Annotated in this window: 58 protein-coding genes and 1 tRNA gene (1 of these 59 running past the window's edge); 15 read left to right on the plus strand and 44 right to left on the minus strand. The window is 75.4% G+C overall.

The features are described from left to right. Positions 1 to 50 precede the first annotated feature (50 nt). On the plus strand, positions 51 to 461 hold the full coding sequence (locus tag BLS21_RS12495) for a DUF5313 family protein (RefSeq protein WP_245700367.1): 411 nt from the start codon (positions 51 to 53) through the stop codon (positions 459 to 461). 57 nt (positions 462 to 518) lie between these two features. Here BLS21_RS12495 and BLS21_RS12500 read toward each other — a convergent pair whose 3' ends face one another. Beyond that, positions 519 to 728, minus strand: a complete 210-nt coding sequence (locus BLS21_RS12500; RefSeq protein ID WP_091218583.1) for a dodecin — start codon at positions 726 to 728, stop codon at positions 519 to 521. Between the two features lie 197 nt (positions 729 to 925). Here BLS21_RS12500 and BLS21_RS12505 point away from each other — a divergent pair, with 197 nt between their 5' ends. Then, the gene (locus BLS21_RS12505) at positions 926 to 1357 is read left to right on the plus strand and encodes a hypothetical protein (protein WP_091218585.1); all 432 of its coding nucleotides are present in this window, start codon (positions 926 to 928) and stop codon (positions 1355 to 1357) included. On the opposite strand, the gene BLS21_RS12510 is transcribed toward BLS21_RS12505, so the two are convergent. Next, positions 1321 to 2034 (minus strand): response regulator transcription factor, encoded by a 714-nt coding sequence (locus BLS21_RS12510; RefSeq protein WP_091218587.1) that lies wholly within the window; start codon positions 2032 to 2034, stop codon positions 1321 to 1323. The two genes, BLS21_RS12505 and BLS21_RS12510, sit on opposite strands and share 37 nt — an antisense overlap. A 130-nt stretch (positions 2035 to 2164) precedes the next feature. On the opposite strand from BLS21_RS12510, the gene BLS21_RS12515 reads away from it, so the two are divergent. Then, positions 2165 to 3505 (plus strand): sensor histidine kinase, encoded by a 1341-nt coding sequence (locus tag BLS21_RS12515; protein ID WP_091218590.1) that lies wholly within the window; start codon positions 2165 to 2167, stop codon positions 3503 to 3505. 38 nt (positions 3506 to 3543) lie between these two features. Here BLS21_RS12515 and BLS21_RS25570 read toward each other — a convergent pair whose 3' ends face one another. From BLS21_RS25570 to BLS21_RS26450, 3 genes are all read right to left on the minus strand, one after another. After that, positions 3544 to 3669, minus strand: coding sequence for a DUF945 domain-containing protein (locus BLS21_RS25570; protein ID WP_139177102.1), 126 nt, complete (start codon positions 3667 to 3669; stop codon positions 3544 to 3546). Positions 3670 to 4012: 343 nt separating this feature from the next. Further along, positions 4013 to 4085, minus strand: a tRNA-Thr gene (locus BLS21_RS12520). Positions 4086 to 4192: 107 nt separating this feature from the next. Beyond that, entirely contained in the window at positions 4193 to 4693 is a 501-nt protein-coding gene (locus BLS21_RS26450; protein WP_091219167.1) for an Lrp/AsnC family transcriptional regulator, read from the minus strand. Between BLS21_RS26450 and BLS21_RS12530 the strand changes: the two genes are divergently transcribed. After that, a complete protein-coding gene (locus tag BLS21_RS12530) occupies positions 4599 to 4931 on the plus strand; it encodes a branched-chain amino acid transporter permease (protein ID WP_175479556.1) in 333 nt (110 codons plus the stop codon). The two genes, BLS21_RS26450 and BLS21_RS12530, sit on opposite strands and share 95 nt — an antisense overlap. Before the next feature lie 30 nt (positions 4932 to 4961). Here BLS21_RS12530 and BLS21_RS12535 read toward each other — a convergent pair whose 3' ends face one another. From BLS21_RS12535 to BLS21_RS12545, 3 genes are all read right to left on the minus strand, one after another. Further along, complete coding sequence (locus tag BLS21_RS12535; protein ID WP_091218593.1) at positions 4962 to 7496, minus strand: polynucleotide kinase-phosphatase; 2535 nt, start codon at positions 7494 to 7496, stop codon at positions 4962 to 4964. After that, positions 7493 to 8950 (minus strand): 3' terminal RNA ribose 2'-O-methyltransferase Hen1, encoded by a 1458-nt coding sequence (locus tag BLS21_RS12540; protein WP_091218595.1) that lies wholly within the window; start codon positions 8948 to 8950, stop codon positions 7493 to 7495. The genes BLS21_RS12535 and BLS21_RS12540 overlap by 4 nt, the downstream gene beginning before the upstream one ends. Positions 8951 to 9086: 136 nt before the next feature. Beyond that, positions 9087 to 9716 carry a hypothetical protein gene (locus tag BLS21_RS12545; protein WP_091218598.1) on the minus strand — a complete coding sequence of 210 codons (630 nt, stop codon included), beginning with the start codon at positions 9714 to 9716 and terminating at the stop codon, positions 9087 to 9089. A gap of 187 nt (positions 9717 to 9903) precedes the next feature. Between BLS21_RS12545 and BLS21_RS12550 the strand changes: the two genes are divergently transcribed. The 4 genes from BLS21_RS12550 to BLS21_RS12565 all read left to right on the plus strand — a co-directional run bounded on the left by BLS21_RS12550 (position 9904) and on the right by BLS21_RS12565 (position 14595). Then, positions 9904 to 10812, plus strand: a complete 909-nt coding sequence (locus tag BLS21_RS12550) for a universal stress protein (RefSeq protein WP_091218601.1) — start codon at positions 9904 to 9906, stop codon at positions 10810 to 10812. A gap of 125 nt (positions 10813 to 10937) precedes the next feature. Continuing rightward, complete coding sequence (locus BLS21_RS12555; RefSeq protein ID WP_091218603.1) at positions 10938 to 11714, plus strand: ABC transporter permease; 777 nt, start codon at positions 10938 to 10940, stop codon at positions 11712 to 11714. A gap of 106 nt (positions 11715 to 11820) precedes the next feature. Next, positions 11821 to 13125: a S1C family serine protease gene (locus BLS21_RS12560; protein ID WP_091218606.1), complete on the plus strand. Its 1305-nt coding sequence runs from the start codon at positions 11821 to 11823 to the stop codon at positions 13123 to 13125. A gap of 189 nt (positions 13126 to 13314) precedes the next feature. Then, positions 13315 to 14595, plus strand: coding sequence for a DUF445 domain-containing protein (locus BLS21_RS12565; protein ID WP_091218609.1), 1281 nt, complete (start codon positions 13315 to 13317; stop codon positions 14593 to 14595). A gap of 101 nt (positions 14596 to 14696) precedes the next feature. Here the strand turns inward: BLS21_RS12565 and BLS21_RS12570 are convergent, their stop codons facing one another. The 6 genes from BLS21_RS12570 to BLS21_RS12595 form a co-directional block, all read right to left on the minus strand. Then, positions 14697 to 15056 (minus strand): hypothetical protein, encoded by a 360-nt coding sequence (locus tag BLS21_RS12570; protein ID WP_091218611.1) that lies wholly within the window; start codon positions 15054 to 15056, stop codon positions 14697 to 14699. Positions 15057 to 15184: 128 nt separating this feature from the next. Further along, positions 15185 to 16198, minus strand: a complete 1014-nt coding sequence (rlmB, locus tag BLS21_RS12575; protein WP_245700371.1) for a 23S rRNA (guanosine(2251)-2'-O)-methyltransferase RlmB — start codon at positions 16196 to 16198, stop codon at positions 15185 to 15187. Then, positions 16180 to 17583, minus strand: coding sequence for a cysteine--tRNA ligase (gene cysS, locus BLS21_RS12580; protein ID WP_091218616.1), 1404 nt, complete (start codon positions 17581 to 17583; stop codon positions 16180 to 16182). Before cysS ends, rlmB begins: the two co-directional genes overlap by 19 nt. Positions 17584 to 17640: 57 nt before the next feature. Then, positions 17641 to 18147 carry a 2-C-methyl-D-erythritol 2,4-cyclodiphosphate synthase gene (gene ispF / locus BLS21_RS12585; RefSeq protein WP_091218619.1) on the minus strand — a complete coding sequence of 169 codons (507 nt, stop codon included), beginning with the start codon at positions 18145 to 18147 and terminating at the stop codon, positions 17641 to 17643. Next, a complete protein-coding gene (gene ispD, locus BLS21_RS12590) occupies positions 18144 to 18818 on the minus strand; it encodes a 2-C-methyl-D-erythritol 4-phosphate cytidylyltransferase (protein ID WP_091218621.1) in 675 nt (224 codons plus the stop codon). The genes ispF and ispD overlap by 4 nt, the downstream gene beginning before the upstream one ends. Before the next feature lie 41 nt (positions 18819 to 18859). After that, on the minus strand, positions 18860 to 19342 hold the full coding sequence (locus BLS21_RS12595; RefSeq protein ID WP_073418385.1) for a CarD family transcriptional regulator: 483 nt from the start codon (positions 19340 to 19342) through the stop codon (positions 18860 to 18862). Positions 19343 to 19500: 158 nt separating this feature from the next. Between BLS21_RS12595 and BLS21_RS12600 the strand changes: the two genes are divergently transcribed. Continuing rightward, complete coding sequence (locus tag BLS21_RS12600) at positions 19501 to 20322, plus strand: UbiA family prenyltransferase (protein ID WP_245700373.1); 822 nt, start codon at positions 19501 to 19503, stop codon at positions 20320 to 20322. 18 nt (positions 20323 to 20340) lie between these two features. Here BLS21_RS12600 and BLS21_RS25150 read toward each other — a convergent pair whose 3' ends face one another. The 3 genes from BLS21_RS25150 to BLS21_RS12615 all read right to left on the minus strand — a co-directional run bounded on the left by BLS21_RS25150 (position 20341) and on the right by BLS21_RS12615 (position 23558). Beyond that, positions 20341 to 21315 (minus strand): hypothetical protein, encoded by a 975-nt coding sequence (locus BLS21_RS25150; RefSeq protein ID WP_091218626.1) that lies wholly within the window; start codon positions 21313 to 21315, stop codon positions 20341 to 20343. Further along, positions 21312 to 21935 (minus strand): RNA polymerase sigma factor, encoded by a 624-nt coding sequence (locus BLS21_RS12610; RefSeq protein WP_091218629.1) that lies wholly within the window; start codon positions 21933 to 21935, stop codon positions 21312 to 21314. The genes BLS21_RS25150 and BLS21_RS12610 overlap by 4 nt, the downstream gene beginning before the upstream one ends. Before the next feature lie 75 nt (positions 21936 to 22010). Continuing rightward, positions 22011 to 23558, minus strand: a complete 1548-nt coding sequence (locus BLS21_RS12615; protein WP_217636114.1) for a cryptochrome/photolyase family protein — start codon at positions 23556 to 23558, stop codon at positions 22011 to 22013. Between the two features lie 112 nt (positions 23559 to 23670). Between BLS21_RS12615 and BLS21_RS12620 the strand changes: the two genes are divergently transcribed. The 3 genes from BLS21_RS12620 (at position 23671) to disA (ending at position 27111) form a co-directional block, all read left to right on the plus strand. Next, positions 23671 to 24483, plus strand: coding sequence for a copper chaperone PCu(A)C domain-containing protein (locus BLS21_RS12620; RefSeq protein ID WP_091218632.1), 813 nt, complete (start codon positions 23671 to 23673; stop codon positions 24481 to 24483). Positions 24484 to 24547: 64 nt separating this feature from the next. Then, positions 24548 to 25912, plus strand: coding sequence for a DNA repair protein RadA (radA, locus tag BLS21_RS12625; protein WP_245700375.1), 1365 nt, complete (start codon positions 24548 to 24550; stop codon positions 25910 to 25912). Between the two features lie 113 nt (positions 25913 to 26025). Further along, entirely contained in the window at positions 26026 to 27111 is a 1086-nt protein-coding gene (disA, locus tag BLS21_RS12630) for a DNA integrity scanning diadenylate cyclase DisA (RefSeq protein ID WP_091218638.1), read from the plus strand. A gap of 58 nt (positions 27112 to 27169) precedes the next feature. Here the strand turns inward: disA and BLS21_RS12635 are convergent, their stop codons facing one another. Then, entirely contained in the window at positions 27170 to 27856 is a 687-nt protein-coding gene (locus BLS21_RS12635; protein WP_091218640.1) for a DUF4232 domain-containing protein, read from the minus strand. A gap of 77 nt (positions 27857 to 27933) precedes the next feature. Between BLS21_RS12635 and BLS21_RS12640 the strand changes: the two genes are divergently transcribed. After that, positions 27934 to 28833: an HhH-GPD family protein gene (locus tag BLS21_RS12640; protein WP_091218643.1), complete on the plus strand. Its 900-nt coding sequence runs from the start codon at positions 27934 to 27936 to the stop codon at positions 28831 to 28833. Positions 28834 to 29082: 249 nt separating this feature from the next. On the opposite strand, the gene BLS21_RS12645 is transcribed toward BLS21_RS12640, so the two are convergent. From BLS21_RS12645 to BLS21_RS12700, 12 genes are all read right to left on the minus strand, one after another. Next, positions 29083 to 31611, minus strand: coding sequence for an ATP-dependent Clp protease ATP-binding subunit (locus BLS21_RS12645; RefSeq protein WP_091218645.1), 2529 nt, complete (start codon positions 31609 to 31611; stop codon positions 29083 to 29085). 197 nt (positions 31612 to 31808) lie between these two features. After that, entirely contained in the window at positions 31809 to 32477 is a 669-nt protein-coding gene (locus tag BLS21_RS12650) for a hypothetical protein (protein WP_091218647.1), read from the minus strand. A 98-nt stretch (positions 32478 to 32575) separates the two neighbouring features. Then, on the minus strand, positions 32576 to 32770 hold the full coding sequence (locus tag BLS21_RS12655) for a hypothetical protein (RefSeq protein ID WP_091219175.1): 195 nt from the start codon (positions 32768 to 32770) through the stop codon (positions 32576 to 32578). A gap of 83 nt (positions 32771 to 32853) precedes the next feature. Beyond that, entirely contained in the window at positions 32854 to 33177 is a 324-nt protein-coding gene (locus BLS21_RS12660; protein ID WP_091218650.1) for a hypothetical protein, read from the minus strand. Between the two features lie 307 nt (positions 33178 to 33484). Beyond that, complete coding sequence (locus tag BLS21_RS12665) at positions 33485 to 33838, minus strand: histone-like nucleoid-structuring protein Lsr2 (RefSeq protein ID WP_091218653.1); 354 nt, start codon at positions 33836 to 33838, stop codon at positions 33485 to 33487. A 149-nt stretch (positions 33839 to 33987) separates the two neighbouring features. Beyond that, on the minus strand, positions 33988 to 35487 hold the full coding sequence (gene lysS, locus BLS21_RS12670) for a lysine--tRNA ligase (protein WP_091218656.1): 1500 nt from the start codon (positions 35485 to 35487) through the stop codon (positions 33988 to 33990). Positions 35488 to 35498: 11 nt separating this feature from the next. Next, the gene (locus BLS21_RS12675) at positions 35499 to 36320 is read right to left on the minus strand and encodes a type III pantothenate kinase (protein WP_091218659.1); all 822 of its coding nucleotides are present in this window, start codon (positions 36318 to 36320) and stop codon (positions 35499 to 35501) included. 3 nt (positions 36321 to 36323) lie between these two features. After that, entirely contained in the window at positions 36324 to 37238 is a 915-nt protein-coding gene (nadC, locus tag BLS21_RS12680) for a carboxylating nicotinate-nucleotide diphosphorylase (protein WP_091218662.1), read from the minus strand. 43 nt (positions 37239 to 37281) lie between these two features. Further along, entirely contained in the window at positions 37282 to 38958 is a 1677-nt protein-coding gene (locus BLS21_RS12685) for an L-aspartate oxidase (protein WP_091218665.1), read from the minus strand. Then, positions 38955 to 39449 carry an aspartate 1-decarboxylase gene (gene panD / locus BLS21_RS12690; protein ID WP_281241935.1) on the minus strand — a complete coding sequence of 165 codons (495 nt, stop codon included), beginning with the start codon at positions 39447 to 39449 and terminating at the stop codon, positions 38955 to 38957. Before panD ends, BLS21_RS12685 begins: the two co-directional genes overlap by 4 nt. Further along, a complete protein-coding gene (gene panC / locus BLS21_RS12695) occupies positions 39446 to 40294 on the minus strand; it encodes a pantoate--beta-alanine ligase (protein ID WP_091218668.1) in 849 nt (282 codons plus the stop codon). Before panC ends, panD begins: the two co-directional genes overlap by 4 nt. Before the next feature lie 28 nt (positions 40295 to 40322). Continuing rightward, positions 40323 to 41282: a Rossmann-like and DUF2520 domain-containing protein gene (locus tag BLS21_RS12700; protein WP_091218670.1), complete on the minus strand. Its 960-nt coding sequence runs from the start codon at positions 41280 to 41282 to the stop codon at positions 40323 to 40325. 264 nt (positions 41283 to 41546) lie between these two features. Between BLS21_RS12700 and BLS21_RS12705 the strand changes: the two genes are divergently transcribed. Continuing rightward, positions 41547 to 42299 carry an SDR family oxidoreductase gene (locus tag BLS21_RS12705; RefSeq protein ID WP_091218672.1) on the plus strand — a complete coding sequence of 251 codons (753 nt, stop codon included), beginning with the start codon at positions 41547 to 41549 and terminating at the stop codon, positions 42297 to 42299. Here BLS21_RS12705 and BLS21_RS12710 read toward each other — a convergent pair. From BLS21_RS12710 to BLS21_RS12725, 5 genes are all read right to left on the minus strand, one after another. Continuing rightward, positions 42215 to 43510, minus strand: a complete 1296-nt coding sequence (locus BLS21_RS12710; RefSeq protein WP_091218675.1) for a DUF6779 domain-containing protein — start codon at positions 43508 to 43510, stop codon at positions 42215 to 42217. The two genes, BLS21_RS12705 and BLS21_RS12710, sit on opposite strands and share 85 nt — an antisense overlap. Before the next feature lie 90 nt (positions 43511 to 43600). Next, on the minus strand, positions 43601 to 43708 hold the full coding sequence (locus BLS21_RS25575) for a LamG domain-containing protein (protein WP_139177106.1): 108 nt from the start codon (positions 43706 to 43708) through the stop codon (positions 43601 to 43603). A gap of 309 nt (positions 43709 to 44017) precedes the next feature. Further along, positions 44018 to 45028, minus strand: coding sequence for a glycine betaine ABC transporter substrate-binding protein (locus BLS21_RS12715; RefSeq protein ID WP_091218677.1), 1011 nt, complete (start codon positions 45026 to 45028; stop codon positions 44018 to 44020). Between the two features lie 200 nt (positions 45029 to 45228). Further along, positions 45229 to 45960, minus strand: coding sequence for an ABC transporter permease (locus tag BLS21_RS12720; protein WP_091219179.1), 732 nt, complete (start codon positions 45958 to 45960; stop codon positions 45229 to 45231). After that, the gene (locus tag BLS21_RS12725) at positions 45957 to 46679 is read right to left on the minus strand and encodes an ABC transporter permease (protein WP_217636115.1); all 723 of its coding nucleotides are present in this window, start codon (positions 46677 to 46679) and stop codon (positions 45957 to 45959) included. Before BLS21_RS12725 ends, BLS21_RS12720 begins: the two co-directional genes overlap by 4 nt. Positions 46680 to 46682: 3 nt before the next feature. On the opposite strand from BLS21_RS12725, the gene BLS21_RS12730 reads away from it, so the two are divergent. Continuing rightward, positions 46683 to 47861: an ABC transporter ATP-binding protein gene (locus tag BLS21_RS12730; protein ID WP_245700377.1), complete on the plus strand. Its 1179-nt coding sequence runs from the start codon at positions 46683 to 46685 to the stop codon at positions 47859 to 47861. 74 nt (positions 47862 to 47935) lie between these two features. Here BLS21_RS12730 and BLS21_RS12735 read toward each other — a convergent pair whose 3' ends face one another. The 9 genes from BLS21_RS12735 to BLS21_RS12775 form a co-directional block, all read right to left on the minus strand. Continuing rightward, complete coding sequence (locus BLS21_RS12735; protein WP_245700378.1) at positions 47936 to 48442, minus strand: DUF3180 domain-containing protein; 507 nt, start codon at positions 48440 to 48442, stop codon at positions 47936 to 47938. A gap of 5 nt (positions 48443 to 48447) precedes the next feature. Next, positions 48448 to 48954 carry a 2-amino-4-hydroxy-6-hydroxymethyldihydropteridine diphosphokinase gene (gene folK / locus BLS21_RS12740; protein ID WP_091218683.1) on the minus strand — a complete coding sequence of 169 codons (507 nt, stop codon included), beginning with the start codon at positions 48952 to 48954 and terminating at the stop codon, positions 48448 to 48450. A gap of 76 nt (positions 48955 to 49030) precedes the next feature. Next, positions 49031 to 49417 carry a dihydroneopterin aldolase gene (folB, locus tag BLS21_RS12745; RefSeq protein ID WP_091218686.1) on the minus strand — a complete coding sequence of 129 codons (387 nt, stop codon included), beginning with the start codon at positions 49415 to 49417 and terminating at the stop codon, positions 49031 to 49033. Continuing rightward, positions 49410 to 50270 (minus strand): dihydropteroate synthase, encoded by an 861-nt coding sequence (gene folP / locus BLS21_RS12750; RefSeq protein WP_217636116.1) that lies wholly within the window; start codon positions 50268 to 50270, stop codon positions 49410 to 49412. Before folP ends, folB begins: the two co-directional genes overlap by 8 nt. A 76-nt stretch (positions 50271 to 50346) precedes the next feature. Further along, on the minus strand, positions 50347 to 50985 hold the full coding sequence (gene folE, locus BLS21_RS12755; protein ID WP_091218687.1) for a GTP cyclohydrolase I FolE: 639 nt from the start codon (positions 50983 to 50985) through the stop codon (positions 50347 to 50349). Then, positions 50982 to 52970: an ATP-dependent zinc metalloprotease FtsH gene (gene ftsH, locus BLS21_RS12760; RefSeq protein WP_091218690.1), complete on the minus strand. Its 1989-nt coding sequence runs from the start codon at positions 52968 to 52970 to the stop codon at positions 50982 to 50984. Before ftsH ends, folE begins: the two co-directional genes overlap by 4 nt. A gap of 353 nt (positions 52971 to 53323) precedes the next feature. After that, positions 53324 to 53911 (minus strand): hypoxanthine phosphoribosyltransferase, encoded by a 588-nt coding sequence (gene hpt, locus BLS21_RS12765; RefSeq protein ID WP_091218693.1) that lies wholly within the window; start codon positions 53909 to 53911, stop codon positions 53324 to 53326. After that, entirely contained in the window at positions 53908 to 54942 is a 1035-nt protein-coding gene (gene tilS, locus BLS21_RS12770; protein WP_091218696.1) for a tRNA lysidine(34) synthetase TilS, read from the minus strand. The genes hpt and tilS overlap by 4 nt, the downstream gene beginning before the upstream one ends. Positions 54943 to 54947: 5 nt before the next feature. Next, positions 54948 to 55671, minus strand: partial view of a zinc-dependent metalloprotease gene (locus tag BLS21_RS12775; RefSeq protein ID WP_091218698.1) — the 3' portion only. Its footprint extends 359 nt past the window's final position; only the last 724 of its 1083 coding nucleotides appear in the window; its start codon lies off the right edge, out of view — the gene reads right to left on this strand; the stop codon is at positions 54948 to 54950.

Genomic DNA, 55671 nt, shown 5'->3' on the forward strand with positions numbered 1-55671 from the left:
TCCCGGTCGCAGGCCCCCGGCAACGCCCGGAGCGGCCTACCGTCGTCGGTGTGCGAACCCGTACCGAGACGCGTCGACCCACGCCGCTGCAGTGGGTGCGTTACGCGCTGGGCGGCCGGCTGCCGCGGGAGCTCTCCCCGTGGGTCCTGGCCGACACGACGGAGCCCGGCTGGGTGCGCCGCCACCTGACGCGGGCGGTGGTGCAGCTGCTGCCGGTGCTCGTGCTGTGCGTCGCCGTCGTCCCCGTGCCGCTGGTCTACCGGCTCTCCGCCGCCGGCGGCGGGCTGCTCATGGGGCTCATCTTCTCGACGGCGTTCATGGTCGAGACCACCGAGCACCGGGTCGCCAAGGCCGGCTACCCGCCGGGCACGGCGGCGCGGCTGCGGGCCGAGCGCAGCGAGCGGGAGCAGCTCGAGCGCCGCTCCCCCTACCGGCGGGACGGCGCCGGCAGCTTCGATTGAGGACCCCGCTGCCCTCCACCGCTCACGCGTTCGCGGCGGGACCCTGCGGCGGAACCATCAGTCCTCGACGCGGAAGCCGATGGACAGCCGCACCTGGAAGTAGTTGACGTCGCCGTCGACCACCTGGCCGCGGATCTCCTTGGTCTCGAACCACTCGATGTGCCGCACCGTCTGCGCGGCCTTGCGGATCGCGGTGCGGATGGCGTCGTCGACGCTGGTCTGGCTGCTGCCGACGATCTCGCTCAGCCGGTAGACGTGGTCGGACACGGCCGCCTCCAGGGTTCGACGCCGGCGCCGTCGTCTCGCCGCCGGCCGACCGCCACGCTAGCGGCGGGCCACCCGGACCACCACGGGACGGGCTTTACCCAGTCCTTACCCGGCGCTGGTCCCGCACTGGCCGCCGACCGCCTAGCGTGGGAGGGACCCCCTCTCACGCCCCCTCGGACACCCGCGGCAGGACGACGATGACGGATCTGCACCTCGTGGTCGGTGGTCTGCTCACGCGCGACCCCGTGCTGGCGCCCCTGCTGCTGAACCACGCCGCTGCCCTGCAGTGGGCGCAGGCGCCGGCACCGACCTCGATCGCCCCGAGCTGGGCGGCCGACGAGCGCCCCGGTGCCCCCGACGGCGGTGAGCTGCTCACCGTCGAGGCGCACGTGTCCCGGGACACCCCGCACCCGCACCGCTGCCTGGACACGGTGCTCGACACGGTGCACGCGGTCCTGACCCGCGGGCCGATCCGCGTCGAGCGCCTGGCCGACGCCGACGTCCCGGACATCGGCGGGGGGACCGTCTCCCGTGCCGCCACCTGGGCGCTGACCCTGGCCGCGCCGGACGTCCTCGACCGGCCGGCCACCGGCTACCGATCGTCGGGAGCGGCCAGCTCCAACCGGTAGCCGTGCCCGCGCACGGTGACGATCTGCGGTACCCGGCGGCCGGGCGGGGCGACCTCCTGCAGCTTGCGCCGCAGCGCCGCGACGTGGACGTCGAGGGTCTTCGTCGAGCCGAACCAGTTCTCGTCCCAGACGTCGGCCATCAGCTGCTCCCGGCTGTGCGCCACCTCGGGCTGGGCGGCCAGGCGCGCGAGCAGGTCGAACTCCTTCGGTCGCAGGTGCACCTCGCCGCCGGCCACCGTGACCCGGTGCCGGGCGACGTCGACCACCAGGTCACCCACGGCGCGGACGGCGGGCCCGGTCGTCCCGCTGCTGCCACCGCGGCGCAGGTGGGCCCGGAGGCGGGCGTGCAGCTCGGCCAGCCGGACCGGTTTGACCAGGTAGTCGTCGGCGCCCGCCTCCAGGCCGACGACGACGTCCATCTCCGCCGAGCGCGCCGTCAGCATCACCAGCACGCACCCCGGCTGGGTGGCCCGCAGCTGCCGGCACACCTCCACGCCGTCGAGGTCCGGTAGGCCGAGGTCGAGCAGGACGAGGTCGACCGGGGTAGCGGCGGCGCGAGCCAGACCCGCGGCACCGGTGCGCTCCCAGGCCACGTCGTAGGCGTGGCTGCGCAGGCTCGACACCAGCGCCTCGCCGATGGACGTGTCGTCCTCGACCAGCAGGACTCGACCGGCCATGCGGGCATGGTGGCACCGCCTCCCCGGCCGCGGGCCCCGTCCGGGCGCGGCGGGATGCGGTGACAGCGCCCGCCGGCCGGAGCACGCTGACGGTCCCGAGGACCGTGACCGCCCGAGAGAGGTCCCGCCCGTGCGCACCCGGATCGTCGCTCTCGCCGTCCTGACCTCCGTGCTCGCCACCTGTCTGTTCGCGGTCCCCCTGGCCGTGGCGGTGCTCGACTACTCGGTGCAGCACGAACGCACCCACCTCGAGCGCGCCGCGAGTTACGTGGCGATCGAGGTCTCCGGGGAGGTCTACGACGGGGACCCGATCGACCCCGAGGACCTCGAGGTCTACGACGAGGACTACGCCGTGGCCGTCTTCGACGAGGACGGCGACCGGCAGGCCGGCGCCGTCCCGGGCGACCACTCCCGGCTGCTCTCCCGGGCCCTCGACGGTGAGGTGGGTTCGCGGACGGGGGGCGACCTCCTGCTGGCCGCCTTCCCCATCACGCACTCCGACGACGTGGTCGGCGCCGTGCTCGTGGCCACGCCGCGGACCACCGTGCTGTTGAACGTGAGCGTCCTCTGGGGGGCGATGGCCGGCCTGGCGGCTGCCGCGGTGGCGGTCGCCTGGTTGGTCGGACGACGGCAGGCCCGCCGGCTGGCCCGGCCGCTGGAGGACCTGGAGGAGAGCGCCCGGCGGCTGGGGGACGGCGACTTCAGCGTCCGCAGCCACCGGGGCGGGATCGAGGAGATCGACGCGGTGGGTGCCGCGCTCGACGCGACCGCGATGCGCCTGGACGAGCTGCTCGCCCGCGAGCGCGCCTTCTCCGCCGACGCCTCCCACCAGCTCCGGACCCCGTTGGCGGGCATGCGGCTGCGCCTGGAGGCGGCGCTCGAGCGCTCCGACGCCGATCCGCGGCCGGCGATCGCCGCGACCCTCGTCGACGCCGACCGCCTCGAGGCGATCATCGACGAGCTGCTGACCCTGGCCCGGGTCGGGCAGCGCGCGCGGGACGCTCTGGTGGAGCCGCTGGACCTGGACACCCTGATCGGGGAGCTGTCGCCGGAGTGGGGCGCGCGCCTGGCACTGCACGGCCGCGACCTCGCCGTGCGGGTCGACCCGGACGCCCCGCACGCGCGGGCGTCGGGCGCGGCGGTGCGTCAGGTGCTCGGGGTCCTGCTCGACAACGCCGTCACCCACGGCCGCGGAACGGTCACGGTCGCCGTCCGCGAGGCCCCCGGAGCCGTCGCGGTGGACGTCGCCGACGAGGGCCCGGGCGTCCACGACCCCGAGAACGTGCTCTTCGCCCACCAGGCCGACCGCCGGGACGGACACGGCATCGGCCTGGCCCTGGCCCGTCGCCTGGTGGAGGCCGAGCAGGGCCGGCTGACCCTGACGCGGGTGTCGCCGCCGGTGTTCACGCTGCTGCTGCCGACCGCGGTGCGCGAGGACGACGCCGTCCCGGCCCGGCAGCCCGGCGGCTGAGGTCCGCCCCGGCCGCCGGGCGGTGCCGGCCCTCGGGCCTACTCCCTGGCCCCGCCGGCGTCGTGGTGGCGCTCGGCCCGCCTGCTCTGGTGCCAGTACACGCCTGCAGTGAGCGCGATCAGCACGACGATGACCGCCATGATGACCAGGTCCAGCAGTGACACCGGTATCCCACCCTTCCGTCGTCGTCCGGACGTGCCGCGCACGAGTGCCCCTGCGCCGGTGCCGTGACCGGGCACCGGTGGCAGGGGCCGGACACCCACCTCGGGCGTCCGGCTCCCCGGACCCGAGCGGGAGGGCGACCGGAGTACCGGCCACGACCTCCGTGCGGCAGCTCCGATGCGGTACCGGTCCAGCCCCGAGACGGGCTGGACCGCTGTGGTCACGGCCGGGGACGCTAGGAGTGCGGATGTGTTCCGGTGTCGAGCCGGACGACGCTTTACCGAGTTCTTGCCGTCCGTTTGCCCGCGGCAGCGACCGCCGGCACCGGACGACGTGAGCTGTGTGAGCCGACGGGGGGACTCGAACCCCCAACCGCCCGATTACAAGTCGGGTGCGCTACCAGTTGCGCCACGCCGGCGGGACACGGGACCAGGTCCCGGGGACAAGCATAGGGAGACCGCAGGGGAGAGCTCCTCGGCGTCCGCCGGGAGGCCACCCCGGTCCGCTGCGACCCGGGGCACCCGGTCAGCCCTTGAGTCGCTTCATGGTCTGGTGGGAGACGGCGCGGGCGACGGCCGGCAACCCGATCAGCTTCGACATCTGGAACGCCTCGAAGGCCTCGGCGTCCGCGACGGCCACGTGCACGAAGTAGTCGGGCTTCCCGAACAGCCGCCGGACGGCGACCACCTCGTCGAAGGCCACGACGCTGGTCTCGAACTCCTCGACGGTGCGCCGGTCGTTGGCCGCGATCTCGACGGCGACGACCACCTCGAAGGCGCGTCCGGCGGCACGGGGGTCGATGACGGCCCGGTACCCGGTGATGACCCCCTCGGCCTCCAGCCGCTTCACCCGGCGCAGGCACGGCGGCGGGGTGAGCCCGACCCGGGCGGCCGCGGCGACGCCGTCCGGCCCTACGAGCGGGAGGCCGTCCGTGCCTGACCCCGGTTCCGTCGCCGCGGTCGTGGCGGTCTCCGCCGCCCTCACGTGGGGCCTGCGCGCCGCGCCGTTCGCCGTCCTGGCGCCCATGCGCGAGAGCGCCGTCGTCGCCCACCTGAGCAGGCGCATGCCGCTCGGTGTGATGGTGGTCCTCGCCGCCTACACGCTCCGCGACGTCCCGACCGACAGCGCGGTGGCCGCGCTGCCCTTCGTCGTCGCGGTCGCGGTCACCGTCGGCCTGCACCTGTGGCGGCGCAACGCCCTGGTCAGCATCCTCGTCGGCACCGTCGTCCACGTCGCCCTCGCCACCGCGCTCGCCGGCGGCTGAGCCGGCCTCGGCCACCCGCCTGACGACGGGTCAGAGCCGCGGGTCGACCGGCTCGGACTCCAGGGCCAGGACGGCGAAGACGCACTCGTGCACCCGCCACAGCGGCTCGCCCCGGGCCAGCCGCTCCAGCCCCTCGAGGCCGAGGGCGTACTCCCGGAGGGCGAGTCCGCGCTTGCGGCCGAGGGACCGTTCCCTCAGCCGCTCGAGGTGCTGCGGCTCGGTGTAGTCCGGGCCGTAGACGAGCCGCAGGTACTCGCGTCCGCGGACCTTCAGCCCGGGCTGCACCACACCGCGCCGTCCGCGCGTCAGGTTGCCCGCGGGCTTGACCACCATGCCCTCGCCGCCGGTGGCGGTCATCTCCTCCCACCACGCCGTCGCCCCGGCCTCGCTGGCCGGGTCGGTGACGTCGACGGGGAGCCAGCGGGTGCCGCGGACGAGTTCGGGGTCGGCCTCGGCGAGGCGGTCGGCGAGCGCCAGGTGCCAGGCGTGCGGTCGGTCGGCGTGCGTCGTCCCCGCCGTGGCGAGCAGCTGGAACGGCGCCAGCGCGACGCCGGTCAGCCCGTCGGTCGGCCAGCAGTAGCGCCGGTAGACCCCGGTGAAGCCCTCGGCGTCGGCGGTCCGTCGGCGCTGGCGGTCGAGCAGGTCGGCCACCTCCAGGCCCCGCGCGGCCGCCTGCTCCAGTGCCGAGACCGCGGCAGGCAGCGCCGTCCGCGCCGCGGCGCCGACCGCCGCGTACTGGGAGCGGATGAGGTCGCCCGCCTTGGCCGACCACGGCAGCAGCTCCGCGTCCAGCAGCACCCAGTCGGTGCCCAGCTCCGCGAACAGCCCGGCCCCGTCGACCGCGTCGCCGAGCCGGGCCAGGAACGCGGCGGTGAGCCCGGGGCCGAAGCAGGAGCGGCCGGTGCGGGTGTGCAGCACGCCGCTGCCGTCGCGGCGGACCAGCGCAACCGCGCGGGAGCCCATGTGCTTCTCCTGGCAGACGACCTCGGCCACGCCCTCGGTGCGGTAGTAGGCGAACGCCTCGGCCGGGTGCTCGAGCAGCCCCGGCCGGGTCGAGGTGGCCGACGGGCTCATGGTCGGCGGGAGGTGGAGCAGCTGTTCCGGCGCCACCGCGAAGCGGCTCATCACCTCGATCGCCGCCGCGGCGTTCTCCTCGCGCACGGTCACCCGGCCGGCCAGGCGGGTCTCGACGACCCGCTTGCCGAGCACGTCCTCGACGTCGAGGACGTCGTCCCGGCGCCGCGCCTCGGTCAGGGGTGCCGCCTCCCCCGCGGGCGGGAACGGGCGGGCCGGCTCGTAGTAGACCTGCCTGGCCGCGACGCCGACCAGCTCGCGCTCGGGGTAGCGCAGGGCGGTGAGCCGGCCGCCGAACACGCAGCCGGTGTCCAGGCAGAGGGTGTTGTTCACCCACTCCGGTGTCGGCACGGGGGTGTGCCCGTAGAGCACCGTCGCGCGGCCGTGGTACCGGGTCGCCCAGGGGTGGCGCACGGGCAGGCCGAACTCGTCGGTCTCCCCGGTCGTCTCGCCGTAGAGCGCGAAGTCCCGCACCCGGGCGCTGGAGCGGCCCTGCAGCGACTCCTCGAGCCCCGCGTGCGCGACGACGAGGGCCCCGCCGTCGAGGACGTAGTGGCTGACCAGTCCGGAGCAGAACGCCTCGACCTCGCGGCGGAACCCCTCGTCCTCGGCCTCGAGCTGGGCCAGCGTGCGCTCGAGCCCGTGGGTGACCTGCACGTTGCGTCCCCGCAGGGCGCGCACCAGCTTGTCCTCGTGGTTGCCGGGGACGCACAGCGCGTGGCCGGCGGCGACCATGCCCATGACCAGCCGCAGCACGCCGGGCGAGTCCGGGCCGCGGTCGACGAGGTCGCCGACGAAGACCGCCCGGCGCCCGGCCGGGTGATCGGCGTCCACCGCTCGACCCTGCTCGTCCCGGCGCAGGTCGTAGCCGAGCGCGCCCAGCAGCTCCTCGAGCTCGGCGCGGCAGCCGTGCACGTCGCCGACGACGTCGAACGGGCCGGTGTCCTCGCGCCGGTCGTTGTACTGCTTCTCGTAGGTGACGACCGCCCGCTCGATCTCCTCGGTGCCGTCCAGCACGTGCACCTTGCGGAAGCCCTCCCGGCCCAGGCCGCGCAGGCCCCGCCGCAGGTCGGCCCGCTGCCGGCGGATCACGCCGGGTGCCAGGTCGCGGTCCGGGCGGAGCGCGTTGCGGGCCAGGCACTCGCTCTCCGGCACGTCGAGGACGATCGCCACCGGCAGCACGTCGTGCTCGCGCGCCAGCCGCACGAGGGACGCGCGGTCCTCGGCCTTGACGTTGGTGGCGTCCACGACCGTCAGCCGCCCACCGCGCAGCCGGATGCCGGCGATGTGGTGCAGCAGCGCGAAGGCCGCCGGGGTCGCCGACTGGTCGTTCTCGTCGTCGGCCACCAGCCCCCGGCAGGAGTCGCTGGAGAGGACCTGGGTGGGCGCGAAGTGCCGCCGCGCAAACGTGCTCTTGCCCGATCCGCTCACCCCGATCAGCACGACGAGGCTCAGCTCCGGGACGACGACGGTGCGCGGTCCGGCGGTCATGCGGCCACCTCCGCCGCGCGACGCGTGAACACGGCCAGCTGGGTGGGGGTGCCGACCTCCGGGTCGTCGTCCCCGACACCGAGCAGCCGGACGGCGTAGCCGTGACGCTCCCCCACGGCGGCCGCCCAGCCGGCGAACTCCTGGCGCGTCCACTCGAACCGGTGGTCACGGTGCCGGAACGCGCCGGCGGCCAGCCCCTCGAACCGGACGTTGTACTCGACGTTGGGCGTCGTCACCACGACGGTCGTGGGGGCGGCGGCGCCGAAGACGGCGTGCTCGAGCGCCGGCAGCCGGTCGGGGTCGAGGTGTTCGACGACCTCCATGAGCACGGCCGCGTCGTAGCCGCGCAGCCGGGCGTCGGTGTAGGTCAGGCCGCTCTGCAGCAGCCGGATCCGTGCGCGCTGCCGCTCGGGCAGCCGGTCCAGCCGCAGTCGCCGGGCGGCCACCTCCAGCGCCCGGGCGCTGACGTCGACGCCGACGACCTCGGTGAACGCCGACTCGGCCAGGAGCGCCTGGAGGAACGCCCCGGCGCCGCAGCCGAGGTCGACGACCCGCTGGGCGCCGGCCGAGCGCAGGGCGGCCAGCACCGCACCGTGTCGCTGCAGAGCCAGCGGCACCGGACGGCCGGCGTCCTCCTCGTGCTCAGCCGTGCGCGGGCCCCCCGCTGCCGCGACCGGCGGGGCGGTGGCGTCGTCCAGCGCCTCGGGAGCAGCGTCGTCGACCTCGGCCAGCCGCTCGATCGCGCGGCGGGCGAGCGCGGTCCGGTGGCCGAGGTAGCGGCGGGTGATCAGGTCGCGGTCCGGGTGGGTCGCCAGCCAGCCCGAGCCGGCGCGCAGCAGCTTGTCGATCTCGTCGGTGCCGATCCAGTGGTGCCTGGCGTCGTCGAGCACCGGCAGGGCGACGTAGAGGTGGTTGAGCGCATCGGCCAGCCGCAGCTCACCGGTCAGCCGCAGGTCGACGTACCGCGAGTCGCCCCACTCGGGGAACGTCTCGTCCAGCGGCACCGCCGTCGCCTCGACCCGCCAGCCCAGCGGGGCCAAGAACCGGTGCGCCACGTCCACCCCGCCCCTGCAGGACAGCGCCGGGACGTGGACCTCCAGCGGCAGTGCGACGTCGACCAGCGCGGGGCGCTCCCTGCTCACGCCACGGCGGGCGCTGGCGAAGGCCTTGCCCAGTGCGACGGCCAGGAGGCTGGAGGCGGCATAGGGCCGGTCGTTGACGTACTGGGCCAGCGCCGCGCCCTCCGCGCTCCCGGCCCGCGCCGACCGCACCAACCCGATCGGGTCCACCTCGAGCAGCAGGGCGACGGTGCAGCGGTGCTCGTCGGCCTCCGGGTAGAACACGTGCGCCGTGCCGGTCGAGACCTCGACCTGCTGCGCCCGTGCGGGGTTCTTGTGCAGCAGGAAGCCCAGGTCCGTGGCGGGCACGTGGGTGGTGGACAGGGTGACGAGCACGCCGCAGTGTCACCGACCGCCCCCGTGCGGTCGACTCCCTTTCGTCGGACGCGCCGGGATGGAACCCGAGCGGGCGGCCCCGTCCAGGACACCGCCCCGAGCCTGCGAGGGGTGGGGAGGACGGGGTCCTCCTTCCTCAGGCCGCGGCGTCACCGTGCTTGAGGTCGCCACTGGGGTCGCTGCCGGCCAACGGGAGGCCGGAGAGCCACCGGGCGAAGCCGTCGGGGTCGCGCCGCTCGAGCTCGTCGAGGGTCTGCTCCCGTCGGACGACGATCGCCTCGCGGGTGCGGGCGTCGAGCGGGCCGGACAGCGCCGTCGTCGTCCGGACCCACTCCTGGCCGAGCGCCTCGGTGGACAGCGAGGACACCGGCGGCAGCGGGGCGGCGGGCTGACCGGCCCCGGCGACGGCGGACGGTGACGTCCTCGGGGAGCTGCGGACCAGCCGGACGACGGTCCACGTGCCCGCGGCGACCCCGGCGACCATCAGGGTGAGCACCGCCCCGCCGAGCACGGCGGTGCCGGACAGGACCAGCAGGACCGCCACGGTCGCCGCCCCTGCCTTCCAGGCCGCGTCGACGACGGCCTGCTGCCCGGGGCGGGACTCGCGGGCCACCCCCGCCGCCAGGCAGGCGGACACCAGGGCGGCGAGCCCCACCGCGACCAGGCCCGGCGGTCGCAGGGCCAGGCCGCCGACGACGGCCAGCCCGGCGCCGGCGACGGCGCCGGTCCAGAACAGGAGGCGGGGAAGCGGACCGCGGGTGGACACGGGGCACCCTCCAGGGAGGACCGGACTCGGGAGGCCGGGCGATCACCGACGAGCGGCGACCCGGGTCCCGCCCCTACCCATCCGCACGCCTCTTGCACCCTCCGTGGCGGGACGGTCTTCCCTCGCAGGCCCCGGGCGAGGAACCTCGACGGCACCCACGGGGGACGACCGTCATCCGGAGGTGCCCGTGTCCACGACGACCCCCACCCCAGCCGGGACGCTGCCCGCGCCCGGCCCGGCGGGCGACGGCCCGCAGCCGCCGCCCGTGGTGGTCGGCGCCGACGGCAGCGAGTGCGGGCTCCGAGCGGTCCGCTGGGCCGCCGAGGAGGCCGTCCGCCGCGACGCGCCGCTCCGGATCGTGCACGCCACCCCGCACCTGGGACACCGGGGCGTGGCCGGCTCCCCCGCGGGCGACCTGCCCCGGGCGCGCGGTGCCACCGCGCAGGCGTACACCCTCGCCCGGCACACCGTGCCGTCGCTGGAGATCTCCACCGAGGTGGTGCCCGGCGAGCCGGTGCAGGCGCTGCTGCACGCCGCCGAGGACGCCCAGCTCGTCGTCCTCGGCATCGCCACGACCGGCGCGGCCGACGAGATGGTCCTCGCCTCGGTCGCCCAGAAGGTCGCCGCTCGCTCGCCCCGCCCGGTGGTCGTCGTCCCGCGGTCCCGGCCGGGCGGCACCGGCTCCCGCCCGCACGTGGCGGTGCTCGGCCTCGGTGAGCGGGAGGACGACGAACCGGTGGCCGTCTTCGCCGCCGAGGAGGCGCTGCGGGCCGACCGGCCGCTGCTCGTGCTGCACACCCGGGCGGACGACGGCGGCGCGTGGGCCGCGGACTCCTCGCGGTGGGCCGAGCGCTGGCCGGACCTGCGCGCGACCCACACCGCGGTGCCCGGCCCGACCGGTGGGCGGGTGCTGGCCGCGGCCTGCCCGACCCCGTTGCTCGCGATGAGCGCGGGCCACGGTGGGCTGCTGCACCGGCCGATGGACGGGCTGCACCGCTGGCTGCTGCGGCACTGCACCTCGCCGATGGCCTTCGTACCACCGGTGCACCGGGTGACCGGCAAGGAGCCGCGCGAGGAGATCATCGCCGTCGGCTGACGTCGAAGGACCTCCCTGCCCCCCACCACTCGCACGCTCGCGGCGGGCCCCTGCAGGGAGGCCGGCGGGCGGTGCCGAGGGGCCGTTCCAGTACGTCACCAGGGGGCCCGGCACGATCACCGGCCGTGGGTTCCTCCGTCGTCGACCTCGGCCCCCGGCTCGCGGTGACGCTGACCGCGCTGACCGCGCTCGCCGCGGTGGCCGGCCGGCTCTCCGGCCTCGGCCAGGACCGCCCGGTCGTCGTCGCCGCGCTGCGCGCGACCGTCCAGCTGGCCGCGGTGTCGGCGGTGCTGCTCGTCGTCGTGCGCTCGCTGGCCCTCTCGGCGCTGTTCGTGCTGCTCATGGTCAGCGTCGCGGCGGTCACCGCGGCCGGGCGGGCCACCGGGCTCGCCCTGCGCAGCGCCGGCGCGGCCCGCCGGGTGGGCACCGCCGCCGTCCCCGTGCTGGTCGGCGCCGTCCCGGTGGTCACCCTGGTGCTCGCCAGCGGCACCGTGCCGTTGCGCGGCGCGGCGGTCATCCCGATCGCCGGGATCCTCGTCGGCGGGGCGATGACCGCGACGTCCCTGGCCGGCCGCCGGCTGCGGGAGGAGCTGGCCGCCCGCCGCGGCGAGGTCGAGGCCGCGCTCGCGCTGGGGTTCCTGCAGCGCGACGCCGTCCGCGAGGTGCTGCGGCCGGCCGCGGCCACCGCGCTGGTGCCGCCGCTGGACCAGACCCGCACCGTCGGGCTCGTCACGCTGCCCGGCGCGTTCGTCGGGGTACTGCTCGGGGGCGGCAGCCCGCTGGAGGCCGGCGCGGCCCAGTTGCTGGTGCTCGTCGGCCTGCTGGCGGCGCAGGTCGCGGCCGTGTGGACGGTGGTGGAGCTGGTGGCGAGGGGCCGGCTGCTCCCCGACGTCCCCCGCTGAGGCGTCCAGGCACCTCACAGGAGACCGCCAGCGTCGGGTCAGCAGCGCGGACCACTGTGGTCGTCGGAGGGCGGTGGACCGCCGCCCACGAGGAGGACGAGGACACGTGAACCCCTACGGCACCCCCCACCCGGCGCCGGGCCCCTGGGCGCCGCCGACCTGGCCCCAGCAGCCCGCCCACGGGCAGGCGGCGCCGGGTCAGCAGGCGACGGGGACGGCCACCCCTGGGCACGACGCCCTCTCCGGGCAGCAGCCGCCGTTCGAGCAGCCGGGCCCGGCCGCACCCGCGCCCGAGCCGCCCCGCCGGGCCGGCCGCTGGCGGATCGGCGTCGCCGGCCTCCTCGCCGGGGCCCTGATCGGCGGCGGCGCCGGAGCGGGTGTGGCCCTGCTCGCCGACGGCTCGGACGGCAACAGCAACGGCGGCGGCACGGCCGCAGCCCAGAACGTCACGATCACCAACCCCGAGACGGCGACCGCGGTGACCGCGGCCGCGGCCAAGGCGGCGCCCAGCGTGGTCACCGTCTACGTCACCGGCGCCTCCGGCTCGGGCAGCGGCTCCGGCGTCGTCCTCAGCCGGGACGGCTACGTGCTCACCAACGACCACGTGGTCAGCCTGGACGGCGCCGGCTCGAGCGTCGTCTCGGTGCGCACCTCCGACGGCACCCTCTACGACGCCACCGTCGTCGGCACGCAGCCGGTCTACGACCTGGCCGTGCTGAAGCTGGAGGGCGCCTCCGGCCTGACCCCGGCGACCTTCGCGGACTCGGACGAGGTGCAGGTCGGCGACCTGGCCGTGGCGATCGGCGCCCCGCTGGGCCTGTCGGACACGGTGACCGACGGCATCATCAGCGCCACGGGCCGGGCCGTGGCCACCGGCTCCACCGAGGGCGACGCCACCGTGATCGACGCGCTGCAGACCGACGCGGCGATCAACCCGGGCAACTCCGGCGGCGCGCTGGTCGACGGCGCCGGCGAGGTGGTCGGCATCAACACCGCCATCGCCTCGGTCGCCTCCGGGGCGCCGGGCCAGTCGACCGAGAGCGGCAACATCGGCGTGGGCTTCGCCATCCCGGGCAACACCGCCAAGCGGATCGCCCAGGAGCTCATCGCCGACGGGTCGGCCGAGATCACCTACCTGGGCGTGAGCGCCCAGACCGCGGCGGACCCGCAGCAGCGCGAGATCGGCACCGGCGCGCAGCTGGTGCAGGTGCAGCCGGGCACCCCGGCCGCCGACGCGGGACTGCAGGCCGGCGACCTCGTCACCGCGGTCGGCGACCGGGTCGTGACCACCTCGACCGAGCTGACCGCCGCCGTCCGCAGCGCCGCCCCCGGCGACCAGGTGACCCTGACCGTGCGCCGCGGGCAGGACACCCCGCAGATCCAGGTCACCCTGGGCGCCAGCGAGGGCTGACGGAGGACCTCGTCCCCTCCGTGAGGGACCCCGTGCCCCCCGCCCGCTCGCAGGCTCGCGCCAGGCCCCGTCCAGAGGCTCGCCGCGAGCTCGCGAGCGGCGAGGAGGACGGGGTCCTCCCACCTGCGAGGAGGCCGTCAGGGCTCGGGGCGAGCCGCCGGCCGAGGCCGCCCTCTTAAGCTGGGAGGGGTGTCGTCGAGTCCCCCGAGCGCTCCGCTGGCCGCGTCCCTCGACGACCCCGAGCGGGCCCGCGACCTGGCCCGCATGAAGCGGCTGGCGACCAGCCTGTTCCTGCTCGCCGCCGCGGTCTTCCTGACCTGCGTGCTCCTCGGGCCGGAGACCGGCGCCTGGGTCGGGTACGTGCGGGCCACCGCCGAGGCCTCCATGGTCGGCGCGCTGGCCGACTGGTTCGCCGTCACGGCGCTCTTCCGGCACCCGATGCGGTTGCCGATCCCGCACACGGCGATCATCCCGCGCAAGAAGGACCAGATCGGCGCGAGCCTGGGCGCCTTCGTCCAGCAGAACTTCCTGACCCGCGCCGTGGTCGAGGACAAGCTGACCACCATCGACGTGCCCGGCCGGCTGGGTGCGTTCCTCGCCGCACCCGGGCGCGCCGAGCGGCTCGCCGGGGACGCCGGGGCGGTGCTGCACTCGGTCGCCGGCCTGCTCAAGGACGACGACCTGCGGCCCGCCGTCGCCGGTCTGGTGGACCGCAAGCTGCACGCCACCCCGGCCGCCCCGGTGGTGGCCCGGGTCCTCGAGCTCGTGGTGGACGGCGACCGGCACCAGGAGGTGCTCTCGGCGGGCCTGCGCGGACTGGCCCGGTTCCTGCAGGACAACCGCGTCGTCTTCCGTGCACAGCTGGGCGACGCCTCCCCCGCCTGGGTGCCCGACTGGGTGGACGACCGGGTGTTCGACCGCGCGTTCGCCGGCATCCAGGACTTCCTCGAGGAGGTCGGCGACGACCCCCGGCACGAGCTGCGGCGCGCCTACGACGCCCGGCTGCGCGCCTACGTGCACGCGCTGCGCACCGACCCGGCCACCGCGGCCCGGGTGGAGGAGCTGAAGAAGGAGCTGCTCGAGCACCCCGCCGTCCGGACCTGGTCGGGATCGCTGTGGACCCACCTCAAGGACGCCGCCCTGGCCGCGGCCGCCGACCCCGACTCTGCGCTGCGGGCCCGCGTGGCGGGGGTGATCCGCGAGGCCGCCGAGCTGCTGCAGACCGACCAGCGGGTGCGCGAGCTGGTGCAGCGGCACGCACACGGCATCGCGGGCTACCTGGTGGAGCGCTTCTCCGGGGACGTGGCCGACCTCGTGGGCAGCACGGTCGCCCGCTGGGACACCGAGGAGACCAGCCGCCGCATCGAGCTCCAGGTCGGCCGCGACCTGCAGTTCATCCGGATCAACGGCACCGTGGTCGGCGGCCTGGCAGGCCTGGTCATCTACACCGTGGCCCAGCTGCTCGCGTGAGGACCCCGTCCTCCCCACCCCTCGCATGCTCGGGGCGGGCGCCTGGACGGGGCCGCCTCCAGGTCACCCCTCGCCGATCGGGGAGGCCCTGGACCTGGCCGTCAGCGGCCGGCGCGCCGGTCCAGCACGGCAGCCGCGAGGGCGAGCGCTCCCCAGGCGGCGGCGGAGACCCCCAGCGCGGCCGCCCTGCCCCGGTCCGGCACGGCCGAGGGGAGGACGGCGGCGTCGGCGCAGTCGCTGAGGACCCGAGCCGCGGCGGCCAGGTCACGGATCCGGCCTCCCGGTGCGGTGAGCATCGCCAGTCCGCTCACGGCGTCGCGCGCGCCGAGGGCGCGGACGAGGGCCCGCGTCTGCGCGGTGTCGGGCATCCCGGTGGGCCCGATGAGCACCCGGGGCGCGACGACGAGCGCGGCCGAGAAGGTGGCCGTGGCGGCTCCGACGACAGACGTCAACGAGGGCATGTCCCCAACCAACCAGCCCGCTCACCTGGCTGCCCGTCGGGACGACGCCCCGCGGGTCCCTCGACGAGCGGGCCCGGAGGGTCCACGAGGGGCGGGGTCGGCCCGGGACGGGGCCAGGGCTCAGCGCGTCAGGGGGACGGCTCCTCGCCGCGGTGCGGTGCAGAGGACCGCCGGGCACTCGCTGCGGCGTAGAGGGCGATGCCCGCGGCGACGCTGACGTTGAGGGACTCGGTGTCCCGTGCGATCGGGATGCGCACGACGACGTCGCAGCGCTCGCGCACCAGCCGGGACAGCCCCGCACCCTCGGCGCCGACCACCAGCGCCAGCGGGTCGGCGAAGCCGTCGAAGTCGTGCACGTCGACGTCGCCGTCCCCGGCCAGGCCGACGGTCATCAGCCCGGCGTCCTGGTAGGAGCCGAGCGCGCGGGCCAGGTTGACCGCACGGGCCACCGGCAGCCGCGCGGCGGCGCCGGCGCTGGTGCGCCAGGCCGACGCGGTCATGCCGACCGAGCGCCGCTGCGGCACGACGACGCCGTGCGCGTCGAACGCCGCGGCCGAGCGGACGACGGCGCCGAGGTTGCGCGGGTCGGTGACGCCGTCCATCGCGACCACCAGCGGCGGGCGGCCCGAGTCGCGGGCGAGGTCGAGCAGGTCGTCGGGGTGCGCGTACTGGTAGGGCGGCACCTGCAGGCCGATGCCCTGGTGCAGCGCCCCGCCGGACATCCGGTCGAACTCGGCCCTGCCGACCTCCAGCAGCGGCAGCCCCCGGTCGTTGGCCAGGTGCAGCGCCTCGGTGATCCGCTCGTCGGTCGCCGCCCGGGTGTCTCCGGTGACCACGTACAGGGCGGTCGCCGGGATCTGCGCGCGCAGCGCCTCGACCACCGGGTTGCGACCGAGCAGCAGCTCGGGCGCCTCCTCGGCGCGCTGGCGGCTGCGGTCGCGCTCGGCCCGGCGCCGGGCGTCGGCGGCCGCGCGCCGCTGGGCGGGGTGCCCGGGGCGCATCTCCGCCGGCGGGGTGGCGCCGCGGCCGGCGAGCGCGCGGCGCCCCTTGCCGCCGGTGCCCCCGGAGGCGCCCTTCTTGTGCGCGCCGGTGGTGCGCCCCCGGCGCTGGCTGTTGCCGGCCATCAGCGACTCAGCTCCCATCGCGGTCCCTGCGGGGTGTCCTCGACCTGGACGCCGAGTGCGGCGAGCTGGTCGCGGATCGCGTCCGCTGTTGCGTAGTCCCTGCGGGCCCGGGCCGCCTGGCGCTGGTCGAGGGCGAGGGCGACGAGCCCGTCGGCCACCTCCGTCAGCCGGTCGTCCCCGCCGGCGGCGGACCAGTGCGGGTCGAGCGGGTCCAGCCCGAGGACGCCGAGCATCGCCCGCACCGAGCCGAGCGCCGCAGCGGTGGCCTCGTCGTCCCCCTCGGCCAGCGCGGTGTTGCCCTGCCGCACCACCTCGTGGACGGCGGCCACCGCGGCCGGCGTGCCCAGGTCGTCGTCCAGGGCGGCGGTGAACTCCGGCGCGAGGTCCGGCTTGCCCGCGCCCGCCCCCACCCGCTCGGCGGCGCGCTTCACGAACGACTCCAGCCGCCGGTAGGCGGCGCCGGCCTCGGCGAGCGCGGCGTCGGTGAACTCGACCGTCGACCGGTAGTGCGGCGTGACCAGGTAGTAGCGCAGCTCGACCGGCCGCACCCGCTGCACCACCTCGTCGACCAGCGCGGTGTTGCCCAGCGACTTGCTCATCTTCTCGCCGCCGAGGGTGACCCAGCCGTTGTGCAGCCAGTACTGCGCGAACCCGTCGCCGGCCGCGCGCGACTGGGCCTGCTCGTTCTCGTGGTGCGGGAAGCGCAGGTCCAGCCCGCCCCCGTGGATGTCGAACTCCGGCCCCAGGTACCGCTCGGCCATCGCCGAGCACTCCAGGTGCCAGCCCGGCCGGCCCCGGCCCCACGGCGTGGCCCACGACGCGGTCTCCGGCTCGCCGGGCTTGTGCGCCTTCCACAGCGCGAAGTCGCGGGGGTCGCGCTTGCGCTCGTCGGAGTCGGTGTCCGCGGCCGGCTCCAGGTCCTCCACCCGCTGCCGCGTCAGCGCCCCGTACTCCGGGAAGGAGCGGACGTCGAAGTAGACGTCGCCGTCGACCGCGTAGGCGTGGCCACGCTCGACGAGCCGCTCCATGAGCGCCACCATGTCCGGGACGTGCCCGGTGGCGCGCGGCTCGTAGGTCGGCGGCAGCACGCCGAGGACGTCGTAGGCGCGGGTGACCGCCAGCTCGTTGGTGTAGGCCCAGGCCCACCACGGCACGCCTGCGGCCTCCGCCTTCGCGAGGATCTTGTCGTCGATGTCGGTGACGTTGCGGACGTAGGTGACGTCGAGGCCGCTGTGCGCCAGCCAGCGGCGCAGCACGTCGAAGGCCAGGGCCGAGCGCACGTGTCCGACGTGGGGCGGCCCCTGCACGGTGAGCCCGCAGACGTAGACGGAGGCCTGCCCGGCACGCAGGGGCGTGAAGGCGCGGACCGCGCGGGCGGCCGTGTCGTACAGGCGGAGGCTCACTGCGCGGAGTCTACGGAGCGCAGCACGAGCTGGGCGCGGAGTCCACGGAGCGCAGCATCAGCTGGGGGCGGAGTCCGCGGACGTCGTCCGGACCACCAGGGCGGTCGCCATCGCCGCCCGGCCCTCGCCCCGCCCGGTGAGCCCCAGCCCGTCGGTCGTGGTGGCCGTGACGCTCACCGGGCCGCCCAGCGCCTCGCCGAGCACCCGCTCGGCCTCCGCGCGGCGCGGGCCGACCTTCGGGGTGTTGCCGACCAGCTGGACGGCTGCGTTGCCGACCTGCCACCCGGCCGCCCCGAGGACCTCGCGCACGTGGGCGAGGACGGCGGCCCCGCGGGCGCCGGCCCAGCGCGGGTCGTCGGTGCCGAGCAGGCCGCCGATGTCGCCGAGCCCGGCGGCGGACAGGACCGCGTCGGTGAGGGCGTGCGCCACGACGTCGCCGTCGGAGTGCCCGGCGCAGCCGTCGACGTCAGGCCACTCCAACCCGGCCAGCCAGCAGGTGCGGCCGGCCTCGACCGGGTGGACGTCGACCCCGACGCCCACGCGCGGCAGCTCTCGCGCGCTCATCGCGGCACCTGGAGCTCGGCCAGCGCCAGGTCGTGCGGCACCGTCACCTTCGCGGCCCGCTCGTCGCCGGCCACCGTCGCGACCGGCACCCCGGCGGCGCGCACCACCGCGGCGTCGTCGGTGAGCTCGACGCCGTCGGGCAGCCGGTCGTAGGCGTCGACGAGGACCGCGCCGGCGAAGCCCTGCGGGGTCTGCACCCGGCGCAGCGCCTCCCGCGGCAGGGCGCCGGTCACGACGCCGTCGCCGTCGACCCTCACGGTCGTGTCGACGACCGGCAGCACCGGCACGACCGCCGGCGCCCCGTCGGCCAGCGCGGCGAGCACGCGGGTCACCACCTCGGGCGGGGTCAGCGGGCGGGCGGCGTCGTGCACCAGGACCGCGTCGGGCGCGGGACGGGCGGGATCGGTCACGGCGGCGAGGGCGGCCCGGACCGACGCCGTGCGCGTGGCGCCGCCGACGACCGGACGCGCCTCCGGCGGCAGGACGGCGGCGAAGGCGGCCAGCTCGTCGGCCGGCACGGCCACCACCACCTCGGCCACCCCGCTGCCGAGCAGGGTGTCGACCGCCCAGGCGACCAGCGGCCGCCCGGCCAGCGGGACCAGCGCCTTCGGCCGATCCGCCCCCAGACGCAGACCACTCCCGGCCGCTGCGACGATGCCGACAGCGTGCACGGGAGTGGTCTGGAGGTGCGGGGAGGACTCGGAGACCGAGCTCAGCTGGCGAGGACCTCGTCGAGGAGCACCTCGGCCTTGTCCTCGTTGGTGCCCTCGGCGAGCGCGAGCTCGCTCACCAGGATCTGGCGCGCCTTGGAGAGCATGCGCTTCTCGCCGGCGGAGAGGCCACGGTCCTTGTCGCGGCGCCACAGGTCACGCACGACCTCGGCGACCTTGTTGACGTCACCCGAGGCGAGCTTCTCCAGGTTGGCCTTGTAGCGACGCGACCAGTTGGTCGGCTCCTCGGTGTGCGGCGCGCGCAGCACCTCGAAGACCCTGTTCAGTCCGTCCTGACCGACGACGTCACGGACGCCGACGATCTCTGCGTTGTCGGCCGGCACCCGCACGGTCAGGTCGCCCTGGGCGACCTTCAGCACGAGGTAGGCCTTCTCTTCGCCCTTGATGACCCGCGTCTCGATCGCCTCGATCAGCGCTGCCCCGTGGTGCGGGTAGACAACGGTCTCGCCGACAGTGAAGCCCATGTGTGTGTGACCCCTTTCGCTGTCCACAGGTTACCACGGCAAACTGACGAACGGGACCGCCGGATTTCGTAAACCCGCAGGTCAACGGCGAGAGACAGTGCTTGGGAGGGGTTGACAGGAGCATGGTCGGTGTGCGTGCGAGAGGGGTGCGGCCGGGGGTGCCCCCCCGTGCGCTGGCCCTCGCCACGCACCCCGGACCGGCGGCCGCGGTCACCGTCGTGGCCGGGCTCCTCGCCCTCGCCGCCGGGGTGCCCGCGGGACGTGCGGCACTCGTCACGGTCGCCGTCCTCGCTGGTCAGGCCTCCATCGGGTGGAGCAACGACTGGCTCGACGCCGACCGCGACCGGGCCGTCGCGCGGGCCGACAAGCCGGTCGTGCAGGGCGCCGTGGCACCCACGCTGCTGCGCACGCTGGCCGTCGGGTCGGCAGCGGCGGCCGTCGTCCTGTCGCTGCTGCTCGGTCCCGCCCCGGGGCTGCTGCTGCTCGTGCTGGTCGCCAGCGGCTGGGCCTACAACGCCGGGCTCAAGCGGACCGCCGTGTCGGTGCTGCCCTACGTGACCGGCTTCGGGGCACTGCCGGCCGGGGTGGTGGCGGCGGCGCCGGGAGCGCCGCCGGCGCCGTGGTGGCTGGTCACCGCCGGGGCCGCGCTGGGCGCCGCTGCGCACCTGGCCAACGTCGCGCCGGACCTGGAGGACGACCTGGCCACCGGCGTACGCGGCCTGCCGCACCGGCTCGGTGCCCGCGGCTCCGCCGTCACCGGGGCGGTCGTGCTCGGGGCGGCCTCGCTGGTGCTGGTCCTCGGACCGGCCGGCCCGCCGACCGCGGCGGGGTGGGCAGGGCTGGCGCTGGCGGTGCCGGCCGTCGTCGTCGCGGCGCTGGCCGGTACCCGGCGGTTCCGCCGGCTGGCGTTCCCCGCGGTCATGCTGCTGACCGTCCTCGACGTGGTGCTGCTGCTCGCCGGTGGGGCCGCGGTCACCTGACCGCGGCCCCACCCCACGTCACTTCTTGCTGTTGCCCTTGCCGGTGTGCGGGGCGGGAGCGGCCGGCTGCTCGACCACCGGCACCTGCTCGGCCTCGAGGACCTCCTCGGTCCCCCCGTCCTCGGGCGTCCCGGCCTCCGGCTGCACGGCCCGCTCGGCCTTGCGCTCGGCGTTGCGCTGGTGCGCCTCGGCACTGGCCGCCCTGCCGGGGTTCTCGGGGTGCCGGTCGAACTTCTGCTCGTCGGTCGGCTTTCCACCCTCGGCGCCCTCCGGGGACTCGGGCGCCGGCTCGGTGACGGGCGGCACGGTGGCGGGGTCGCCGGAGACCACGTCCCCGTCCTCGTCCGCGACCACGTCGGCGGTGTCACCGGTGCCCGTGCCGCCGGCGTCCGTGCCGTCGGTCACCGTGCCGTCGGTGTCCGTGCCGTTCGGGTCCGTGCCGTCGGTCACCGTGCCGTCGGTGTCCGTGCCGTTCGGGTCCGTGCCGTCGGTCACCGTGCCGTCGGTCACCGTGCCGTCGGTGTCCGCGCCGGTGCCCGTCGTCTCGTCGGCCGTCGTGTCCTCCGGCGCGTCGGAGACGTCGGCGGCGTCGCTGCTCTCGACGACGGCGGTGTCCTCCTGGCCCGGCAGGGCCCCGGCGGTGGCCGCACCGGTCAGGGCGACGGCGACGACGCCACCCGCGGCGGCCGCCTTGGCGACGGCACCGGCGGCGACGAACTTGGCGGTGAGGGTGGAGATCAGCACGTGGGGCCTCTTCCGTGAGGTCCGGGCGGGTCGCCCGGCCGTCCCGCGGGACGGTTCCTGGGTGGGGACGAGGAGACCGGTCGCCAGCAGCTCGGCCAGGGCCGCGTTCGGCCGCCCGGGCTCCGTGGCGCTCGCCCGGACCGCGTCGGTGAACGCGGCCAGGCCCTGCGCGCCCGCGGGCACGGGACGGCCGGCGAGGCAGGCCGCGAAGGCCTCCCCGTCGGTCCGGACGTCGGCTGGCGTGGTCATCTCGCTCCCGTCATCGCCGGGCGGGCCGACAGGGGTGCGCCCGTCGTCCCAGCCGTCTCACCCGTCCGGGGGGTCCCGGCCGGCTCGAGCTCGGCGCGCAGCCGGCGCAGCCCGCGCCGCTGCAGTGCCTTGACCGCGCCCACCGAGCGACCCATCACCGCGGCCACCTGCTCGACGGTGAGGTCGGCGAGCACCCGCAGCAGCAGGACCGACCGCTGGTCGGCCGGCAGGCCCGCGCACATGCGGTGCACGGTCTCGGTGCCCAGCCGGGTCAGGACGTCGTCCTCCACGTCGCCGCCGGGCGTCTCGGGCAGCACGTCGTCGGCGTCGTCGGCCAGCTGGGGACGGCGGCTGCGCCGACGCCAGTCGTCGACCAGCCGGCGGTGCGCGATGGTGAACACCCACGAGCGCAGGCCGTCCTCGTCCCCCGAGAAGCCGGCGAGGCCGCGGAAGACGGCGAGGAAGGTCTCGCTGGCCAGGTCGTCGGGGTCGGGGGCACCGTGCAGCCGCAGGTACCCGGTGACCGCCGGGGAGAGGTCCCGGTAGAGCACCTCGAAGGCCCACGCGGCGCCCGTCTGGGCCGCCGCGAGGACGTCGTCGAACGCCGGACCCGTCGCCATCCGCACCTCCCGCCGTACTCCTGTACGGGAGGGGGATCGGCAGGCGCGGGCCCGAACTGGACCGTCGTCCCCCGGTCAGATGACCTCGGTGCCCCGCAGCCGCTCCTGCTCCACGACCTCCTCCAGGCCCTGGAGCCGGTCCAGCCCCTGCAGCGCGCGGCGCATCCGCTGGTTGGGCGCCAGCCGTTCCCGGTTGCGCTCGAGGAAGGCCCAGTAGCCGGCGGTGAAGGGGCAGGCGTCCTCGCCCAGCCGCCTGCGCGGGTCGTAGCGGCAGCCGCCGCAGTAGTCGCTCATCCGGTCGATGTAGGCGCCGCCGGCGGCATAGGGCTTGGTGGCCAGCAGCCCGCCGTCGGCGTGCTGGCTCATGCCGACGACGTTGGCGACCATCACCCAGTCGTAGCCGTCGACGAAGCTGCGGTGGAACCAGTCGGCCATGGCGAGCGGGTCGATGCCGCGCTGCAGCGCGTAGTTGCCGAGCACCATCAACCGCGGGATGTGGTGCACCCAGCCGTCGCGGCGCAGGTCGCCGAGGACGTCGGACAGGCAGGCGGCCTCGACCGGGCCGTCGTCGAGGTCGGCCAGCCAGTCCGGCACCGCCTCGTGCGCACCCAGGGCGTTGGCGTGCCGGAAGTCCCGGCCGACGTGCCAGTAGGTGTGCCAGATGTAGTCGCGCCACCCCATGACCTGGCGGACGAACCCCTCCACGCTGTTGAGCGGCAACGGGTCGCCCTCGGCCACCGAGTCGCGGTAGCGCTGCTCGGCGGCGTGCACCACCTCGAGCGGGTCCAGCAGACCGAGGTTGAGGGCCGGGGAGAGCAGCGAGTGCGCCATCCAGCGGTCCCCGGTGAGCATCGCGTCCTCGTGGGGGCCGAACGCGCCGAGCCGGGTGTCGAGGAAGTCGTGCAGCCGGAGGAGCGCCTCCTCGCGGGTCACCGGGAACAGCCGCGGGCCGTCGTCCCCCACGAAGGCGACGTCGCCGTCGGCCTCCCAGCGGTCGAGGTCGGCGCGCACCCGCTCGTCGATCTCGTCCTCCTCCGGCCACCACGGCTCGGGGACGGCGAGCTGCCCCTCGGACGGCGGCGGCTCCCGGTTGTCGTGGTCGAGGTTCCAGCGCCCGCCGACCGGCTCGGCGCCGTCCATGAGGACGTCGTGGCGGCGCCGGTTGTGCCGGTAGAAGTCCTCCATGAGCAGCCGGCGTCTCCCCCGGCCCTCCGCCCAGCCGGCGAACTCCTCCTGCGTGGCGACGAAGCCGCGGGCGGCGAGGACGGCGAGGTCGGGACGGCGCAGGACGTAGTCGCGGCTGCTCCAGGTGGTGGGCGCGCACACGCTCAGCGGCTCGCGCACCCGGTCCAGCGCCTCGGCGTAGGTGCGCACCCGGGAGAACTCCGCCTGGTCGCCCAGCTCGGCGGCCCGGTGCCGCAGCGCCGACAGCACCAGGTGGGCCTTCTGGCGGTGGAACCGGCGGCGCGCGAACACCGCCCTCGACTCGATCAGCAGGACCGGCTGGTCCGGGCGGTCGAGGAAGTGCGGGCCGAGTTGGTCGGCGAAGCACCACCGCCGGGTGTCCGGTGCGCGGGCGGGGAACGCGGCCAGCGCCGGGTCGCCCGCGGGCCGTCGCGGCATGCCGGGCACCACCGCCTCACCTCCCGGCGACCATCGTGGGGCGGGCGTTAGGCTCGGCGCGACTCGGGCCATCGACCTGCGGTGGCCGGCACGTCCCTGGAGGTCGACGGCTGTGAACCGCGCACTGCGCGCCGCCACGATGGGTGTCCTGCTGCTCAGCCCGGTCGCGCTGACCGCGTGCAGCGCCGGCCAGGTCCCCCAGACGGCCACCCAGAACCGGGACAAGGTCGGCCCCGAGGCGGCGGTCGGCGACATCACCCTGCGCGCGGTCTCGCTCGCGTACCCGCAGGACGGGCTCTACGCGGAGGGTGACGACGCCGAGCTGCAGATGGCGATCGTCAACGGCGACACCGAGGCCGACACCCTGGTCGGCATCGAGGGCACGGCCTTCGACGGCGTGGTGGTGTCCGGGCAGTCCACGGCCTCCGCCGTCCCGAGCTCCCCGGCGGCCGCCACCACCCCGGCGACGCCGAGCACTCCCGGCGCCGCACCGTCGACACCCACCACCCCGGGTGCCACGCCGTCGACACCCACCACCCCGGGTGCCACGCCGTCGACACCCACCACCCCGGGTGCCACGCCGTCGACGCCCACCACCCCGGTCCCCGGCACGGTGCCGACGTCGAGCGCCCCCGCCGCGCCGAGCCCGAGCACGCAGGTCCAGATCCCGATCCCCGCGGGTTCCACGGTCTTCCTCGGCGGCGCCGGCGGCCCGACGGTCGAGCTGGCCGATCTCTCCGAGGAACTGACCTCGGGTCAGAGCGTCGAGGTCACCCTCACCTTCCAGCGCGCCGGTGAGGTCACCGTCCCGGCGTTGGTCGCCACGCCCGATCGCGCGCTGCCCCGCGGGGAGCCCTTCGACTTCCACCACGAGGAGGGCGGCTCCGAGAGCCGCGACCAGGAGCAGGACACCGAGACCGAGTGACGCCACGGCGGGCACGCCGTCGTCCTCACCGTGAACCGTCGTACCCGGCGGTTAGCGTCGGTCCGTGCCACCTGCCGGAGTGAAGTCCCGCCCTGCCCACCGCTGCACCGAGTGCGGCTACGCCTCCGCCAAGTGGGTCGGCCGGTGCCCCGAGTGCCAGGCCTGGGGCACCATCCAGGAGGTCGGCACCCCGGCGTCCCCGCTGCGCGCCGTGGCCGCCGGCCCGGTGACCGCGCCGGCGGTGCCCATCGCCCAGGTGGAGCTCGCCGCCGCCCGTGCCGTGCCCACGGGCATCCAGGAGTTCGACCGCGTCCTCGGCGGCGGCCTCGTGCCCGGGGCGGTGCTGCTCGTCGCCGGCGAGCCCGGCGTGGGCAAGTCGACGCTGCTGCTCGAGGTCGCCCACCGCGTGGCCGCCACCAACGGCCCGGCCCTCGTCGTCTCCGGTGAGGAGTCCGCCGCCCAGGTGCGGCTGCGGGCCGAGCGCATCGGCGCGCTGCACGACCAGCTCTACCTCGCCGCGGAGACCGAGCTGTCGGCCGTCCTCGCGCACGTCGAGGACGTCGCCCCCTCGCTGCTGGTCCTCGACAGCGTGCAGACCGTGCGCTCCCCCGCCGTCGAGGGCACCGACGGCGGCTCCACCCAGGTGCGCGCCGTGGCCAGCGCGCTGACCGCCGTCGCCAAGAGCCGCGGGATGACCACCATCCTGGTCGGCCACGTCACCAAGGACGGCGCCATCGCCGGGCCCCGCACCCTCGAGCACCTCGTCGACGTCGTCGTCTCCTTCGACGGCGAGCGCCACTCCACGCTGCGCCTGATCCGGGCGATGAAGAACCGCTTCGGTCCGGCCGACGAGATCGGCTGCTTCGAGATCGGCGACACCGGTGTGGTCGGCGTCCCCGACCCCTCCCACCTGTTCGTCTCGCGACGCACCGCACCGGTGGCGGGCAGTTGCGTCACGGTCACCCTCGAGGGCAGCCGCCCGCTGCTGGCCGAGGTCCAGGCGCTGGTGGCCGCCAGCGGCGGGGGCGGCTCGCCCCGTCGGGCGGTCAGCGGGCTGGACTCGCAGCGGGTCGCCATGGTCAACGCGGTCGTCGAGCGGCGCGGCCGGGTCAGGCTCGCCGACGCCGACGTCTTCGCCGCCTCCGTCGGCGGGGTGCGCATCGCGGAGCCCGCGGCGGACCTCGCGCTGGCGCTGGCGATCGCGTCGGCGGCCAAGGACGTCCCCCTGCCCCGCGGCCTGGTCGCGGTCGGCGAGGTGGGGCTGTCCGGGGAGATCCGGCGGGTCGGCGGCACCGGCCGCCGGCTGGCCGAGGCAGCGCGCCAGGGCTACAAGGTGGCGCTCGTCCCCGAGGACGCCGGCAGCGCGCCCAAGGGCATGCGGCTGGTCGAGGTCCCCGACCTCGGCGCCGCCTTCGCCCGCCTCTTCTGAGGCCGGCAGGGCCCGTGGTGCCCCCTCGCCGGTGAGCTGCCTCACCGGCGCCCGCCAGTACCGTGGGGGCCACGTAGAATCAGCCGCCACCACGTCGAACGTCAGGAGCGCTCGTGCCCCCCGCTGTGGACTCCGAGGTCGCGCTCCGCGAACTGCTCGGCCGCATCGCACCGGGCACGGCGCTCCGTGACGGCCTGGAGCGCATCCTCGCCGGCCGGACCGGCGCCCTGATCGTGCTCGGCTACGACCGCGTGGTGGAGTCCATCTGCACCGGCGGCTTCGCCCTCGACGTCGCCCTCTCCGCCACCCGGCTGCGCGAGCTGGCCAAGATGGACGGCGCGGTGATCGTCTCCTACGACGGCAGCCGCATCGTCCGGGCCGGCGTCCACCTGATGCCCGACCCCAGCGTCCCCACCGAGGAGTCGGGCACCCGGCACCGCACCGCCGAGCGGGTCGCCATCCAGACCGGCTTCCCGGTGATCTCGGTGAGCCAGTCGATGCACATCATCAGCGTCTACGTCGCCGGACGGCGGTACACGCTGGAGCACCCGACCACGATCCTGGCCCGGGCCAACCAGGCGCTGGCCGCGCTCGAGCGCTACAAGCTGCGGCTCGACGAGGTGGCCAGCACGCTGTCGGCGCTGGAGATCGAGGACCTCGTCACCGTCCGCGACGCGATGAGCGTCAGCCAGCGGCTGGAGATGGTGCGCCGGATCGCCGACGAGATCGAGGGCTTCGTCGTCGAGCTGGGCACCGACGGCCGGCTGCTCGCGCTGCAGCTCGACGAGATGCTCGCCGGGGTCGAGGAGGACCGCGCCCTGCTGGTGCGCGACTACCTGCCGTCCGGGCTGCGCCGTCCCAAGAGCATCGACGAGGTCCTGGCCGACCTGCGCGCGCTGTCGGCCACCGAGCTGCTCGACCTCTCCGCGGTGGCGCGCTGCTACGGCCTGCCGACCTCCGCCGACGCGCTCGACTCCCCCGTCAGCCCCCGCGGCTACCGCCTGCTGGCCCGCGTGCCGCGGCTGCCGTCCGGGATCATCGACCGCCTGGTCGACCACTTCGGCGGGCTGCAGAAGCTGCTCGCGGCCACCATCGAGGACCTGCTGGCCGTCGAGGGCGTCGGCGAGGCTCGTGCCCGGGGCATCCGCGAGGGGCTCTCCCGGCTGGCCGAGACCTCGATCCTCGACCGCTACAGCTGAGGGACCTCCCTCCTCCTCACCACTCGCGACCTCGTGGCGGGCCCCCGGAGGGAGGCCGTCAGCCGAGGGTGATCGCCGTGTCGGCCGACGTCTTCGTGTCCAGCCGGCCGCGCAGCACGTACTGGCCCGGCGCGGGCGTCGTCCGCTCGGCCGCGCAGGACGGCTCGCTGGTCAGGCCGCCCCAGGTGAGCGGGAAGACCACCGACTCACCGGGCGCCAGGGTGCGGGTGTCGCTGCTGGTCTCCGGGAAGCAGTCGTTGCTGCCCCACACCCGGTTGCCGGCCGCGTCGAGCAGCAGGACCTCCTGCAGGCCGGCGTCGAGCACCCGCACGCACGGCACCGACGATGTATTGGTGACCACGAGCTCGAAGGTGGGCTTGCCGCCGACCGGCGCGCTGCCGGGGGCGCGGACCTCCAGCCCGATCGCGTCGTCGCCGCAGGGGCCGCCCGGCGTCGGGCTCGCCGGCGCGGGCTCCGGCTCGGCGGCTGGTCCGGGTGCCGGCGTCGGCGTCGGCACGCTGGCCAGCGAGGGCACCACCTGCTCCAGGGCGGGCGGCTCGTCGGACGGGTCGGCCGCGTCGGTCGTCGCGGCTGCCGCGGACGTCGCCGTCCCGCCGTCGCTCCCGGTCAGCGCGGCGACGACCAGCCATCCCCCGCCGCCGAGCACCGCCAGCAGCAGGGCCAGGACCAGCAGCCGCCGCCGCCAGTAGACCGCCGCGGGCAGCGGGCCGACGGGGTGCAGCACGCCGAGAACGGTAGTGCGCCACGGCGCACCGCCCTGCGGCGGCACGCCGACCCCCGGGGGCGGCACACTGGGACCCCGTGGACAGCCCGGCCCGCGCCTTCCCCCCGTCGTCCGACCCGGTCGGCGACGTCCTCGTCGACTGGTTCGCCCGGGCCGCGCGCGACCTGCCGTGGCGCCGGCCGGACACCGACCCGTGGGCCGTGCTGGTCAGCGAGGTGATGCTGCAGCAGACGCCGGTCGCCCGCGTCGAGCCGGTGTGGCGGGAGTGGATGGCCCGCTGGCCGACCCCGGCGGCGCTGGCCGCGGCGTCCCCCGCCGAGGTGATCCGCGCCTGGGGCAAGCTCGGCTACCCGCGGCGGGCGCTGCGGCTGCGCGAGACCGCCCTCGCCCTCACCGAGCGGCACGGCGGCGTCGTCCCGGCCGACGTGGCGGCCCTGGAGGCCCTGCCGGGCATCGGGACGTACACCGCCCGCGCCGTCGCCTGCTTCGGGCACGGGCAGCCGCAGCCGGTGGTCGACACCAACGTGCGGCGGGTGGTGGCCCGGCTGGTGCACGGCCGGGCGGAGGCGGCACCGGCGCGGGCCGCCGACCTCACCGACGTCGCGGCACTCGCCCCGGCCGACCCCGAACGGGCGGTGCGCTTCTCGGTCGCGGTCATGGAGCTCGGGGCGCTCGTGTGCGTGGCCCGGACGCCGCGGTGCGCGGCCTGCCCGGTGCGGGGGGACTGCGCCTGGCGGCTGGCGGGCCACCCGGCGTCCGACGGTCCGCCCCGCAGGGTGCAGAAGTTCGCCGGGACGGACCGGCAGGTGCGCGGGCGGCTGCTGGACGTCCTGCGGGCCGCTGAGGGCCCTGTGGCGGCACCACAGCTCGACGCCGCGTGGGACGACGCCGCCCAGCGCTCCCGCTGCCTGGACTCGTTGCTCGCGGACGGGCTGGTGGAGCAGGCCGCCGACGGCCGCTTCCGCCTCCCCGCCTGACCGCCTCCCCGCCCGGTCACCGTCCCCCGGGTCGATCACGGGGACGGACCCACGGCGAGTGAGCGGTTGCGGTCGCCGACACGGGCGGACACGCCGGGACGGGCGACCACGACTGCTTAGTCGGTGCGGGCGGCCGTCGAGCGGCGATCGGGAACGGGACCCGCCGCCGTGTCGTCCGCCGGGACGACGAAGGGGCCGTCCCCGCTCGCGATGAGCGGGGACGGCCCCTTCGTACGGACTACCCGAGGATCACTCGGCCTGGGCGGCCGGGCCCTCCTCGTCGCCACCGGACAGCGCGACCGGCGGGGTGTCGGGGAGGTCGATCGGCTTGGCCTCGCCGCGGAACACGAACCGCTGGTCCGCACCCTCGCCCTCGACGTCCACCACGATGATCTGACCGGCGGTCAGCTCGCCGTAGAGGATCTTCTCCGACAGCGCGTCCTCGATCTCGCGCTGGATGGTCCGGCGCAGCGGCCGGGCACCCAGCACCGGGTCGAACCCGCGGGCCGCCAGCAGCTTCTTGGCGTCCTGGGTGATCTCCAGCGACATGTCCTTGTTCGCCAGCTGGCTCTCCACGCGGGCGACCATGAGGTCGACGATCTGGATGATCTCGTCCTCGGTCAGCTGGTGGAACACGACGATGTCGTCGATGCGGTTGAGGAACTCGGGCCGGAAGTGCTGCTTGAGCTCCTCGTTGACCTTGTTCTTCATCCGCTCGTAGTTGGACTGGTTGTCGTTGCCGACCTGGAAGCCCAGCCCCACGGCCTTGGAGATGTCCCGCGTCCCCAGGTTGGTCGTGAGGATCAGGATCGTGTTCTTGAAGTCCACGATCCGGCCCTGGCCGTCGGTGAGCCGGCCGTCCTCCAGCACCTGCAGGAGCGTGTTGAACACGTCCGCGTGCGCCTTCTCGATCTCGTCGAAGAGGACCACCGAGAACGGCTTGCGCCGCACCTTCTCGGTCAGCTGGCCGCCCTCGTCGTAGCCGACGTAGCCGGGAGGGGCACCGACGAGCCGCGACACGGTGAAGCGGTCGTGGAACTCGCCCATGTCGATCTGGATGAGGGCGTCGTCCTCACCGAACAGGAACTGGGCCAGCGCCTTGGCAAGCTCGGTCTTACCGACGCCCGAGGGGCCGGCGAAGATGAACGAGCCACCGGGACGGCGCGGGTCCTTGAGGCCCGCCCGCGTGCGCCGGATCGCCTGGCTGACGCTCTTGATGGCCTCTTCCTGGCCGATGATCCGCTTGTGGAGCTCCTCCTCCATGCGCAGGAGGCGGGTGGTCTCCTCCTCGGTGAGCTTGAAGACGGGGATGCCGGTCCAGTTGGCCAGCACCTCGGCGATCTGCTCGTCGTCGACCTCGGCGACGACGTCCATGTCGCCGGCCTTCCACTGCTTCTCGCGCTCGGCCTTCTCGCCCAGGAGGGTCTTCTCCTTGTCGCGCAGCGACGCGGCCTTCTCGAAGTCCTGCGCGTCGATCGCGGACTCCTTCTCGCGGCGGATGGCCGCGATCCGGTCGTCGAACTCGCGCAGGTCCGGCGGGGCGGTCATCCGCTTGATCCGCATCCGGGCACCGGCCTCGTCGATCAGGTCGATCGCCTTGTCGGGGAGGAAGCGGTCGGAGATGTACCGGTCGGCCAGCGTGGCGGCGGCGACGAGCGCGCCGTCGGTGATGCTGATCCGGTGGTGCGCCTCGTACCGGTCGCGCAGCCCCTTGAGGATCTCGATCGTGTGGGTGAGCGTCGGCTCGCCCACCTGGATCGGCTGGAAGCGGCGCTCGAGGGCGGCGTCCTTCTCCAGGTGCTTGCGGTACTCGTCGAGCGTGGTGGCGCCGATGGTCTGCAGCTCACCGCGGGCCAGCATCGGCTTGAGGATGCTGGCGGCGTCGATCGCGCCCTCCGCGGCACCGGCCCCGACGAGGGTGTGGATCTCGTCGATGAACAGGATGATGTCGCCGCGGGTGCGGATCTCCTTGAGGACCTTCTTCAGCCGCTCCTCGAAGTCACCGCGGTAGCGGGAACCGGCGACGAGCGCGCCGAGGTCCAGCGTGTAGAGCTGCTTGTCCTTCAGCGTCTCGGGGACCTCGCCCTTGACGATCGCCTGGGCCAGGCCCTCCACGACGGCGGTCTTGCCGACACCGGGCTCGCCGATGAGGACGGGGTTGTTCTTGGTCCGCCGCGACAAGACCTGCATGACCCGCTCGATCTCCTTGGCCCGCCCGATGACCGGGTCGAGCTTGGAGTCGCGCGCGGCCTGGGTCAGGTTGCGGCCGAACTGGTCGAGGACCAGCGAGGTCGACGGGGTGCCCTCGGCCGGGCCGCCGGCCGCGGCCGGCTCCTTGCCCTGGTAACCCGAGAGCAGCTGGATGACCTGCTGGCGGACGCGGTTGAGGTCGGCGCCCAGCTTCACCAGGACCTGGGCGGCGACGCCCTCGCCCTCGCGGATCAGGCCGAGCAGGATGTGCTCGGTGCCGATGTAGTTGTGGCCGAGCTGCAGCGCCTCGCGCAGCGACAGCTCGAGCACCTTCTTGGCCCGCGGGGTGAAGGGGATGTGCCCGGACGGGGCCTGCTGGCCCTGGCCGATGATCTCCTCCACCTGCTGGCGGACACCCTCCAGCGAGATGCCCAGGGACTCGAGAGCCTTGGCGGCGACACCCTCACCCTCGTGGATCAGCCCCAGGAGGATGTGCTCGGTGCCGATGTAGTTGTGGTTGAGCATCCGGGCCTCTTCCTGGGCCAGGACGACCACGCGGCGGGCTCGGTCGGTGAACCGTTCGAACATCTGCTGCTTCTCCTCTGACCGGCTGGTCCGGCGCTGCCCTCCCCTCGTGGGGAGGAGCACCCGACGTCCGTCGGCGCGCGGTGCACCGGTCTTCCACTGTAGTCGCGGACTCCGACCCTCCGTCGGTGCACAGGCCCGTACGGAGGAGAGGAGCTGCCCGGTCCAACTGATGCTCCCGGACCGGTGTTCCGAACCGGTTACGCCTTGGGCGGAACGACGCGCCCCGGCGGCCGCGACCCACCCGCGGAGGTGGCTGGGTCCGGCCCCGCCGGGGGTGTGACGTCCGGCCTCCCCGCCGCGCGCACGCACGCGACGCCCATCCCGGCGAATGCGAGGCTGCGGACCGCCGTCCCCGTCGTCTGCCACGCCTCGGACAGGCCGGCGGCGACCAGCGCCGTCGTCACCAGGAGTCCGGCGATCAGGGCGATCCCGGTCCACCGCGGGAAGACGGCGGCGCGGACGACGGCGACGCCGAAAGCCAGTCCGCCGACCAGGGCCAGGACGGCGTGCGCGTCGTAGTTGGCACCGAACGCCGCGAACACCTCGTCGGCGTCCCGCACCCCCGTGATCAGCGGGTGGAGGACGGTCGCGGAGAAGCCGACGAATGCCCCGCCGTAGAGCACGGCGCCGGCCAGGCTCAGCCAGCCCCCCTCCCGGTGCTGAACGGAGTGCAGGCCGAGCAGGACGAACGGGATCGCCGCCTCGGCGAGGTAGGTCACCACCAGCTGGGCGGTGAACAGCCCGCCCGCCGCCAGCTCCAGGACGTCGGAGGCCACGTACAGGGTGGAGGAGCCGATCGCCGCCCAGCCGACGAGCAGGCGGACCGCGCGGTACCGCCGGACGGCTGCGGCGGGCGTCTCGGGCACCGTAGGCACCGCCGATCACCCCGTTCCCCGGCGCGTCCGTGTGCGCGTCCGGTCCACGCGCCGGATCGGCCGGCCCGTCCCGGGCGGGGAGCCCCGGCTCAGCAGGTCAGCGCGAGGCAGACCCAGCAGAGCGGCCACTCCTCGTCGCCGTCGTCCGGCCACACCCACAGGGCCGGGTCGAGCAGCGTGACCGGAGCGAGGCAGAGGGCCCGGCCGGCGACCAGACCGGCGTCCCCGACCGCGTGCAGCCGGCTGGGCGACGTCTCGCCCCAGGGTGAGCGGGGAGCCGCCACGTCGACGCCGACGGTCCAGCGCCCCCCGACCGGGAGGGCCTCGGGACGACGCCCCGCAGCGGACCAGGGTCCCTCGACGGTGCTCACTCGACCACCAGCCGGACGCCCTCGGCGGCCAGCGTGTCGGCGAGCCGGGCGAGCGCCTCGCGGGCCGCGTCGTCGGCGGTGGCCAGCGGCTCGAGGCGGACGGTGACCTGCTGGTGCCCCCGCCGCTGCAGAGCGACGATGCTGCCGCGGAGCAGGTCCACGGCGAGGACGTCGAGGTGCCCGCGCGTCCGGACGACGCCGTGGCGCTGGTCGAGGCTGGCGGTGAAGCTGGGGGCCTGGGGCGCGGCGTCCACCGGCCTCCGGCCGGTGAGGGTCCCCGGGTCGCGCGGAACGGTGGTCTCGGCCGCGTCCTGGCTCATGCACCAACCGTCACCAACCAGTCCGGAACACCCCAGGGTCGAAAGTCCCTACCCCGGGCCGCCGGTGACGCTGCGTCAGCGACCGACCGCGGCACCCTCGACGAGCGGCCCGGCCCCCTCGTCAAGGGTGCCGGGCCGCCGCGAGCTGTGCGGTCACCCCGTCCAGAGACGCGCCGCCGGCTTGCCACGGCGAGGCGGACGGGTGGCCCTCTCGCAGGGTCCCGCGCCGAGCCCGGCGACGTGCTGGAACGGCCCCGTCCCGGGCCCCGCCCTGAGCCTGCGAAGGGGGGAGGACGGGGTCCTCACTTCAGTGCGCGGCCTCGTAGGCCTCGACGACGCTGGCCGGGATGCGCCCGCGGTCGCTGACCGCGTGGCCGTTCTTGCGGGCCCAGTCCCGGATGGCGCCGGCCTGCTCGCGGTCCATGCGGCCACCGCCCCCGGTGGCGCGCGACCGGCCGCCCCCGGAGGCCCGGCCGCTGCCGCGACCCACCTTGCGCGCGGCCTGCACATAGCGGGAGAACGCGTTCCGCAACTCCTCCGCGTTCTTCTCCGACAGGTCGATCTCGTAGTTCGTGCCGTCGAGCGAGAAACTCACCGTCTCGTCCGCGGCGACGTTCTCGTCGAGGTCGTCACTGAGGATGACCTGGACCTTGCGCGCCATTCGCCTTCTCCACTCCCACGCCGCTCCGCAGAACGGGGCCTTTCGACCCCGGACCCGCAGCCCTTTTCTCTGTCGCACAGCACCATAGACCATTCACGGCACGGTGAAACACACCCCGCACAATGGGGTGAGGAGGTGCGCTGACCGGTTCAGGAGGGGAGCGGCCGCACCAAGGGGAAGAGGATGGTCTCCCGGATGCCCAATCCGGTGAGCGTCATCATCAGTCGGTCCATGCCCATCCCCATGCCCCCGGTCGGCGGCATCCCGTACTCGAGCGCCTCGAGGAAGTCCTCGTCGAAGGCCATCGCCTCGGGGTCCCCCTGGGCGGCGAGGCGGGACTGGGCGACCAGGCGCTCGCGCTGCGCCACCGGGTCGACCAGCTCGGAGTAGGCCGTCGCCCGCTCGACGCCGGCGATGTAGAGGTCCCACTTCTCGGCCAGGCCCGGCCGGGATCGGTGTGCTCGGGTCAGCGGCGAGGTGTCGACCGGGTAGTCCACCACGAAGGTGGGTTCCTGCAGCGTGTCCTGGACCAGGGCCTCGAACAGCTCCTCGACGACCTTCCCGGACACCCACGCCGGGTCCACCCCGACGTCGTGCCGCTCGGCGAGGGCGCGCAGGGTCCCCATCGGCGTCTCGGGGGTGACCTCCTCGCCGACGGCCTCGGAGACCAGCGTGTGGAGCGGCACCTGCCGCCACTCGCCCGACAGGTCGATCTCGGTGCCGTCGTTGTGTCGCGCAACGTGGTCGCCGAACAACGCCTCGCAACATTCCTGTGTCAGTTCGCGGGTGAGTGTCGCCATCACCTGGTAGTCGGCATAGGCCTGGTAGGCCTCGAGCATCGCGAACTCCGGCGAGTGCGTGCTGTCGGCACCCTCGTTGCGGAAGTTGCGGTTGATCTCGAAGACGCGTTCCAGCCCCCCGACGATGCACCGCTTGAGGAACAGCTCCGGCGCGATCCGCAGGTACAGGTCGAGGTCGAATGCGTTCATGTGCGTGCGGAACGGCCGTGCCGCAGCACCCCCGTGCACCGTCTGCAACATCGGCGTCTCGACTTCGAGATAACCGCGTGCGCTCAACTCCCGACGCAGCGTCGACATCACCGTGGCCCGCTGCCGGACGGTGCGGCGGGCCTCGTCGCGGACGATGAGGTCGACGTACCGGCGACGGACCCGCAGTTCCTCGCTCATCGGCTTGTGCGCCACCGGCAGCGGCCGCAGCGACTTGGCGGTCAGCTGCCAGGAGTCGGCGAACACCGAGAGCTCGCCGCGCCGCGACGTCCCGACCTCGCCCTCGACGAACACGTGGTCACCGAGGTCGACGTCGGCCTTCCACGCGGCCAGCGACTCCTCGCCGACCCGGTCGAGGGAGAGCATCGCCTGCAGTTCGGCGTCGCCCTCACGCAGCGTCGCGAAGCACAGCTTGCCGGTGTTGCGGACGAAGATCACCCGCCCGGTGACGCCGACCCGCTCGCCGGTCATCGTGTCCGGCTCGAGGTCGGGGTGCTTCTCGCGGACCTCCGCCAGGGTGGTCGTGCGGGCGACGGAGACCGGGTAGGGGTCGACACCGGCCTCGCGCATCCGGTCCAGCTTCGCCCGGCGCACCCGGAGCTGTTCGGGGAGTTCGTCGTCAGGCGGCGGTACCTCGGTCACGGGTCGCCACCCTACGGGGCGGCCGATCTCCGGGTCGGTGGGTGACGGAGGCCGGCCTCGTGCCGCTCGAAGGCCAGCCGCAGCCCGTGCACGGTGAGGTCGGGCTCCCGCTCCCCGATCGAGCGGCAGCTGTCGGCCACCAACGGTGCCAGCCCGCCCGTGGCGACGACGACCGGCGCAGCGCCGAACTGTCCGACCAGCTCGGCGGCGATCCGGGCGACCAGTCCGTCGACCAGGCCGGCGAAGCCCAGCACCAGGCCCGACTGCAGCGCCGCGACGGTGTTCTTGCCGATCGCCTGCGGCGGCACGGTCAGCTCGACGGAGCGCAGCTGCGCCGCGCGGGAGGCGAGCGCCTCGAGGCTGACCTCGACGCCGGGGGCCAGCGCGCCGCCGAGGAACTGCCCGTCGGGGCCCACGGCGTCGACGTTGGTCGAGGTGCCGAAGTCGACGACGACGACCGGGCGCCCGCCCCCGTCGGCACGGCGTCCGTACAGCTCGTGCGCGGCCAGCGCGGTGACCACCCGGTCGGCGCCGACCTCGCGCGGGTTGTCCACGTGCAGCGGGACCCCGGTCCGCACGCCGGGCCCGATGAGGACGACGGGCACGTCGAGGGAGTCGAGCAGCGCGCGCAGCGCCGGCAGCAGCGCGGGCACCGTCGAGCAGGCCGACACCCCGGTGACCTCGGTGTCGCGCAGCAGCCCGCGCCAGAGCATCCGCAGCTCGTCGCTGGTGGCCCGCGGCGCCGTCGTGACCCGCCAGCAGCCGACCCGGCGCGGACCGTCGAAGGTGGCCAGGACGGTCTGGCTGTTGCCGACGTCGACGGTGAGCAGCACCGGTCAGCCCGCCCGCAGGTCGAGCGCGAGGTCGAGGACCGGCGCGGAGTGGGTGAGCGCCCCCACCGAGAGGTGGTCGACGCCGGTCTCGGCGACCGCCCGGGCCACCTCGAGGGTCAGCCCCCCGGTGGCCTCCAGCTCGGCCCGTCCGCCCACCAGGGCGACGACCTCGCGCAGGACGTCGGGCGGCATGTTGTCGCAGAGCAGGAAGTCCGCGCCGGCCTCGACCGCCTCGACCGCCTGCGCGGGCACGTCGACCTCGACCTGCACCGCCACCCGTGGCGCCCGCTCGCGCACCGCCGCGACGGCGGCGGCCACCGAGCCCGCTGCGGCGACGTGGTTGTCCTTGACCATGGCGACGTCGTAGAGCCCCATGCGCTTGTTCGACCCGCCGCCGCAGCGGACGGCGTACTTCTCCAGCGGCCGCAGTCCCGGCGTGGTCTTGCGGGTGTCGAGCACGACGGCGCCGGTGCCCTCGACCGCGTCCACCCAGCGGCGGGTGAGGGTCGCGATGCCGCTGGCCCGGCTGGCGATGTTCAACGCACTGCGCTCGGCGGCCAGCAGGGCGCGCACCGGCCCGCGCACGGTCAGCAGCACGTCGCCCCGGGTCACCCGGTCGCCGTCGGTGGCGCCCGCGGTGAGCGTGGCACCGGGGGCGAGCCGGGTGAAGACGCGGGCGGCGACCGGCAGGCCGGCGACGACGCCGTCGGCGCGGGCCACGAGGTCCGCGGTGCCCAGCTGCGCGGCCGGCACGGTGGCGGCGCTGGTGACGTCGTGCGCGACGGCCAGGTCCGGCGCGCTGGGCAGTGGCGCGCCGCCGGTGAGGTCCTCGGCGAGGGTGCGCTCGACCAGCTCGGTCACCCACGCCTCGTCCAGCCCGGTGCCGGTCAGGTCACGGGGGTCCACTGCGGCGCTCACGGTTCTCGCCCCCGTCCACCCAGCGGTGAGCTCGCCCGCTCGCTCACCAGCCCCTCACCACCGGCGTCCCCACCGGACGGCGGGTCACCTGCAGGGCGCCGTCCCCGTCCAGCCGCACGTCCAGGTGCACCCGCCAGTCCTCCTCGGTGTCGGGGTGGTCCTCGCGCCAGTGGCAGCCGCGGGTCTCGTCGCGGACCGCGGCCGCGGTCGCCAGCGCGCCGGCCACGGTGAGCAGGTCGGTGGCCTCCCAGCCGGCCACGCCGGGCGCGACGTCCGGGCCGAGCCCCGCGGCGAGGGCGGCCAGCCGGCCGGTCGCCTCGGTCAGCCCCGCGCCGCTGCGCAGTGCGCCGACCCGCGCCGACATCGTCTCGGTGACGTCCCGCCGGCCGTCGGGGTCGAGCAGTCCGGACGACGCGGCCGCCACCGGCACGACAGGGGACGACGGCGGCAGCCCCGCGGCGAGCTGCGCGCCGATGCGGGCGGCGAAGACCAGCCCCTCCAGCAGCGAGTTCGACGCCAGCCGGTTGGCCCCGTGCACGCCCGTGCAGGCCACCTCGCCGCAGGCGTACAGCCCGGGCACCGTCGTCCGGCCCGCCAGGTCGGTGACCAGACCACCCGAGGCGTAGTGCGCCGCCGGGGTGACCGGCACCAGGTCGGTGACCGGGTCGACGCCGGCAGCGCGGCAGCTGGCCGCGATCGTCGGGAAGCGCCCCGCGAGGTCGGGCACGGCGCGCGCGTCGAGCCACACGTGGTCGACGCCGTCGCGCAGCTGCACCCGGGTGATGCCCTTGGCCACCACGTCCCGGGGTGCCAGCTCGGCCAGCGGGTGCACGCCGACCATGAACCGCTCCCCCGTCCCGTCGCGCAGCACCGCGCCCTCGCCCCGCAGCGCCTCGCTGACCAGCGGTTGCTGGCCGCGCGCGTCCGGGCCCAGGTAGAGGGCGGTGGGGTGGAACTGGACGAACTCCAGGTCGGTGGCGACCGCGCCGGCGCGCAGGCCGAGGGCGACGCCGTCCCCCGTGGAGACCGGCGGGTTGGTGGTGGCGGCGTAGACCTGCCCCATGCCGCCGGTGGCGAGCACGACCGCGCGTGCGCGCACCGCGCCGACGCCGTCGGCGCTGCCCTCCCCCAGCACGTGCAGGGTCACGCCCGCGGCGCGGCCGGCGGCGTCGGTGAGCAGGTCGAGCACCATCGCGTGCTCGACGAGGGTGACGCCGGGGTCGGCGCGGACGGCGTCCTGCAGCGCGCGCTGCACCTCCGAGCCGGTGGCGTCACCGCCGGCGTGCACGATCCGGTCCGCGGAGTGCCCGCCCTCGCGGGTGAGCAGCAGCCGCCCGTCGGGGTCGCGGTCGAAGGCCGCACCCCAGTCGATCAGCTGGCGCAACCGCTCGGGGCCCTCGCGCACCAGCACGGAGACGGCGTCGGGCTCGCACAATCCCACCCCGGCGACCTCGGTGTCGCGGGCGTGCGCCTCGGCGGTGTCGGCGGGGTCGAGCACGGCGGCGATGCCGCCCTGCGCCCAGCGGGTCGACCCGTCGTCCACCCGGACCTTGGTGACGACGGCGACCGACAGCCCGGCCGCCCGGGCGTGCAGCGCCACGCACAGCCCGGCGATCCCGGAGCCGACGACGCAGACGTCGGCGGCCAGCTCCCAGCCGGGCGCCGGCGCGGCGAGGCGCCGCGGGAGCCCGGTGACCCGCCCGGCCGCCAGGGTCGTCACCGGACCGGCACGTCCAGCGGGAGGAGCTCGTCCTGCCCTCCGCTCGCGAGCTCGCGAGGGAACCCGGGACGAGGCCGTGATGCGAGCGGGCTCCGCTCGTGGTCGGTGGCGCCGGGGACCGGGGCCGACGGGTCGCCGCCGAGCTCGACGACGCGGTTGGCGGCGTCGACGTGCACGACCCTCGGGATGTGGGACGTGGCCTCGGTCTCGTCCATCAGGCCGTAGCTGATCAGGATGACCAGGTCGCCGGGGTGCACCAGGTGCGCGGCGGCGCCGTTGATGCCGATGACGCCGCTGCCCCGCTCGCCGGGGATGACGTAGGTCTCCAGCCGCGCGCCGTTGGTGACGTCGACGATGGCGACCTGCTCGCCGGGGACCAGGTCGGCGGCGTCGAGGAGGTCCTCGTCGATCGTCACCGAGCCCACGTAGTGCAGGTCGGCCTGGGTGACCGTCGCGCGGTGGATCTTGGACTTCAGCATCGTGCGCATCATCGCGCGTCTCCCAGCGTCAGAGGGGTGTTGTCGATGAGCCGGGTGCTGCCGGCGCGGGCGGCGACGAGCAGCCGGGCCGGGCCGGCGGCCGGCGGGGGGCCGAGGTCGGGATCGGTCAGCTCCAGGTAGTCCTGGAGCAGGCCGGGCGCCTCGGCGAGGACGGCGCGGGCGGCGCCCAGGACGGCGTCGGCGCCCCGCGGACCGGCCGCGGCCCCCGCGCGCAGCGCCCGGGAGATCGCGGCGGCGGTGACCCGCTGCTCCGGCGAGAGGTAGCGGTTCCGGGAGGACAGCGCCATCCCGTCGTCCTCCCGGACGGTGGGCACGCCGACGACCTCGACGCCGAGCGCCAGCTCGCGGGCCATCGCCCGGACGAGCGTGAGCTGCTGGTAGTCCTTCTCGCCGAAGACGGCGAGGTCGGGCCGCACCAGCCCGAAGAGCTTGGCGACGACGGTCAGCACGCCGGTGAAGTGGCCGGGGCGGACGGCGCCCTCGAGGACGTCGCCGAGCGGGCCGGGGTGGACGGTCACGCCCACCGCGCCCGGCGGGTAGACCTCGTCGACCGACGGGTGGAAGACGGCGTCGGCACCCTCCTCGGCCAGGGCGGCGAGGTCGGCGTCCCAGGTGCGCGGGTAGCGGTCGAAGTCCTCACCCGGGCCGAACTGGGTCGGGTTGACGAACACCGAGACGACGACGCTGCCGGCCCGCTCCCGGGCGGCGCGCACGAGGGTGCGGTGGCCCTCGTGCAGGGCGCCCATCGTGGGCACCAGCGCGACCGGGCCGGGCAGCCCGGCGACGAGCCCGCGCAGCTCGGCGACGGTCTCCGCGACGGTGGGGGTGGCGCTCACCGGGACCCCGCCGGTGGGAGGACCACGGTCAGCCCTCCGCTCGCACGCTCGCGAGCGAACCCGGACCGTGGCCGTCGAGCAGGTGGACCAGCGGTGCGCCCTCGTGCCGCTTGAGCCGGCCGGTCGCCAGCGCGCGCTCGGTGGTGCGCCGGGCCAGCGCGACGTACGCCGCCACCGAGTCCGGCGCGCGCTCGGTGAGGGTGTCCAGGTGCCGCCGCACGGTGCCGACGTCCCCGCGGCTGACCGGGCCGGTGAGCCCGCGGTCGCCGCGGCGCAGGCCGTTGTCCAGCGCGGCGGTGAGCAGCGGGGCCAGCACCCGGCCGGGCTCGGTGACGCCCGCGGTGCGCAGCAGGTCCGCGGCCTCGGCGACCAGCGTGACCAGGTGGTTGGCGCCGGTGACCAGCGCGGCGTGGTACAGCCCGCGGTCGGCCTCGGCGACGAAGAACGGCTCGCCGCCCATCTCCAGGACCAGCGTCTCGGCCACCGGCCGGTGCTCCGGGGCGCTGGTGACGCCGAAGGGGGCGCCGGCGAGGCGGTCGGCGTCCTCGGGGGCGCCGGTGAAGGTCATGGCCGGGTGCAGCGCCAGCGGCAGGACGCCGGCCCGTGCGGCCGGGGCGAGGACCGCCAGGCCGTGCGCGCCGGAGGTGTGGAAGGCCAGCTGGCCGGCCCGCCAGACGCCGGTCTCGGCCAGGCCGGAGACGAGACCGGCCAGGCTGTCGTCGGGGACGGCGAGCACCACGAGGTCGGCGGCGGCCACGACCTCGTCGGTGGGCAGCAGCGGCACGCCGGGCAGCAGCCGGGCGGCGCGCTCGGCGGAGGCGGTGGAGAGGCCGGCGGCGGCGACCACGTCGTGGCCGGCGGCGGTGAGGGCGGCGCCCAGGACGGCGCCGACGCGCCCGGCGCCGACGATGCCGACGCGGAGACGGGCGGGGGCGGCGTCCGCCGGGCTGAGACCGGCAGCGCGGAGCGTCCTGCGGGCAGCAGGCATCGGTGCACCTCTCGTTCCAGTCCCTCGCGGGTACCGGACTCGGTGGTCGCGGGCTCTCCCGGTGGAGCCCGTCGCGTGTTGCGGTCCTGCAGTGGTGCCGGCGCGGGAGCCCGCTGCGACCGGAGGTGTCACGCGGGTGTCACGCCGAAGGCGAGTGTGTGACCGGTTCGCGGCGGGTGCAACGCCTCCCCCTGTGGGGTGGATCACCTCACAGGCCACCTACGGTGTCCGGCGGCGACGCAGACGCACGGCGGGAGGATCCGGGTGGGCACCCTCGAGGGACGGACGGCGCTGGTCACCGGCGGGAGCCGGGGCATCGGCCTGGCGATCGCGCGGAGCCTGGTGGCGCGCGGGGCGCGGGTCGTCGTGACCGGCCGCAAGCCGGACGCGCTGGCCGAGGCGGTGTCGGCACTGGGCGGCCCGGAGGTGGCGGTGGCAGTCGCCGGCAACGCGGGGGACGCCGAGCACCGGGCCGAGGCCGTGCGCACCGCCGTCGACACCTTCGGCAGCCTGGAGATGCTGGTCGGCAACGTCGGCATCAACCCGGTCTACGGCCCGCTGGTCGACCTCTCGCTGGACGGCTTCCGCAAGATCCTCGACACCAACGTCGTCGGCACCCTCGGCCTGGTCCAGGAGGCGTGGCGGGCCTGGATGGCCGAGCACGGCGGCTCGGTGCTGGTCGTGGCCTCCGTGGCCGGCCTCAAGGCCTCCCCGATGATCGGCGGCTACGGCGTGAGCAAGGCGGCGCTGGTCAACCTCGTCACCCAGCTCGCCGTCGAGCTCGGCCCGACGGTGCGGGTCAACGCGGTCGCGCCGGCGGTGGTGAAGACCCGCTTCGCCGGGGCGCTCTACGAGGGCCGGGAGGCCGAGGTCGCGGCGCAGTACCCGGTGGGCCGGCTGGGCGTGCCCGAGGACGTCGGCGAGGCGGCGGCCTACCTGCTCGGCGACGGCGCGGGCTGGGTGACCGGCCAGACGCTGGTGCTCGACGGCGGCGCGCTGTCCCGCGGTCCGTCCTGAGACCAGCCGGCGGACGGCTCAGCTGCGGCCGAGCACCCGCGCCAGGACGTCGTCGCTCTCGCCGTCCTCCCGGTGACGGCGCCGGCGGTGACCGCCGGACGGCGGGGTGAGGCCGCTCTCGGCCGGCAGCTCGGCGAGCCGCCGACCGGGGTCCTCGCCGGCCGGGGCGGGTTCCCCTGCCACGGGCACGGCCGCCCCGGGGACCGGCGGGCGCTCCCGCTGGGCGACCGGGCGCTCGGGGATGAGCGGCGCGTCCGGCAGGAGCGCAGCGGTGGGGGCCGGGGCGTCGGTGCCGCACCCGCGCGGCCCGGCCTCGGGTCGGGACGTCGCAGGCGCGGCCAGCAGCGACCGGCCGACCGGCCAGCCCGGCGTCGGGGGGGCGGCGCGGGCGCCCGGCGCGGCTCGGCGCGGACCTCGTCCGGCTGGTGGGTGCCCGCAGGCGGCTCGTCGGCCCGCACGGCCGGCCGGGCTGCGGTCAGCTCCGGCGCCGGGGAGGTCCGGCTGTCGGCCTCCACCGTCCGCGGCGCGCCGGGCTCGGGTGCGGGCCGGGTGGACGGGGTGCGCAGCATGACGCGCTCGACGAGCATCTCGCCGGAGAGCTGCCCGCGGAGCTCGGTGCGCAGGCGGCCGACGTCGGTGCGCAGCTCGGCCAGGGCGGCGGGGTCGAGGCCGGCCAGGGCGGTGCGCAGCCCGGCCAGGTCCCGGCGCAGCTCGGCCACCTGGGCCATCTCCCGTCGCAGCTCGCCGAGCGTGGCGAGCTCCACGCGCAGCGCCTCCAGCTCGGCGCGCATCGACTGCTCGGTCGTGCACCGCAGGTCGTCCTCCACCCGCAGCTCGTGCTCCCGGCGCGCGGCGACCGCACGCTCCAGCTCCCGGTCGTGGGCCGACCGCAACTCGGCCTCGCGCTCGGCCGCCGCCCGCTCGAGGTCGGCGCGCTCGGCGGCGGCCGGCTGTCCCCGGGCCGGCGAGGACGCGTCAGCGGCCGGGCGGGACCTGACCAGCGCGGCGAGGACGAACGCCCAGGCCGCACCGACGACGGCGAGCCGCAGGAGCCGCGGATCGTCGGTCAGGAGGACGACGACGGTGGCGGCGACCGCGAGGCAGGAGCCCCCGGCCAGCCCCGCCGTCCGCAGTACCGGGGACGCCGGACCGGCGGACCGGCCGCGGTGGCCGTGGCGGCGCGCCGGCACGTCGCCCCGGTCCCTCCGCATGATGATCAGGGTAACGGTGCGAAGGCTCCTGACCACGGAACGCATCGAGCGGCGACGCAGTGGACCTCCGGGCACCCGGGACCCGAGCGCTCAGGAGCTGGCGCTCCAGTGGATGGCGACGTCCTCCGGCGTCAGCTCCCGGTCGTACACCGACGCCTCGTCCAATCGGCCGGCGAACGAGACCGCGCCCGGCTGCACCGGGAAGGTGCTCTAGTCGCCCCCGCCGCCCCAGCGCCAGAAGCCGGTGCTGGTCCCGGACCATCAGGTGACGTCCTCGAGCCGGCGTCCGCACCACAGGCGTCGGGGATGTCCCCGTCCCCGGTCCGAGGAGGCATCGACGCCGCACCCGGGGCACCGTGAGCCCACGTGGTCGGGCGCGGGACGGCCCTCCGGGCAGCGCCCACCCCGCCGACGCCGGCGCGCCGGCCCGGTACCGCGGCTGCCCTCCCCTCCCGCGACGAGCGACTGCCCCCGGTCGGCCGGTGCCGGCCGGGCGGGAGCGCCGGCTCAGCCCTGCTGCGCGAGCGCGCCGTCGGAGCTGAAGACCAACCCGATGGAGACCTCGCCCTGCTGCAGCGCCGCCTTGGTCAGCGGACCGCCGGCGTCCAGCTCGCGGAAGTCGGCGAACTGCAGGCCGTAGGTCTCCTCCAGGCCGGGCTGGCAGAACGGCCGCTCCGGGCACTCCGTGGGACCACCCAGGACCAGCGACCCGTCGCCGCACGCGTCGGCCAGCTCGGACAGGGTGGAGACGCCGAGCCCCTCTGCGAAGGCCTGGGTCACGGCGAAGGCGTTCTGGTCGGCGGCCTCTGACGGCTCGCCGAAGACCAGGCCGGCCTGCTCGGCGAGCGGCTGCAGCGCGTTCACCGTCTCCTGCACGTCACCGCTGGCGACCGGCTCGGCGCTCGGGCCGTTGGCCTGCCGGTTGAGGAACTCGGTCACCGTCGACAGGTACTCCGGGAAGACCTGGATCTCCGAGCCGGAGATGAGCGCGGGCAGGTAGAGCTCCCGGTTGCCGACCTCGCGCACCGAGGCGTCGAAGCCGGCGCCGGCGAGGACGTCGGCGTAGACGTTGGCCAGGATCGTCGACTCGGTGAAGTTCGAGCCACCCACCGCGATCGGGCCGCTGCCCTGCTCGAGGGCGGCGGTGTCGACGTTCTCCTCGACCCAGGTGGCCGCGACGTCCTCGGCGCTCTGCCGCTCGAGGTCGACGGCGGCGTTGAGGTCGATCAGCTCCTCGGTGGTCAGCGCCTCGGACACCGCGTCGAGCGCCGGCAGCAGCGCCGGGTTCGCCTGCGCGGTGGCCATGTTGACCGCCGGGACGATGTTGTCGGCGTTCTGTAGCTGCTGATCGTCCTCGAGCACGACGAGCTGCTCGCCGGCCACGGGGGCGCAGGCGTCGCCGGACGCGCCGCCGCTGGCCTCGGCGCCGCCGGTGCCCGAGGAGCCGGACTCGCCGCAGGCGGTGAGCAGCAGCCCGGTGAGGGTCAGGGGGACGAGGATCCGTGCACGGCTGCGCATGTGGCCCGCCTTCTGTGTCCCGCGCGGCCACGGGGCCGCGGCGCGTGTCTGGCGGGGGGAGCCCCGCGCAGGCCATGCAACTCCTGACCACCCGGCGCAGCCACGCGCACCGGCCAGGTGTTGCCCGGTTGTTACCTGGAGGACCCCTCTGCCCCCCACCACTCGCAGGCTCGCGGCGGGCCCCCGCAGAGGGGCCACCGTCACGAGGGGACGCCCGACGACGTCGGCTCGGGCTCGCCGGCACGCGACGCCCGCACCGGCCGCAGCGGCCACCGGCGCGGGCCGGGCGTCACCGCCGTCGAGAGCAGCACGAGCAGGAGCTCGGTGAGCAGCGCCAGGGCGGCCACCAGCACGGCGCCGGCCAGGATCACCCCGGTGTCCTGCTGGCCGAAGCCGAGGTTGATGATCCGCCCGAGCCCTCCCCCGCCGACCAGCGCGGCCAGGGTCGCGGTGGCCACGACCTGCACCGCCGCCGTCCGCACGCCGGTCGCGACCAGCGGCAGGGCGAGCGGGAACTCGACCCGGGTCAGCATCTGGCCGCGGCTCATGCCCATCGCCCGAGCGGCCTCGCGCACGTCGCGGTCGACCTCGCGGAAGCCGACGTGGGTGTTGGTGAGCATCGGCGGGACGGCGAAGGCGGCCAGCGCCAGGACGGTGCCGGTCTCGCTGAACCCCAGCGGGGTGACCGCCAGGACGGTGAGCAGGGCGAGGGTGGGCACGGCCCGGCTCACGTTGGAGACGACGACGACCGCCCCCACGCCCCGGCCGCTGCGGCCCAGCAGCACCCCGGTGGGGACGGCGAGGACGGCGGCGAGCAGCACGGCCAGCGCGGAGATCCGCAGGTGCTGGACCAGCAGGTCGAGGATGCCGCCGGTCCGGGTCCAGTTGAACGGGTCGTTGAGGTAGACGAACGCCTCGCCGAACGCACTCACCGCACGGCCCTCGTCCACGGCGTGAGCAGCCGCTCCAGCCCGGCCATGAGCACGTCGGCGACCATCGCGAGCAGCACGCAGCCGACGGCGCCGGTCACGATCTCGGCCCGGTAGAAGTTGGCGTTCAGACCGCCGATGATGAGCTGCCCCAGCCCGCCGTTGCCGGTGATGACCCCGACGGTGACCAGGGCGACGGTGGAGACCGTGGCGATCCGCAGGCCCGCCATGAAGGCCGGCAGGGCCAGCGGCAGGTCGACGCGGAAGAACAGCCGCGCGGAGCCGTAGCCCATGCCGCGGGCGGCCTCGCGCACGTCCGCGGGCACGCCCTGCAGCCCCGCGAGGAAGTTCCGCACCAGGACCACCAGGGTGTAGAGCGTCAGCCCGATCAGCACCGTGGTCGCCGACAGCGGCCCGGTGAACGGCGCGAGGAACGCGAACATCGCCAGGGACGGGATGGTGTAGACGACCGAGCTCAGGCCGAGGACCGGGCCGGCCAGGAACCGGGTGCGCCGGGCGAGCAGCGCGAGCGGCAGCGCGACCAGCGCGCCGAGCAGCACGGCGCCCACGGTGAGCCTGACGTGCTGGCCGAGGTGGCCCACAATGGTGTCCCAGTTGTCGGTCACGTAGGACGGGTCGAACCAGGGGTTCGGCGCCTCGTCCGCGGCGAGCACCGGGGCCGCCGGGCCGCTCGTCGCGCTCAGCGCACCCAGGGAGGCCACGCCGTGGACGCTACTGCCGCCGCCTCGCCGCTGCGCCGGGCGGACCCCGCAGCCGGCGACGCCCCCGAGATCCGGCTCGAGGGGGTCAGCAAGGTCTACCCCGACGGCACCGTGGGCGTGGCCGAGCTCGACCTCACCTTCGCCGCCGGCGAGCTGTCGGTGCTGGTCGGCCCGTCGGGCTGCGGCAAGACGACGACGATGAAGATGGTCAACCGGATCATCGAGCCGACGACCGGCCGCATCCTGCTCGGCGGCGAGGACGTCACCCGGGTCGACGCCGACCGGCTGCGCCGCCGCATCGGCTACGTCATCCAGAGCGTCGGGCTCTTCCCCCACCAGACGGTGCGGGCCAACGTCGCGACCGTCCCCCGGCTGCTCGGCTGGGACCGCCGCGAGATCCGCGACCGGGTCGAGGAACTGCTCACCCTGGTCGGCCTCGACCCCGCCGTCCACGGCGACCGCTACCCCGCCCAGCTCTCCGGCGGGCAGCGGCAGCGGGCCGGCGTGGCCCGCGCGCTGGCCGCCGACCCCGGCGTCCTGCTGATGGACGAGCCGTTCTCCGCCGTCGACCCGGTGGTGCGCGCGCGGCTGCAGTCAGAGTTCCTCCGGCTGCAGGAGACGGTGCGCAAGACCATCGTCTTCGTCACCCACGACATCGAGGAGGCGGTGCGGCTCGGCGACCGCATCGCGGTGATGAGCACGGGTGGGCACGTCGAGCAGTTCGCCCCGCCCGCCGAGCTGCTGGGCCGCCCCGCCAACCGGACGGTGGCCGACTTCGTCGGCGCCGACCGCGGGCTCAAGCGGCTCGCCGTGACCCCGATCGAGCCCGCCGACCTCGAGCACCCGCCGGTGGTGGGGCTGACCGACGGCCTCGCGGAGGCCGGGGCGGCGCTCGACCGCGCCGGGACCGGCTGGGCGGTGGTCCTCGACCACGGCGGCCGCCCGGCCGGGTGGCTGCCCGCCGACCGCGCCGCGGGGGCGGGGACGGTCGCCTCGGCCGTCGTCCCCCCGAACGGCGCGGTGCCGGTGCAGGCCTCCCTGCGGACGGCGCTGGCCACGATCCTGCAGACCGACGCCGGATGGGTGCCGGTGCTCGACGGCGACCGCTACCTCGGCGTCCTCACCCCCGCGGCCGTGCACGCCGCCTTGCGGAGATCGGTCCATGGCGACGCGCCTGCCTGACCGACCACCGCAGCGTGGACCGGTCGCGGGGGCCGGAGGCCTCTCGACCGGGACATGGGCAGCGGCTCACCGCATCAGGGGGACGGCTCCTGGCCGCGGTGTCGTCCGGAGGACGACGAGGGGTCTCGCGGGATGCGGCAGACCGACTCCAGCCACAGCGCGGCGGCGGCCAGGGCCGCGGAGCAGACCACCCCGACGACCCCGGTGACGGCGTCGGACCCGGCGGTCTGCAGCCGCGGGACCGCCGGCCCCACGTAGAGCAGCACGCCCACCCAGGTGCCGACGAACGCCGCGCCGACGTACGCGCTGGCCTGGGCCAGGACCGCGAGCCGGGCCACGAGCATGGGCTCGACCGGCCGGACCGGCGCGCTGCCCCGCTCGGCCGGGGGACGGCGGTCCCGCTGGGCGGCCAGCCGGGCGCGCAGGGTGCGGGCACCGAGTGCTTCGGCCAGGGCCAGCACGCCGAGCGGCACCGGGAGCCACCAGCGCAGCGCGGGCAGCGAGCCGTAGCCCGCCCGCACCACCAGCCAGGTGGCGACGGCCAGACCGGCGGCGAGGACCAGCAGGTCGCGCCGGTTCACCGGCCTCAATGCAGGTGCTCCCAGCGGACGACGGCCGCGACGTCCTCCGGCGGCAGCGCGGCCAGCAGCTCGCTCACCCGGCCGCGGCCCGGCAGCACCGCGGTGGGGTCGAGGCCGGCCCACGGCACCAGCACGAAGGCCCGCTCGTGCGCCCGGGGGTGCGGCAGCGTGAGCGCGGGGTCGTCGGAGAGGACCGGCCGGCCGTCGTCCCCGGTGACCGTGACGACGTCGACGTCGAGGGTGCGCGGGCCCCAGCGCACGTCGCGGGTGCGCCCGGCCGCCTGCTCCAGCTCCTGCGCGCGGGCCAGCCAGCCGGCGGCGTCCCGGTCGCCCCGGACGACGACCACCGCGTTGAGGTACGGCGGCTGCTCGACCGGCCCCCACGGCGGGGTCTCGTACAGCGTCGAGCGGGCCACCAGCACGCCGTCGTCCTTGAGCGCGGTGATCGCGGTGCGCAGCGCGGCGGCGCGGTCCCCCAGGTTCGCGCCCAGCGACAGGACCGCGCGACTCACCGGGTCGCCTCGCCGGCGCTCGTCGACCCGCTCCGCCGCCCGGCTGCCGTGCTCCTGCGTGAGCTCGCGAGCTCGCTCACGTCCGCTCCCGCCGGATGCTGACCGTGACGTCGTCGAAGGGGACGCCGAGGTCGGCCTCCGGCTTGTGCACGGTGATCTCGACGGCGTCGACCAGCGGGTCGTCCAGGCAGACGTCGGCCAGCCGCTGGGCGAGGGTCTCCAGCAGGTCGACCGGCTCCCCCGTCAGCACGCTGTGCAGCGCGCGGGCCAGCTCGGCGTAGTTGACCGTGCGCTCGAGGTCGTCGTCGGCGGCGGCCGGCGCGGTGTCGAGCTCCAGGACGGCGTCGACGCGGAAGGTCTGCCCCAGCCGGCGCTCGGCCTCGTACACGCCGTGGAAGGCGTGCGCGGTCAGGCCCCGGACGGCGATGCGGTCGGGGCGGAGGGGTGGGTGGGTGTCAGCCACGGCGCTCGCCCTCGCGACGGGCCGCCTGGACGGCTGCGACGGTGCGGACGGCGTCGACCGAGGCCGCGGCGTCGTGCACGCGCACCCCCCAGGCGCCGGCCTCCGCGGCGAGCACGGTGGTGGCCAGCGTGGCGGCGTCCCGCTGCTCGGCCGGCCGCAGCGTGCCGTCGGCGTCGGCGAGCAGCCGGCCGAGGAAGGACTTGCGGGAGGCGCCGACGAGCACCGGCAGGCCCAGGCCGACGACGCGGTCGAGGCCGGCCAGCAGCCGCCAGTTGTGCTCGGCGCGCTTGGCGAAGCCCAGCCCGGGGTCGAGCACCAGCTGCTCGGGCGCGACGCCCGCGGCGACGACGTCCTCGACCCGGGCGGTGAGCTCGGCGCAGACCTCGGTGACGACGTCCCCGTACTGGGCGGCGGCGTACATCTCGCGGCTGTGTCCGCGCCAGTGCATGAGCACCCAGGGGACGCCGGCCTCGGCGACCAGCTCGGCCATGTTCTTGTCGGCCAGGCCGCCGCTCACGTCGTTGACGAGCACCGCGCCCGCCTCGAGGGCCGCCTCGGCCACCTCGGCGCGGGTGGTGTCGACGCTGGCGCGCACCCCGGCGGCGGACAGCTCACGGATCACGGGGACGACCCGGCGGCACTCCTCCTCGGCGTCCACCCGGTCCGCACCGGGCCGGGTGGACTCCCCACCGACGTCGACGTAGTCGGCGCCGGCGGCGTGCATCGCCAGGCCGTGGGCGACGGCCGTGCCGGCGTCGGCGAAGCAGCCGCCGTCGGAGAAGGAGTCGGGCGTGACGTTGAGGACCCCCATGACCACGCAGTGGTCGGGGCGCGGGAGAGGGAGGAGGGTCACCGTCGCCCCTGTTCGGCTCCGCACTCGCTCCGCTCCTCGCTCGCCGAGCTCATGCGATGCTCACCCGCTGTCGCCTTCACCGACCCAGCACGAGGCTCATCGCCTCGCTGCGGGTCGCCGCGCTCTCCCGGAAGATGCCGCGCACGGCCGAGGTGACCGTGGACGAGCCGGGCTTGCGGATGCCGCGCATGGCCATGCACAGGTGCTCGGCCTCGATCACCACGAGCACGCCGCGCGGTTTGAGGACGTCGGCCAGCGCGTCGGCGATCTGGCTGGTCATCCGCTCCTGCACCTGCGGGCGCCGGGCGTAGACCTCCACCAGCCGGGCCAGCTTGGACAGGCCGGTGACCCGCCCGTCCTCGCCCGGGATGTAGCCGACGTGCGCGACCCCGTGGAAGGGCACCAGGTGGTGCTCGCAGGTCGAGTACATCGGGATGTCCTTGACCAGGACCATCTCGTCGTGGTCCTCGTCGAAGGTCGTCGCCAGGACCTCGGCCGGGTCCTGCCACAGCCCGGCGAAGGTCTCGGCGTACGCGCGGGCGACCCGGTCGGGGGTGGCCTGCAGGCCGGGACGGTCGGGGTCCTCGCCGACGGCCAGCAGCAGCTCGCGCACGGCGGCCACGGCACGGGCGTGGTCGACACCCGTCCGCGGCCGCTCCAGCAGCAGGTCGGCGCGGTCCTCGTCCCCACCCACCCCGGCCGGGATCTGGCTCATCTCTGCGCCGGGGCGCCGACGTCCCCCACGGCCGTGCTCCCGTGGCCGACGTGGCCGTTGCCGTTCTGGGCGGCCCGCTCGGCCGGGGTCAGCACCGGCGGCTGGTCCGACGGCGTGCGCTTGCCGAAGCCGTTGTACGGGGCCAGCGACGGGCGCTTGGTGACCGGCGCGCAGATGCGGGCCATGTCCTCCTTGGACAGGGTCTCCTTCTCCATCAGCTCGAGCACGAGCTGGTCGAGGACGCCCCGGTACTCGACCAGGATCTCCCACGCCTCGTCGTGCGCGGCCTCGATCAGGGCGCGGATCTCCGCGTCGATGTCGGCCGCGACGGCCTCGGAGTAGTCCGGCCGGGTGCCCATGTCGCGGCCGAGGAACGGCTCGGACTCGTTGCTGCCGTACTTCACCGCACCGAGCTTGGCGCTCATGCCGTACTGGGTGACCATCGCCCGCGCCATGCCGGTCGCCTTCTCGATGTCGTTGCCGGCGCCGGTGGTGGGCTCGTGGAAGACGAGCTCCTCGGCCGCCCGGCCACCCAGCGCGTAGGCGAGGGTGTCGATCATCTCCGACCGGGTCTGCGTGTACTTGTCCTCGGTCGGCAGCACGAGCGTGTGCCCCAGCGAGCGGCCGCGCGGCAGGATCGTCACCTTGTGCACCGGGTCCAGGTTGGGCAGTGCGTGCGCCACCAGGGCGTGGCCGCCCTCGTGGTAGGCGGTGACCTTCTTCTCCTTCTCGCTCATCGCCCGCGTCTTGCGCTCGGGGCCGGCGATGACGCGGTCGATCGCCTCCTCGAGGACGGCGTCGGTGATGACCGTGCCGTTGGTGCGTGCGGTGAGCAGCGCGCCCTCGTTGAGCACGTTGGCCAGGTCGGCGCCGGTGAAGCCGGGCGTGCGGCGGGCCACGGTCTCCAGGTCGACGTCCGGGGCGAGCGGCTTGCCCTTGGCGTGCACCTCGAGGATCCGCTTGCGGCCCTCGAGGTCGGGGCGGTCGACGGCGATCTGCCGGTCGAAGCGGCCCGGGCGCAGCAGCGCCGGGTCGAGGATGTCCGGCCGGTTCGTGGCGGCGATCATGATGACGCCGCCCTTGACGTCGAAGCCGTCCATCTCGACGAGCATCTGGTTGAGCGTCTGCTCGCGCTCGTCGTGCCCGCCGCCCATGCCGGCGCCGCGGTGCCGGCCGACGGCGTCGATCTCGTCGACGAAGATGATCGCCGGCGCGTTCTGCTTGGCCTGCTCGAACAGGTCGCGGACCCGGCTGGCGCCGACACCGACGAACATCTCGACGAAGTCGGAGCCGGAGATCGAGAAGAACGGCACCCCGGCCTCGCCGGCGACGGCGCGGGCCAGCAGCGTCTTGCCGGTCCCGGGAGGGCCGAACAGCAGCACGCCCTTGGGGATCTTGGCGCCGACGGCCTGGAACTTCACCGGGTTGGCCAGGAAGTCCTTGATCTCGTGGAGCTCCTCGATGGCCTCGTCGGCGCCCGCGACGTCGGCGAACGTCGTCTTCGGGCTGTCCTTGGTGATCTGCTTGGCCTTGGACTTGCCGAAGGCCATGACCCCGCGGCCGCCGCCCTGCATGGAGTTGAACAGCCAGAACAGCAGGAGCAGGAGGATCACGAACGGCAGGAAGCTGATCAGCAGGCTGACCAGGACGCTGTCCTGCGTGACGTTGGTGTTGAAGTCGACACCCTCGCCGTCACCCAGGCCGGAGACCAGGTCGAAGACGTCGTCGGCGGCACCGAGCGGGTAGGACGCGGTGATCTGGTCGCTGCCCTCGACCGGGTTGTCCAGCTCGAGGTCGAGCGTCTGTTCCTTGTCGTTGATCGTGACCTGGCGGGCGTTGCCGTTCTCGATCTGCTCGAGCGCGGTCGCGGTGCTGACCTCCTGGAAGCCGCCGTTGCCGCGGAACAGCGAGGAGAACGCCAACGCCAGGAGGACGACGAGGACGACCCAGAACCACACGGAGCGGAAGATCTTCTTGCGTTCCATACACCGATGCCGGGCGGCCGGGTCCTCCGGCCTGTCCCGTCCACCCTCCTGATCGTCCGGGGGACGCTCCCTGCGGCCCGGGCGGGCACCCTGGCGCTACGGTGCAGCGTCGTTGGATCGACGGTACACCGGCGGGCCTGTGCGTCCCCTGTGCGACAGCGGGGGTCTGGCTGACGACCCCCTGGCGGGTGAGCTGCCGCACCGCGGTCCTCCCGGACCGCACCGCGGCCAGGTGCCGTCCCCCTACCTCGACGACCAGCTCAGCTCACGTCTGCGGGTCCTGGCTCAGCACCGACGGTGAGCCAGGACCCGCGACGACCAGCTCAGCTGGTCATCGCCGAGCCGACCGGCGATCAGCTCGAGTACACCTCGGGCTTCAGCGTCGCGATGTAGGGCAGGTCGCGGTAGCGCTCGGCGTAGTCCAGTCCGTAGCCGACGACGAACTCGTTGGGGATGTCGAAGCCGACGTAGCGCACCGGGACGTCGACCTTCACCGCGTCGGGCTTGCGCAGCAGGGCGCAGACCTCGAGCGAGGCCGGACGCCGTCCGCCGAGGTTCTTCAGCAGCCAGGACAGCGTCAGCCCGGAGTCGATGATGTCCTCGATCACCAGCACGTGCTTGTCGCTGATGTCGCGGTCGAGGTCCTTGAGGATGCGCACGACACCGGAGGAGCTGGTGGCCGAGCCGTAGGAGGAGACCGCCATGAACTCCATCTGGGTCGGCAGCCGCAGCGCCCGGGCGAAGTCGCTCATGAACAGCACCGCACCCTTGAGGACGCCGACGAGCAGCACCTCGCGCTCGGCGTAGTCGCCGGCGACCTGGTCGGCCAGCTCGGCGATCTTGGCCTGGATCTGCTCCTCGCTGAGCAGCACGTGGTCGATGTCCGGGCCGTAGCCGTGGTCGTTGCCGAGCTCTGCTGGAGCGGTGGCGGGCTCGCTCACGGGCGGGACTCCTCGCGGGTGTGGGGTGCGTCCTCGGGACGGGGGCCCCGCACGACGGGGGGCGACAGCACCAGCCTGCCAGACGTCCGGAGGGCTCCCGCACCGCCGGGTAGGTCCACCCGGCCCTGTCCCCGCCAGTGCGTGACGAGCGCCTCCACCGCACGCAGGTGGACCGCCTGGACGTCGGGGACACCGGCGCCGCGCAGCCATCCACGGAGCACCCGCCGGCGCAGCGCCGCGGGCAGCGCGGCGAGCTCGCGGGCGGGCAGGCCGCCGTCGACCGCCTCCCCGGCGAGCCGGGCCAGCTGCGTCGCGGCCAGCTCGTCGAGCGCGTCCAGGTCCTCCCGGAGCAGGTCGGCGGTGCGGGCCAGGGCGGGGGCGACGCCGCCGCCGAGCACCTCCTCCATCAGCGGCAGGACCTCGCCGCGCAGCCGGGCGCGGGTGTAGGCGGGGTCGGCGTTCCAGGGGTCGTCCCACACCGGCAGGTCCTGGTCCGCACACGCCCGGCGCGCGGTGGCGCGGCGGACGCCGAGCAGCGGGCGCCACCAGAGGACCCCGCCGGTGGTCCGTTCGGCGACCATGCCGGCCACCGAGCGCGGGCCGGAGCCGCGGCCCAGCCCGAGCAGCACCGTCTCGGCCTGGTCGTCGAGGGTGTGCCCGAGCGCGACGCGGGCGCCGAGGTCGGCGGCCGCGGCGGCGAGCACTGCGTACCGCGCCGTGCGGGCGGCCCCCTCGGGTCCGCCGTCCGCGCCGACCGCCACGCGGCGGACGAGCACGGGGTCCAGGCCGAGCCCGCGGAGCAGCTCCGCCGTCCGCTCGGCCCGCTCCCCGGAGCCGGGCTGCAGGCCGTGGTCGACGGTCACCCCGCCGACGCGCACCCCGGCGGACCGGGCCTCGAAGGCCAGGGCCGCGGCCAGGGCGAGGGAGTCCGCTCCCCCGCTGACCGCGGCGAGCACCGGCTGCCCGCTCCCCCGCAGACCCGGCCGTACGGCGGTCCGCAGGACCGCGACGGCCCGCGGCGGGCCGGACACCGCCCTCAGGCGGGGATGGCGGGGCGGCCGTGCACCCGCTCGACCCAGCGCGCGGGGTCGGTGAGCTCCTCGATGCGGGGCAGGTTCTCCGGCCCCTCCCACACCCGGTTGAAGCCCTCCATGCCGACGAGGTCGACGACCCCGCCCACGAACACGCGACCCTCGGCGTACTGCCGCATCTTCTGCTCGAGGCCGAGCAGCCGGCGCAGCACGCGGTCGATCGGCCCGCGGCCCTTGCGGCGCTGCGCGAACCGCTTGCGCAGCGTCCGCACCGACGGGACGACGTCCGGACCGACGCCGTCCATCACGAACTCGGCGTGCCCCTCGACCAGGCTCATCACGGCGGTGACCCGGTCGAGGACGGCGCGCTGCGCGGGGTCCTGCACCAGCGCCATCAGCCCGGCGTCGTCCCCGCCCTCGCCGCGGGCGGCGTCGAGGACGCTGTGCAGCACGTCGCGCACCCGGTCGCGGAGCACGTCGGGGTCCAGGTCGGTGGCCTCGACGAACTCGGCCATCTGCGCCTCGAGGTGGTCCTTGAGCCACGGGACGGCGGTGAACTGCAGCTGGTGGGTCACCTCGTGCAGGCACACCCACAGCCGGAAGTCGCTGGGGTCGACGCCCAGCCGGCGCTCGGCGTCGACGATGTTGGGGGCGACCAGCAGCAGCCGGCCACCGGTCCCGAAGACCTCGTACTGGCCGAGGACGCGGGAGGAGAGGAAGGCGAGCACG

Source organism: Geodermatophilus siccatus (assembly GCF_900103785.1).
GTDB lineage: Bacteria > Actinomycetota > Actinomycetes > Mycobacteriales > Geodermatophilaceae > Geodermatophilus > Geodermatophilus siccatus.

Coding starts and splice junctions, on each gene's coding strand:
- BLS21_RS12505 (WP_091218585.1), top strand. CDS start 926: ATGACGGATCTGCACCTCGTGGTCGGTGGTCTGCTCACGCGCGACCCC.
- BLS21_RS12510 (WP_091218587.1), bottom strand. CDS start 2,034: ATGGCCGGTCGAGTCCTGCTGGTCGAGGACGACACGTCCATCGGCGAG.
- BLS21_RS26450 (WP_091219167.1), bottom strand. CDS start 4,693: ATGGGCGCCAGGACGGCGAACGGCGCGGCGCGCAGGCCCCACGTGAGG.
- BLS21_RS12535 (WP_091218593.1), bottom strand. CDS start 7,496: ATGACCGCCGGACCGCGCACCGTCGTCGTCCCGGAGCTGAGCCTCGTC.
- BLS21_RS12570 (WP_091218611.1), bottom strand. CDS start 15,056: ATGCCCTCGTTGACGTCTGTCGTCGGAGCCGCCACGGCCACCTTCTCG.
- rlmB (WP_245700371.1), bottom strand. CDS start 16,198: ATGGGAGCTGAGTCGCTGATGGCCGGCAACAGCCAGCGCCGGGGGCGC.
- ispF (WP_091218619.1), bottom strand. CDS start 18,147: ATGAGCGCGCGAGAGCTGCCGCGCGTGGGCGTCGGGGTCGACGTCCAC.
- BLS21_RS12595 (WP_073418385.1), bottom strand. CDS start 19,342: ATGGGCTTCACTGTCGGCGAGACCGTTGTCTACCCGCACCACGGGGCA.
- BLS21_RS25150 (WP_091218626.1), bottom strand. CDS start 21,315: ATGACCACGCCAGCCGACGTCCGGACCGACGGGGAGGCCTTCGCGGCC.
- BLS21_RS12610 (WP_091218629.1), bottom strand. CDS start 21,935: ATGGCGACGGGTCCGGCGTTCGACGACGTCCTCGCGGCGGCCCAGACG.
- BLS21_RS12615 (WP_217636114.1), bottom strand. CDS start 23,558: ATGCCGCGACGGCCCGCGGGCGACCCGGCGCTGGCCGCGTTCCCCGCC.
- BLS21_RS12645 (WP_091218645.1), bottom strand. CDS start 31,611: ATGTTCGAACGGTTCACCGACCGAGCCCGCCGCGTGGTCGTCCTGGCC.
- BLS21_RS12660 (WP_091218650.1), bottom strand. CDS start 33,177: ATGAGCCAGGACGCGGCCGAGACCACCGTTCCGCGCGACCCGGGGACC.
- BLS21_RS12665 (WP_091218653.1), bottom strand. CDS start 33,838: ATGGCGCGCAAGGTCCAGGTCATCCTCAGTGACGACCTCGACGAGAAC.
- panD (WP_281241935.1), bottom strand. CDS start 39,449: ATGATGCGCACGATGCTGAAGTCCAAGATCCACCGCGCGACGGTCACC.
- BLS21_RS12700 (WP_091218670.1), bottom strand. CDS start 41,282: ATGCCTGCTGCCCGCAGGACGCTCCGCGCTGCCGGTCTCAGCCCGGCG.
- BLS21_RS12710 (WP_091218675.1), bottom strand. CDS start 43,510: ATGCGGAGGGACCGGGGCGACGTGCCGGCGCGCCGCCACGGCCACCGC.
- BLS21_RS12715 (WP_091218677.1), bottom strand. CDS start 45,028: ATGCGCAGCCGTGCACGGATCCTCGTCCCCCTGACCCTCACCGGGCTG.
- folE (WP_091218687.1), bottom strand. CDS start 50,985: ATGAGCCAGATCCCGGCCGGGGTGGGTGGGGACGAGGACCGCGCCGAC.
- ftsH (WP_091218690.1), bottom strand. CDS start 52,970: ATGGAACGCAAGAAGATCTTCCGCTCCGTGTGGTTCTGGGTCGTCCTC.